Here is a 46,228-nt window from a genome sequence, read left to right on the forward strand (position 1 = left end):
GAACAGCCAGATCAGGAGCAGGCCGGCCAGCATCAGCCAGACGACCAGTGAGACCCCGAGCCAGGAGGGTGCGTCGGGCTTCGGCTGGAACCAGCCCCACTCGTCCGAGCGGAGGACGCCGTAGACGAAGATCCCGAGTCCGAGGGCGGAGAGTGCCGCGCCGACCAGATCGATGCGCGGGTGGCTCTCGGCCGGTGCGTCGGTGATGCGGCGGCCGAGGGCCAGGATGCCGAGCACGATCACGACTTCGCCGGCGAACACCCAGCGCCAGGAGAAGTACGTGGTCGCGACGCCCCCGATGAGCGGTCCGAGGGCGATCGCCACGGCTCCCGCGGCCGTGACCAGTCCGTAGGCGGCGGGTCGGCGTTCGACGCCGAAGTTGGCGGCGACGAGCGCCACGATCGCGGGCAGGATGAGCGCCGCCCCAAGGCCCTCCAGGAGTGCCCAGCCGACCAGGAGCACCGGCAGGTTCGGGGCCAGCGCCGTGGTCAGGGAGCCGCACCCGTACACGGCGCAGCCGATCATGAACGCGCGTTTGTGGCCGATCAGCGCACCGACCTTGCCACCCGGGATCATGAACATCGCCATGATCAGGGTGTAGGCGGTGATCGCGCCCTGGATGCCCGTCACCGTCGTGTTCACGTCGTCGGCCACTGTCGCGATCGAGACGTTCATGACGGAGCTGTCGAGGGCCATCAGGAATTGGCCGGCCGCGAGTGTCACCAGGACCGGTCGTGCGGTCGCCGGACTCTCAGCGCTGTGTTCCCGGGATGCCATGGGCGCATCGTCGCAGCGACCGCGGCGAGCGAACGGCGACCCGCCACCGAGGTCAACCGGTTGGCGGTGGATCGGCCGGACATCGGGTCCGGGCCCGCGGAAAGCCGTGCACTCACCTCGGGCGGGTGATCCGGCACGGCCGTACGGCGGGCAGCATGCGAGGAAGAGGGTCCCCAGCGCGGTGGGAGAGGGTGGTGCCGGCATGCGTTACGAGTTCCGTGTCGACGGTCGCGTCTCCATGGCACTGGCCGAGGCGTTCCCGGAGCTGGCGACGGAGACCGGTTCCGAACAGACGGTCTTCACCGGCTCGGTGACGGACGAGGCGCATCTGTACGGACTGCTGCTGCGTTTCCGGAACCTGGGACTGCGCGTCGACGAGATGCGCCGCCTGCCGGATGTGGAGACGCGTGCGACAGGGAGGTCACGATGACAACGACACACCAGGTCAGCGGCCACCTCACCGTGGCCGAGCGAGCGGCGCGGGGCAGGGCGGCCCGTTCCGCCGCACCCCGGTCGAGCCACGCCGGGTTCGTCCCGGCCGAGCGGCGGCCCGATCCCGTCGGCGTTCTGGAGCAGCAGGCCGTCACCCGGGTACCCGAGCTGCTGCCCATCCGGTACGGCCGGATGGTGGAGTCGCCCTTCCGGTTCTACCGGGGTGCCGCCGCGATCATGGCCGCCGACCTCGGCCAGGCGCCTCACACAGGAATCACGACCCAGTTGTGCGGCGACGCCCACCTGCTGAACTTCGGCCTGTTCGCCTCGCCCGAACGGCACCTAGTCTTCGACATCAACGACTTCGACGAGACACTGCCCGGCCCCTTCGAATGGGACGTCAAGCGGCTGACCGCCAGCTTCGCCGTCGCAGGCCGCGCGAACGGCCTGGACGACGACCAGCGCGCCGCCGTCGTCACCGAGGCGGCGCGGGCGTACCGGGAGCGGATGCAGCGGTTCTCCGGCATGCGCACGCTGGACATCTGGTACGCCCAGGACGACGCCGACCGGCTTCACGTACTGCTGCCGGACAAGAAGACACGCCGGCGCACGTCCCGGGCCCTGGCCAAGGCCCGTACCCGGGACAGCCTCCAAGCGTTCGACAAGCTCACCGGCGTGGTCGACGGCGAGCTCCGGATCGTCGCCGACCCACCCCTCATCACCCCGCTCGGCGATCTGACTCCGGGCACCGAGTACGAGGAGCTCGGCGGGCCGGTGCGCGCGCTGATCGCCACCTACGGCCGCAGCCTCTCCACCGAGCGTCGGGACCTGCTGGAACGCTTCCGCCTGGTCGACGTGGCGCGCAAGGTCGTGGGGGTCGGCAGTGTGGGGACCCGTTGCTGGATCGTCCTCATGGTGGGCAGGGACGAAGGCGATCCACTGCTGCTCCAGGCCAAGGAGGCCGGAGAGTCGGTCCTCGCTCCGTACTGCGGCCCGGGCCGGTACGACAACCAGGGCAAGCGGGTCGTCGCCGGGCAGCGGCTGATGCAGGCGAACAGCGACATCTTCCTCGGCTGGGAGCGCGTCACGGGCATGGACGGCAGGCTGCGCGACTTCTACGTCAGGCAACTGCGCGACTGGAAGGGCACACCACGGCCCGAGACCATGACGCCCGCCATGCTGCGCCTCTACGCGGGCCTGTGCGGCGGCTCGCTGGCCCGGGCCCACGCCCGTTCCGGCGATCCGGTCGCCATCGCCGCCTACCTCGGCACCGGCGGTGCCTTCGACCGCGCGATGGTCGAGTTCGCGGAGGCGTACGCCGACCAGAACGAGCGCGACTACGAGGTCTTCGCCGAGGCCGTGCAGGCCGACCGGGTCACCGCGATGGCCGCCTGAGCCCCGGTCGCCCCTCGGCACCGCTCACCCTTCCCGGGTGACGACGGACCGGCCGACCGGGTGGAGGCTCGGAAACGAGCGGCTGCGGGCCGCAGCCGTACGAGGAACGGAGGTCCCGCAATGGCCACCACCATCCACCACCACTCACCGGGGGCTCAGGCCGCCGCCACCGGACTCACGCTCTTCGCCGCGGTGATGCTCTTCGTCGCCGGCACCCTGGACCTGTTCCGGGGCATCATGGCGATCGCGCAGGACGACGTCTTCGTCAACACCCCGAACTACGTCTTCAAGTTCGACCTGACGAGCTGGGGCTGGATCCAGCTGTCGCTCGGCGTGATCGCCATGATCGTGGGCCTCGGCCTGTTCGCGACGGCCACCTGGGCGAGAGTCGTCGGGGTGGGCATCGCGGCGCTGCTGATCATCGCCAACTTCCTCTCCATCCCGTACTACCCCGTCTGGTCGCTCACGTTGATCGCGCTGTACGGGTTCGTCATCTGGGCGCTGTGCGTGGTCCAGCGGAAGGACCAGAACGGCTAGCGAGGGTTCGGCGGGGCCCCGGCCCCGCCGAGTCCCTGCCGGTCCGCACCCTCCGCCACCGCGACGAGCAGTGGATCCCGGAAGGTGCGGGCGAGGCGGTCCAGCAGGGCCAGGCGCTCGGCCAGTGGGGCGCGACGGTGGTCCGGAGCGGCCTCGGCGACGGTGTCGAGCAGCACCCGGACGCGCCGTACGACCTGCAAGGACGCCGACCCGTAGTCGAGGATCTCGTCCAGCGCCAGACTCACCAGCCCGGGCCATCCGGGGGCCGACCGGCGCAGCCGGGGTGTCCCGCCGGCGTCGGTCACCAAGGTCATGCCGAGCGGACGCGTGACCAGCCGTACGAGGGTCTCCTCGATCTGGTCCAGTGCCTGTACGGCGGTCGCGGGGTCGTTGACGGCCGGTGAGAGCGCGCGGATCGCGATGTCGGCCAGGAGCCTGAGGCCGTACGCCGGATCCTGGCCGAGGGAGCGGACACGGTCCACGCGTACGCAGGAAGCCAGGCGGCGCAGGGGGACGGGACGCGGTCCGTGCGACGCCTCCGGACCGTGCAGGTACCCCAGGACCGTGCCTTCACCGATGTGGTCCCCGGGGCTGACGGTGAGCGAGACACGAACCTCGCGGTCCGTCGCGATGCGCAGCAGCCGACGCTCGTCGACGCTCCGCACGACACCCGGCCGCCCGGTGTGCACCAACGGAACGCCCGATCCGGATGCCCAGCCGTCCGCCGCGCCGGAGGCCACCGCCGTGCCGCCGGGCGGGAGCGCGGCGTCGATCGACCCGGCCATGAGCTCACCCACCGCCCGGGCGAGCCCGCCGCCGGTCACCAGGTGCCGGAGCCCGGTGAGACTCTGCAGCAGCACGGCGGTGTCGACGACCACCAGAGCGACGGCCACTGTCACGGACAGCCGGGGTGTCTCGTCGGGCCGGATCTGGGCCAGCACGACGAGTGCGTACACCGCGGTGCCGGTCACCAGCCCCACGACGGCCAGCGACCGGCGGAAGTGACCGATGACCCCGATCAGCCGGGGAGACATGTTCTGCACGGTCTGGATGACCAGGGTGACCGCGGTGATGACGAACCCGGACAGGGTGATCATGCCGCCCGCGATGGCCGCGAGGGTCGTCGCGGCGGTTCCCGAGTCGTAGGTGAGGCCGACTTGGGGGAGGGAGTCCTCCCAGTGCGGCAGTCCCAGGCCGAGCCCGACCGCCGCCGCCATCGTCGCCACCGCCACGGCCGGGCTCAGGAACGCGGCCAGGCGCCTGACGCGGGGCGTGCTGACGGGACCTCGCGTGTGCCACGGCTCAAGCTCCACGCGATCACCGTAAGAGCCGGGCGTCGTTCGCGCGCGTCAGGTCACACCGTCCCGGCGGCCCGGACGGGTGACGGGGCCGGGGTGGACCACCCGGGACGGGTGACGCGCGATCGAGACGGAGGCCCCGTGCCGGGGCCGTCCGCGCGGACACCTCAGTGGCAGTGCCGCATGATCCAGTGCGCCCCGTGATCCGCCGCGACGTAGCGGTGCCGCAGCCGCTCCGGCAGGTTCCACGGCTCGTCGAGCCGGATGGCTCCGGGGCGCTGCCCGTGCCGGGCGGTCGCCTCGGCCAGTTCCTCGGCGCACTGGTGGAGCCGACGCAGCGAACGCTCGTCGGTGCCGTCGCCGGCGTTCAGCTCACCGTAGGCTGCCTCCACGGCCGCCAGGGCATCGGCGAGGTTCGCAGTCCCGGGAACGAGGTCCGTTGCCATGGCTCTGCCTCCTGGTCGCATGTCGACCACGTGGTGCGCGGGTCGAACGGGCTCCTGCTGTGAGGATGCGGTCGCCGTGCCGGCCGTGAGGCCACCCGTACCGGGTGATCCGCCGTCCGCCGTGCCGGTGGAACGTGGTGCCGTCAACACCACCAGGCCGCGGCCATCGGAGGTCAACATGTCCGACTACCCCCTGCTCGACGCGTTCCTCACCATGATGTGGTTCTTCCTGTGGGTGCTGTGGTTCATGCTCCTGTTCAGGGTCATCGGCGACATCTTCCGCGACGACAAGCTCGGCGGGTGGGGCAAGGCGGGCTGGACCCTCCTCGTGTGCGTACTGCCCTACCTGGGCGTCCTCGTCTATCTGATCGCCCGGGGCAAGGGCATGGGAAAGCGGGACGTGCAGCAGGCGCAGGCGCGGGAGCAGCAGTTCCGCTCCTACGTGCAGAAGGCGGCGGCCGAGAACACGGCACCGCGGGCCAACAAGGCGGACGAACTGGCCAAACTCGCCGGCCTGCACGACCACGGCGACATCACCGACGCCGAGTACGAGAAGGCCAAGTCCAAGGTGCTCGCCGCGTGAGCGAGTCCGTCCCCGTGATCCGGTCCGCCGCACGCCCGGGCCGGATCACCCATGAAGGCGGCGCATCTCCACCACGTGCAGCCCCAGCGACTGGAAACGCGTCAGCAGGCCGTACAGCTCCACCTCGTCGGCGATCTGCCCGGACAGCACGGTCTGCCCGGCCGTGACGACGCTCTCCAGCTCAGGGAACGCCTCGGTCATGGTGGGGGACATCTCCCCGTCGACACGGATCTCGTATCGCATGAGCGTGCTTCTCTCGCAGTCGTACGGCGGCTCCCGGCCCCACGGTCCATGCTCGTGCCGTCGGACGGTGTGCGGCTCACCCGTCCCAGGTGAGCGGCCCCCCCCGTCACAGGAGGTGCAGCTCGCGGGCATGCCGCACGGCTTCGCTCCGCCGGGTCGCGGCGAGCTTGCGATAGATGTTCTTGAGGTGGGTCTTGACGGTGTTGACCGACAGATGGAGGTCCGCGGCGATGTCCTCCGTCGACATCGTCTGCGCCAGCCGTTCCAGCACCTCGTGCTCGCGCCTGCTCAGCGGCTCGGTCAGGAGGGCCGGGCCCGTGCCGTGCGCGTGACGTACCCGAGCGTGTCCCACGAGGGTCGGCGGCAGCCAGTCGTGCCCGCGGGTCAGTTCCGGCCGGCGGTGCACCAGGTGCCGCAGCCACGGTCCGGCCTCGACGAACGGCCGCCTCAGCCGCGCGGGGCGGGCCGTGGACAGGGCTCTCGCCGTCAGACGCTCCGCCGCGGAACCGTTGCCCAGCGCGTCGGCGGCCTGCGCCCGTGCCAGCAGCACCCTGGTCGTGACGGCGGGGCCGTCGTCCGGTCCGCCCGGGAGTGTGCCGAGCAGGTCCAGCGCCTCGTCGACGCGGCCGACGGCGAGCCGGGCACGGGCCGCGGTCACCACGCTCTCCGGCCCGGCGGCCGGGTCCTTCGCCAGGACCTCCATGGCGGCCTCCGGCCGGCCCGCCGCGAGGTGCGCGCCGGCCATCGTGAGGGCCGTGCGGTCGCACACCCAGGGCGAGGGCTCGGCGACGGCGTGCGGTTCCTCCAGTTCGTCCAGGACGTGGAGTGCCGCTTCGGGGTTGCCCCTGGCGAGCAGGAGGCGGGACCGCAGGAGGGTCAGGCCGGCCAGCACGATGGGATCGTGCGCCGCCGCCGTGGAGGCGGCGGCCTGATCGAGGTTGGCGTGTGCGGCGGCGAGCTCGTCCCGGTCGAGGGCGACGGCGGCCAGCACCAGCTGGGCGACTCCGGTACGGGTGGCGGGCGGCAGGCCGCCGCGCTCCGCTTCGGCGACCGCCTCCCGGGCATGCCTCTCGGCGCGGTCGGGCCAGCCGCGCAGGAAGTCGATCAGCGCCAGCCGGCTCAGACACTCGTGCCGGGGGAGCGCGGTGTGCGGGCCGTCGTGCAGCCGCACGGCGGCGGACAGCGTCGACCGGGCGGCGTCGAAGCGTCCCGCCCACAACTGGGCCGATCCCAGGTCGGTGAGCATCAGCGCGCGCAGCTCGGGATGCGCTTCCAGGCGCTCGGCGGGAACGGCGCGCCGCGCCGCCTCCACGTCCCGCGCTGCGGCCTCGGCCAGATCGGCCGCGCCGGTCATCCGGGCGGCGAGCACCCGCAGCTCGGCGCAGCTGAGCCGCAGGGCCGCGGACGGGGGGCCGCCGTTGCCGAGGTTGTCCTCGGCACGGCGCAGATGGTCGAGCCCGCGGTCGACGTCGTGGCGGGTCAGATGCCGGGCGGTGCGCACCAGATCCGCGGCGGGACCGGGCGTGGCCGGGGGCATCCGGGCGAAGAGCCGGTCGAGGCGTTCGGCATCCAGCCCCGTGAGCAGCTGCCCGATCGCCAGCTCCTCGACGAACTGGCGCGACGTGCGTTCCCAGTCCCCGCCGGCCGCGGCATGGGGCAGCGCCTCCGCGAACCTCCCCGCCTCGCTGAGCCAGCGCGCCGCCCTCCGGTGAAGCTCGGGTTCGAGCCCCGGGCAGCGGACCCGCAGATGGACCCGGAGGATCTCGGCGAAAAGCGGGTGGAGCCGGTACCAGGAGTGGCCGACCGGTCCGACGAACGCGTTCGCGCGCTGCAGTCCGGCGAGGATCGGGTCCGCGTCGGCACGGCCCGTGAGGGCGTTGGCCAGGTCGGGGTGGATCTGTTCGAGGATGCTGCTGCGCAGCATCAGGTCCTGGGTCTCGGACGACTGTGTGTCGAGCACCTCGGCGAGCAGGAAGTCGGCGAGCGTGCTCTGGCCCGCTTCGAAGTTCTTCAGGAAGACGTCGGGATCCTCGGCCTGCTGCGCCGCCAGGATGCAGAGCCGCAGCCCGGCGGCCCAGCCCCCGGTCCGCTCGGTCAGTGCCCGCACGCCCCGGTCCGACAGCTGCATTCCGTGCCTGCTCAGCAGCTCGGCCGTCTCCTCCGGCCGGAACGCCAGGTCGGCGCCCCGGATGTCGATGACCTGGCCGGCGGCGCGGTAGCGGTGCAACGGCAGCAGCGGTTCCGTACGGCTGATGAGGACCAGTCGCAGCCCGTCGCCCACGTGGCGGAGCACGAACTCGATCTCGTCGGCGATCTCCGTCGAGCCGGCCACGCGGTCGAACTCGTCGAGCACCAGGACGACCGGCTCCGTCAGCTCACCGAGATGGGCCGCGAGCCGGGCCAGCAGTGAGTGGTCCACCTCGCCGGGTCGGGCCGGGCTGCCGACGGTGTCCGGCGGACCCAGTCCGAGGCGCCGCATGGCCTCCAGTACGTAGGTCCAGAACACTCCGGGGGCGTTGTCCTCGGCCTCCACCGTCAGCCACGCCGGACGGCTCGGCGAACCCTCCATGGCCATCCAGTCGGCCACCAGCAGCGTTTTGCCCGCGCCCGCGGGCCCGTTGACCAGGGTCACGGGCACCCGCCGACCCAGAGCCAGCCGGTCGACGAGCCGCGGCCTGCGCACGAACGTGTCGGGAGGAGTCGGCACACTGAACCGTGCCGCCAGGAGGGGATCACCGCTCGGCGCAAGACGTTCGGCAGCAGCGTCCCGGTGTCCGCCGGAGGTCGGATCGGGCATGGCACTCACCGCAACACCGCAGTTCGCAGTCCGGGAATAACGCCTACCGATTGATCATCGCCCCGGGCCCGTAATGCCGCAATGGATGCTGGTCAGCCCCCCGGGCCCGGGCGCCTGCGGCCGGCCGCGCCGCTCTTCACCCGGGACGGGTGAGGCGCGAGGGCGCGGCGCCGGCGCACCGTGGGGGCAGGGAAAGCATGGCCCCACCGGGACGACGGGAGCAGGGAAGCGTGGCCCCACCGGGACGACCTGGAAGGAAGGCACGGCCCATGTCCGAGACCCACCGCCAGATCCTCCCGATCCCCGACGTGCGTCGCATGGGACCGATCACGTACGACGCGAAGGACCCGGACACCTCGTTTCCGCCGATCCGCCCGCTGCTGCCGCCCGAGCAGGCGCCGAACGTCATGCTGATCATGCTCGACGACGTCGGCTTCGGCGCTCCCAGCACCTTCGGTGGCCCCTGCGAGACCCCCGTCTTCGACCGCCTGGCACGCAACGGCCTGCGCTACACCCGCTTCCACACCACCGCCCTGTGCTCGCCGAGCCGCGCGGCGCTGCTGTCCGGCCGCAACCACCACTCCGTGGGCATGGGCGGCGTCACCGAGATCGCCACCTCCGCCCCCGGCTACAACTCGATGCGCCCCAACACGAAGGCGCCCCTCGCCGAGATCCTCAAGCTCAACGGCTACTCCACGGCCCAGTTCGGCAAGTGCCACGAGGTCCCGGTCTGGCAGACGAGCCCGGCCGGCCCCTTCGACGCCTGGCCCACGGGCGGCGGCGGATTCGAGTACTTCTACGGCTTCATCGGCGGCGAGACCAACCAGTACGAGCCCGCGCTGTACGAGGGCACGTCACCGATCGCCCCGCCGAAGACCCCCGAGGAGGGCTACCACCTCACCGAGGACCTGACCGACCGGGCCATCGGCTGGGTGCGCCAGCAGAAGACCCTGATGCCGGACCGGCCGTTCTTCTGCTACTTCACACCGGGCGCCACCCACGCACCGCACCATGTGCCGGCGGAGTGGTCCGAACGCTACCGAGGCCGCTTCGACATGGGCTGGGACGCGATCAGGGAGGACACCCTCGCCCGGCAGAAGGAGCTCGGAGTCGTCCCGCCGAACGCCCGGTTGACGAAGCGTCACGCCGAGATCCCCGCCTGGGAGGAGATCCCGGCGGAGTTCCGGCCCGTGCTCGCCCGGCAGATGGAGGTGTACGCCGGCTTCCTCACCCACACCGACCACCACATCGGCAGGCTGCTCGACGCCCTGGAGGAACTGGGGATCCTGGACGACACGCTGACGTACGTGATCACCGGCGACAACGGCGCCTCCGCCGAGGGAGGACTGCGCGGCAGCTTCAACGAGCTGCTCGCCTTCAACGGCATGGCGCAGATCGAGACCCCGGAGTTCATGGCCTCCCGCATCGACAAGTTCGGCACCCCGGAGGCGTACAACCACTACGCGGTCGGCTGGGCGCACGCCATGGACACCCCTTACCAGTGGACCAAGCAGGTCGCCTCGCACTGGGGCGGCACCCGCAACGGGACCATCGTCCACTGGCCGGCCCGCATCCGGGCCAACGACGAGAACCGCGGCCAGTTCACGCACCTCGTCGACGTCGCCCCGACGATCCTCGAAGCGGCCGGCATTCCAGAGCCCACCACGGTCAACGGCGTGCAGCAGTCGCCGATGGAGGGCATCTCGATGCTCTACAGCTTCGAGGACGCCGGCGCGCCCGAGCGCCACGACCAGCAGTACTTCGAGATGTTCGGCAACCGCGGCATCTACCACAAGGGCTGGTCCGCCGTCACCAAGCACCGCACCCCATGGGTGGCGACCGGCAGCCAGGTCGCCTTCGACGACGACGTGTGGGAGCTCTACGACGGCTCCACCGACCCCAGCCAGGCCCACGACCTGGCGGCCGAACTGCCCGGGAAACTGCACGAGTTGCAACGGCTCTGGCTGATCGAGGCCACCCGGTACAACGTCCTGCCCATGGACGACCGCACCGCCGAACGCTTCAACGCGGAGATCGCGGGGCGGCCCGAACTCATCCGCTCCGACCACCAGTTGCTGTACGGCGGCATGGGCCGGCTGACCGAGAGCAGCCTGGTCAACGTCAAGAACAAGTCGTTCGCCGTCACCGCGGAGATCGCCTCGACCGACGGTCCCGTAGAGGGCGTGATCCTCGCCCAGGGCGGCAGCTTCGGCGGCTGGAGCCTGTACACCAGGCACGGCCGGGCCAAGTTCGCGTACAACCTCTGTGCCCTGGAGATCGCCCAGGTCGAGGCCGAGCGCCCGCTGCCCTCCGGCGAGCACCAGGTGCGCATGGAGTTCGCCTACGACGGCGGCGGCCTCGGCAAGGGCGGCACCGTGTCCCTGTACTACGACGGCGACAACGTGGGCGAGGGCCGCGTCGAGCACACGCTGCCGTTCCTGTTCTCCGCCGACGAGACCGCCGACGTCGGCCTGGACACCGGCACTCCGGTCGCCCCCGACTACGTGAGCCCCGACGGCGCGTTCACCGGTGACATCCACTGGGTCCAGGTCGACACCGGGCCCAACGACGCCGACCACTTCATCCGGCCCGAGGACCGGATCCGTATCGCCATGGGACGCCAGTGATCAAGTCAGTGCCCATGGCGCCGTACCAAGGAGAAGGATCATGGACTATCCGCTGCTGAACGCCTTCCTGACCATCATGTGGGTCTTCCTCTGGGTCCTGTGGTTCATGCTGCTCTTCCGCGTCTTCGGCGACATCTTCCGGGACGACTCGATGAGCGGCTGGGGCAAGGCCGGATGGTCGGTCTTCTGCGTCGTCCTGCCGTTCCTCGGCTGCTTCGTGTACCTCATCGCCCGAGGCAAGGGCATGGGCGAGCGCGAGATGCGCAGGGCCCGCAGGAACGAGCAGGAATTCCAGGCCTACGTCCGAGAGGCCGCCGGTACCGGCGCAGGGACGCCCACTCCCACAGGTCACGTCGAGGAGCTCTCGAAGCTCGCCGGCCTGCACGACCACGGGGACATCACCGACGCCGAGTACGAGCAGGCCAAGGAGAAGGTGCTCGCCGGCTGACGGTGGGTGAGGAAGGGGCACAGTCATGGACGTGGGACCTGTCGAATACGTGGTCGTCGCCTTTCCCGGCAACCGTTTCCGGGGCGAGATCGCACCGGAGCTGAGGGCTCTCGTGGCGAGCGGCACCGTGCGCATCCTCGATCTGACCTTCGTCAAGAAGGACGCGGACGGCGCCGTCTCCTACGTCGAGCTCGACGCCCTGGACCCCACGGAGGCATCGGTGTTCGACGACATCGACGGAGAGGTCGGCGGGCTGTTCACCCGGGAGGACCTCGCCCTGGTAGCCGACGAACTCCCGCCGGACTCGTCGGCGGCCCTCCTCCTGTGGGAGGACACCTGGGCCGCCGGGATGGCCAGCGCGGTCCGCCGCGCCGGGGGCCGGCTCGTCGCCCATGAGCGCATCCCCGCCGAAGTGGTGGAGCGGGCGTACGAGGACGCCGCCTGAGGCGGCACCCGCGCGCCGGAAAGGGAAGGTGAGTGCCATGCTGGGTCGCCGTTTGGCGCGTCGTGATCGTCCCGGCCTCGTCGGGGTGGCAGCCCGTACGGCGGTGGCCGCCGGCACCGCGAGCGCGGTCTCCGGCAGGGTCGCCCGGCACCGGGCCGAGCGTGCCGCCGCACAGCAGACCGTGCCCGACGCGGATGCCGCCGCGCAGGCGTCCTCCGGGCTGACGGACGAGGAGATCTCCAACCTGGAACGCCTCGGCAAACTCCATGAGCAGGGCGTGCTGTCGGACGAGGAGTTCGCCGTCCAGAAGGACCGCATCCTCAGGGGCTGACGGCCCTACGACTCCTCGCTCTCCCGAGGAGTGCCCAGCCAGCGCGGGAACGGCCCCGAAACCGCGGTGACCTGGCCCAGCGCGACTCCGGCGACGGCGACGCAACTGCACGCGATCAGCCACGAGAGCAGGGTGAACACGTAGCCGAGGGATCCGAACTGGGCGATGCTCCGCTTCATGGTCGCGGGCATGAACAGGCCCGACGCATAGACGAACACCACCATGCCGACGCCCGTCAGGACGGCTCCGGGCAGCAGCGGCAACCAGCCGATGCGCGCCGCGAGCAGCAGATGCTGCGTCCACCACCACAGCAGTACCGAGGTCGCCAGCGAGAGCAGGACACCGAGCCAGGTGCCGCCTCCGAAGCCGTGGCGCAAAGGAGCCTGCAGCAGCACCGTGGCCAGCCAGCCCAGCAGCCACGCCAGCCACCGCCACGCGGCCATTCGGGTGCCGGCCTTGGGCAGATCCCAGCAGCGTTCGCAGACCCGCTGCAGGGCGCGGCTGAGGGCGGTCGCCGAAATGAGCGTGACGACGATGCCGACAGCTCCGTACGTCTCCTTCGTGCTGCCCTGTGCGCCGAACGTCTTCTCGATGTCCTCGACCGGCGCGTCACTCCCGAGCATGGCCTGGACGGAGTCGACCAGCACGTCCTTGACGGCCTTCGGCGCGAACGCGGCCACCACGATGAGCAGCGGCAGCGCGGCGAGGAACGTCTGGGCCGCCAGCCGCGCGCTGGCGTCCATCCAGTTGACGCTGATCAGCCGGCCGAGCATCCGCCCGATCACCGGTGTCCGCCGGGGCATTTCCTGAGCCGCCCTCGCCCAGTCGCCGAGCTGCTTGCGATTCACAGTCCATTCCTCGCACAGAGAGGCCGCCACCGCCTTCAGGGGCTCGCGCCCTGTGCGCTTCATCCGGGTGAATCAGCCGGGGAGCGAGACCGACGGAGCGGAAAGGCGCGCCGGGTTGGCTAGCGTGCGGCAGGTGAAGGACGGCGAGTCAGCGGGGCGTCATACTCCCGGCGCGGCCAGGAAACTGCTGCGTACGGTCCGAGCGGATCCGCGGCACATGCCCGAGCGCATGGCCGTGTTCGCGGTCGAACTCCTCGGCCCGCCGGCCGCGGAGCGGATGGCCCAGCGCCAGCCCGGGGAACCGGAACAGCAGGCGGACACCGCTGAACGAGCACACCAGGTGGTGCGCCGGGGAGTGCGCACCTCCGTCGCGGAGGGCTCCTTCCTGGGCGGTCCGTTCATGGCGCTGCTGCCGATCGCGTTCTGCGGTGCGCTGCTCGCCCAGGTGCGGATGGTGCTCGAACTCGCGGCCCTGTCCGGCCGTGACCCCGGGGACGAGACGGTCGTGGCCGACCTGCTCGTGATCCAGGGCGTCCATCCGACGGTCGAACAGGCCGAGGAGGCGCTGCGGCAGGCACGTCCAGCGGCCGAGGGCGGCGTGGCGAAGGCCGGCTGGTGGAGCACCGTCAGGAGACTGGCGTACCTCATCGGTCTGGTCACGCCCCAGGACCATCCGCGCGGAAGGCTGCGCGGTGCCGCGGTGTGGGCGGCGACGATCGCGCTGGTCCTCGTCGGTTTCGTGGTGCCGTTCGTCTGGGTTCCGGTCTGCGCCGAGACGTACCGGCGCGCGACCAACGAGCTCGCGGTTGTCGCCGCCCGGCACTTCGCTCTCCACGGCGGAACCGGCGTGCTGCCGCAGGGCGGTCCGGCGGGGCGGCGGGCCACGCTGCGCCCGGGGCTTCTCCTGGTGACGGTCCGGGTCCTGCTGGCGTGCCTGGTGCCGGTCGTGATCGTGGGCGTCGTGCTGGCCGCCGACCTTCGCTTCGGCAACCAGCACTGGAGCGTGATGGTGCTCGCGGTCTTCGCCGTCGCCGCGGTCACCGCGCTGGTGTGGTACCTCCGCCGCCGCTGACGCGGCCGCGCGCCAGCGCCAGATCGCGCAGGCGCCGCCAGTCCAGACGGGGCCGCGTGCGGGGTACGCCGGGCCGGCCGCGGGGGACCCGTACGCGCAGGGCCTGAGGGCGGATCGCGCACCGGACGGGGGTGGGAAAGGACAGCGCCTCGCCGTCGACACCGACCTCCACGTCGGGCGTGTCGGCATGGATGACGACGTCCCGCGCGGTGGCGACGGTGAGCCCGGACGAGCGTCTGCCACGGATCAGTTCGGCCGCCTGGGCCGCGTTGTCGACGTTGACGCCCAGCACTCCGAGGACGCCCGTGTCCAGCCGCTCCCGGTGCCCCAGGCCCACCGGGTCGTCCGTGCTGTACGGGTTGTTGCTCACGAGCACGGCCTGGGGGGAGTCGATGCTGACGCCCGGGCCCCGGACCCTGAGCCGGGAGCCGGTGTGATGGGTCAGGACGTCCGGCAGCATCCGGAGGACGGTGCCGATCTTGTCGTCCCGGTAGGCGGGGCTCCGGACGACCTCGGCGTAGGCGCCGAACGACACGTTGTTGACGAAGGTGTGCTCCCCGACGCGCCCGAGGTCGACGCGGAGTTCGACACCGTCGGTGAGCGCGTCGAGGCACGTGGTGGGGTTCTCGCGGTCGAGCCCGAGGTCGAGGGCGAAGTGATTGCGGGTACCGGCCGAGATCACCATGAAGGGGACGTCGTGCTCCGCCGCCACGCCGGCGACGAGGGCCTGCGTGCCGTCTCCGCCCGCCACGCCGAGAAGGTCCGCACCGTTCGCCACCGCGTCCCGGGCGAGCGCGGCGACGTCCCGGGGATGCGCCGGGTCGAGCAGCACGACCTGGGCGCCCAGGGCTTCCGCCTTCTCCCGCAGACCGAACCTCTCGACCTTCCCGCCGCCCGAGCGCGGATTCATGACGAGGAACGGGCGCTCCGGCGGCGGGGTGCGGTATTCGACCGGAGCGACACGTCCGCCGTCCTCGGCGAGCGCGGCCCAGCCCTCGAAACACACCACGGCCCACAGCAAGAGAACGACGATCACCAGCCAGAACAGACCGACAACCACGAAGAGCGCGATCACCCCGCCCTGTACGGCCACGGCCAGGGCGACCGCGAGCCACCTGACCAGCCCCCTGCGGCTGAGGGCCCACCACAGCCCGGCCGCGCTCAGCGCGAGCCCGGCCAGCGCGACGGCGGCCAGCCCCAGACTTCGGAAACCCGCGACCACGAGAGGCAGAGCCACGGCGACGGCGGCCGCCGCGATCGCCAGTCGGGCCGCCCACCGCTGCGTTCTGCTGCCGCGATGCCCTGTGTCGTCGCCACCCATGATTCCTCCGTGACTCGTCTCTGTCCTAGCGCGTGCCGGGGTTCCCCTCCGGTGTCCCCTCACGCAGATGTGGCCGCGCGGCGGCGGCCTTCCGATGCCAGGCGCCGTACCGGTTCGCGAGGAACACGGCGGAGATGCCGTGCAGCAGGATGCTCAGCGCGACGGTGACGGCGACGACCCGGCCGATGAGCCGAACCCCCGGCACGTGTTGTTCCTCCACGACCAGCAGCCCGAAGACGACGGACGCGAGTCCGCGCGGCCCGAACCAGCCGATGTAGCCGACCGTGGGAAGGGCCAGCCGGCTCCCGATCAGGGAAACGGCGACGGGCAGCATGCGCACCGCCGTGAGGCTCAGCACGGCGTATGTGAGGATCCGCCAGTCGAGGTGCTCCAGAGCCGGCCCGAGCAGCACGGCACCGAACACGAGAAAGCTCAACGACGCCAGGAACTCGGCGAGTTGCTCGGCAAGCCGCCCGGTGTCCGCGCTCTCGTCGACAGGCTCCGCCGCCGTGGAGCGCCGCTGGGAGACACCGAAGGCGAAGCCCGCCACCCAGGCCGCGATGAACCCGCTCCCGTCGACGACGACCGCCAGCGTGTACGAGCCCGCCGCCAGGGCCAGGACGAACAGCTGACGCCAGGTGCCGCCGACCCACCCCCGCCCATGCGACCAGGACAACAGCCGTCCGCCGATCCCTCCGACGGCCAGTCCCAGCACGGTGCTGACCACGAGCGCACGCCAGAAGACTCCGGCAACTCCCTCCTCCGAGGCGTGGGTTCCCGGCAGAGCCGCGAGGAACAGCAGGAAGAAGGGCAGCGCCATTCCGTCGTTGAGGCCGCTCTCGACGTTCAGACCGCCGCGCACCAGCGGCGGGACACGCGGGCTGGAGACCGCGGTCCTGCCCAGCGCCGCGTCCGTCGGCGCCAGGATCGTCCCGACCAGCGCCAGCTCCCACACGCTCAGCCCGGGCAGCAGCGGCCAGGCCAGGAGCCAGCCGGCCCCGATGGTCAACGGCAGTCCGATGCCCAGCAGCCGGCCGGGGAGGAAGCCGCCGACCCGCAGATCACGACGCCGTACGGACATCGCGTCGGTCAGCAGGACCAGGGTCAGGGCCGCTTCGACCAGGGTGAGCAGCGGTCCCGCGTCGTGCTCCAGGTCGAGGAGGTCGAGCCCGAGCGGGCCGATGGCCACCCCGAGGCCGGCGAACACCATCGGCCCCGACACGGCGGTCGTGGAGAGCCGCCGGGAGACGAGCGCGTACCCCGCCGTGACGGTGGCCACGGCCACCCCGGCCCACGCGCTGCCACCGCTCACCGGGACCTCACCGGTGCGGCGTCGCGGGCGCAGCGGAACCCCTGGTTGCCGGTGCTGCTGTCGGGGGTGCTGGAGCTGCGGGCCGCGACGCGGTAGCGGCGGCAGTAGGAGGCGTGGCACAGGTAGGACCCGCCTCGGATCACCCGCTGCACGCCGAAGGACGGGCCGGGCGGATCGTCCTGCGGGCTGCGCGTGTAGTAGGCCGGCGAGTACCAGTCGGCGCACCACTCCCAGACGTTGCCGCACATGTTGTGCAGGCCGTGCCCGTTCGGCGGGTACGTGGTGACGGGCGCCGTTCCGTACCAGCCGTCCGCGCGGGTGTCGCGGTCGGGAAAGGGGCCCTGCCACACGTTCATCCGGTGCTCGCCGCCGGGCTCCAGCTCGTCGCCCCAGGGGAACACCGTCTGTTCGAGACCGCCGCGGGCGGCGTACTCCCACTCCGCCTCGGTCGGCAGCCGCTTGCCCGCCCACGCGGCGTAGGCGGTGGCGTCGTTCCACGAGACGTGGACGACCGGGTGTTCCGCGCGTTCGCCCACATCGGAGCCGGGGCCCTCGGGTCGGCTCCAGCACGCCCCGTACACCTGCCGCCACCAGGGAGCCTCGGCGACCGCGCGGGTGTCCGGGAAGTCGTCGGGCAGCAGTCCGGCGAAGACGAACGACCAGCCGTAGCGTTCGGCGTCCGTGATGTGCCCGGTCGCGTCGGTGAACTCCTCGAACTCCGCGTTGGTGACAGCGCAGCGGTCGATCCAGAAGGGCACGAGACGGACCCGATGAACGGGTCCCTCCCCGTCCTCGGGAACGACCCAGTCGTCCTCCGCGCCCATCAGGAACGGACCGCCCGGCAGGTGCACCATGCCGACCGCCCAGGCGTCGACCGGGGGCGCGGACGGCACGGTCACGCTCACCCGCTGCTGCGACTCACCCCGCGACGGAGCACAGCACCGTCCGTCTGATCCTTTTTCCGACATTGAGCACCAATCGGGATCGAACATGCCGACCTGTGCATGATCCGACCTGGCAGCGGCGTGTCCGGCATCGACACGACGAACCGGTGTCGTGGCCCTGAGGGCACTCCGGATGGCGCACCCCGGATGCCGGGTGCCCCGTGATCGGGAGGAATGGATACCTACGGCAGACACAGTCGGCCGCACCCCACGCCTGGAGGACGGATGACCAGCCCGCGGGAACCATCACAGGCCCCTGCCCAGAAGAGCCCGCCTTTGGCCGGCCGGATCGTGCGGAAGGTCGCCTCGGCGGTGCTGATCGTCCTCGCCTGCGTCCTGGTCCCCGTGTCGGTACTGACCGTCTGGGTGCACGACATCGCTCTCGACACGGACCGCTACGTCGCCACGGTGAAGCCCCTCGCCTCCGACCCGGCGATCGAGGAGGCCGCGCGCAACCGCATCGTCCAGGCCGTCGACGTACGGGTCGACGGCAAGCGCGCCACCGCCGAACTCGCGGCCTGGCTGCAGTCGCAGGGCCTACCGCCCACCGCGGCCCGGGCGGTGCGGGGTCTGGCCCCGCAACTGGACGCGGCCGTGACCGGGGCGGCCGAGAAGGTGGCGACGCGCTTCGTCCGGAGCGACAGGTTCGAGAAGGTGTGGACGTCGGCCAACCGGGCCGCCCACGCGGCCGTGGTGCACGCCCTGACCGGGAAGGGACGCGGCGCGGTCGGCGTCGACGACGGCACCGTGACGCTGGACGTCGGCACCGCTGTCGACCGGGTGAAGCAGGAGCTCGTCGACGCAGGCGTGACGCCGGCCGAGAACATCCCCGCGGTCAACAAGCAGATGGTTCTCTTCAAGTCCGATCAGCTCAAGCGTATGCAGAGCGCGGCGCACGCCCTCGACGTGGTCGGTACCTGGATGCCGGTGCTGACGGTGGTCCTCGGAGCCGCGGGAGTGTTCCTCGCGTACGGACGCCGACGCGCCCTGGCGAAGACCGCCCTGGGCGCCGCCGGGGCTGCCCTGATCGTCGCGATCGGACTGGTCGTCGCCCGCCACTACTACCTGGACCATCTGCCCCCGCAGGTGCAGTCGGAGGCGGCCGCGGCAGCCGTCTTCGACCATCTCCTGCACTTCCTGCAGGTCACGCTGCGCACCGTGATCGTGCTCGGTGTGGTCGTCGCCCTCGGCGCGTACTTCGTGGGGCCCGGCCGCGGGGCGCGGGCCGTGCGGACCACGTCCGAGCGCACCGCGGACTCCGTCGCGCGCTGGGCGGACGCCCACGACATCCGGACCGGTCGGGCGGGGACGTGGACCGCGGACAACCGGCGCCGGCTCACGATCGGCTTCCTGCTGCTGCTTGCCCTGCTGTTCGCCCTGTGGAATCACCCCACCGTCCTGACGGTACTGCTCCTGGTGCTCGTCTTCCTCGCGGTGCTCGCGGTGATCGCGCTGGTGGCGGCGAGCGGTCGCAGGGAGCGGGCGGCAGGAACTCCCGCCGCTGATTGACACACTGTCAAATACCGTCCTCAGGGCGAAGGTTGACGTCCTGTCGCGGCGACGAAAGGGCGCCCGCACTCCCGCTCGCGGTGTAGCTTCTACCCGTCAGTAGAGGCTTGAGCAATGGGGGACGTGTGGCTGCCTCTCCGCATACCGAAAAGTTCGCCGCCCACCTTCGGATGCTGAAGGACCGCAGTGGCCGGGGTTACGACCGCCTCGGCAAGGAGGCGGGCGTCAGCGGGTCCAGTCTGCACCGGTACTGCTCCGGACTCGGCGTCCCGACGGACTACCGGGTGCTGCACTCCTTCGCCAAGGTGTGCGGCGCCAGCCCGGAGGAGCTCCGCGAACTCCACCGGCTGTGGGCGCTGGCGGACACCGACCGGGACGCACCGGCCGTGACCGCCAAGGAGATCCCGGAACCGGAGTCGGAACGGGAACCGGACGCGTCCGCCGTACCCGCGCAGGCGAGCTCCGGGGGAGAGGACCCCGCACCGGACGACGTCACTCCTCCCGCGATCACCCCGGACAAGACCGGGAAGCAGCGCCGGTCCCGGGTGTCCGAGAAGCTGTCCTCCCGGTTCGCGGTACTCGCCGCCGTGGTCGCGGTGCTGCTGGTGGCCGGCTTCGTGTGGCTGCCCGGGAGCTCCACCGACGACTCGTCGACGACCGGCGGTGAGTTGCTGTACTCACCTGCGTGCAAGACGGTGAGCATGGGGCAGCACGACGACTGCGTGCGCGAGGTGCAGACCCTGCTGGCGCGGGCCAAGGGCAAACTCGCCGTCGACGGGGACTTCGGGCCGGAGACCCTGCGCAGAGTGACCGCGTTCCAGGTGCTGGCGGGTCTGCCCGCCACGAACGTGGTCGACGACGCCACCAAGAAGGCGCTCTACGCCCGGAAGGTGAGCATGACGACCTGGCCCCCGGCGAAGGTGGCGAAGCTGATCCGCGAGGTGTTCACCGAGGATCCCGACACCGCCGTGGCCGTCGCCCGCTGTGCGTCGTTCCTCGACCCGCTGTACGTACTGCCCAACACCAACGGCAGCCGCAACTGGGGCGTGTTCCAGATCTCCGACCGCCGCCTGTCGGAACTCGGCGGCACCCCGCTGCGGGCATTCGACCCGGAGTGGAACATCAAGGCGGCCCACCGGCTGTGGAGCGCCCAGCACGACTTCCACGACTGGCCCTCCTGCGAGGCGGCGCTGAAGAGCACACCGAAGAGCTGAGCCCGGCCCGGAGTTCCGGGTACCGCCGCCGCGGCACCCGGAACTCCGCTCCCCCGCGTGCGGCGTCAGACGGTGCCGTCCTCCCACCACCAGTCACGGCCGAGGTCGGCCCTGCTGTCGACGTGCTGGTGGTCGACGGTGTACGTCTCAAGACCGGAGAACCCGCAGGTCTCCGCCTTCTGGTAGACGGTCTTGGTGGCCACCCCGGACACATCGAGGTCGGCCGCCGTGCCGTACAGGTGCATGCTGTCGCTGGCCCCGCCGACGTCGGCGTTGTGCGCGATGCTGCGGAAGCCGGAGTTGACCGTGATCGGCTTGTCGCCCAGCTTCTTGCGCAGCGCCTCCAGCTTGTACATGCAGCGGCGGACGTTCTCCTTCACCGCCGACGCGCTCAGCTTGCCGCCGTTGAAGGTGCCGTCCGTCTGGTTGTAGAACTCGCTCCAGTTGAAGTGGAGCGTGGAGCCGTCCGACTGCTCCAGCGCGTTCAGCTTCGCCTGGGTGTTGGGCCCGACGCTGGCGTCCGCGGTGAGACCGTACGCCGTCTGGAACCGCTTCACGGCCGCCGCCGTACCGGGGCCGAAGTCCCCGTCGATGCTCACCCGGCTGTGGCTGGCGCTGTCCGCCGCCCAGCCCGCGATCCGGATCTGCAGCTCGGTCACGTCGGCGCCGGTGGCGCCCTGTTCCAGGGTGCGCGACCAGGAATAGGCCTGCGCGGTGCCCGAGAACAGCAGCTGGCCGAAGGCGACGCCGGCACCGGCGGCCAGCGTGCCGCGCAGCATGGTGCGGCGGTCGATGGGACGGAAGGAGGAGGTCATGGTCGTCCTTTCATGGAGGTCAGTAGGCGATCTGGAACGTCACGTTCTGCGCGTCGGTGTCGTAGGGGCCCACGCGCAGGACGAAGTGGGTGCCGTCCTTGACGTCGGTGGCGACGGTCGCCCATTCCGTACCGTGGAGGGAGTAGGTGTCGTCGTTGTTGCACTTGCTCGTGTGGTCGACGAACACCACGCAGGCGTAAAGGAACACCCCCGCCGGGCTGTCCGTGAGGAGCCGCATGTTGATGTCGTTGCACCGCGAGGACGTCGTATAGGTGCCGTAGGACACGGGCGACGTGGAGTAGTGGTACGTCAGGGTCTTGGCGCCGCCGTAGCAGCTGGTCGCGGTGGCCGAGGACTGCGCGGAGGCGGGTGCGACTCCCACCCCCAGAAGCGCGGCCGCGGTGAACAGAGCCGAGGCGAACGCCCTGTTTCTGGTCATGGTGGTCTCCGTTCGGGTGCGGGGGTCAGAAGGCGATCTGGATGGTGGCTGAACTGTCTTCCAGGTCCACGCCGTTGGGTACGGTGAACTTGGTCCCGTCCAGGACGTCGGTGGCGATGGTCGTCCAGCTCCGGCCGACCTTGGTCCAGCGGTTGCAGACGCCGGTCTTCGCGAACTTCACGCAGGCGACGACGTACTCCGCGTCGCCGCCGACGACGCGCATGTTGATGTCGTCGCAGCGGCTCGTGGTCCAGTACGGGCCGAAGTCGAGCACGTCGCCGTAGTGCACCGTGACGGCCCCGCCGTAGCAACTGGTGGCCGCAGCAGCGGTGGTGGCCGCCGAGGCGGGCGCCGGAACGGTGAAGCCCAGGGTGACGAGCAGGGCGACGAGGGACGCGCGGGCGAACCGGGCGGTCATGGGGATTCTCCTCGGTACGACGACGGGGGCGGCCGGGATCACCGGTTGGCCAGCCGGTCCAGGTCGGCCTGGGTGCCGTTGAACACGTCGGCGGTCGCCGGGGCCTTGATGCCCGGGAACAGCGCGGCGTCGGTGTACTGCCACATCGCCCAGGTCGCCGAGCCGTTCGGCAGCGGCGGCTGGGTGATCGACGTGCGGTAGTCCGCGAGTTGCAGCGGATACCGGGCGAAGGCGGTCGTCGAACCGAGGCAGTCGTCCAGGAAGGACTTCTGGGTGTAGATGACCGGCGTACGCCCGAAGGCCGCCTCCACCCGGTCCAGCCACGCCTTGGCGTCGTCCACCGTGCCGTAGGTGGGACAGCGTCCGCTGCCGTCGTCCATGCGTTCCAGGTCGAACACCGGCGGCAGATCGCCCGCACGCTGCCCGGTGTAGCCGGTCGCCCGCACGGCTGCGATGAACCGGTCGGCCTGCGCGGCACCCGTGTCGGGAGCGGTGCCCGTGTAGAAGTGGTACGGCGCGACGGCCAGCCCCGCCGTCCTGGCCGCCTCCAGGTCGGTGGCGAGGTACTCGTCGGTGACGTTCAGACCGCGGGTGGCCTTGACCGTCGCGAACTCGACTCCCGAGGCCTTCACGGCCTCCCAGTCGATCGGTGCGCCGCCGGGGTGCTGGTACTTGGCCGTGTCCAGGCCGTCGACCGGGTGGCCGGCGGGGCGCGGTGGCGTGCAGTACGCGTCACGGCTGGACCAATCCACCAGTTTCGCCCAGGTGTTGGGGCCCACGACGCCGTCCGCACCGAGATTGGCGCAGTGCTGGAGCTCGACGACACGGGACCGGGTCCCGCCCCCGAAGTCGCCGTCGATCGCCAGCGGTTGATAGTGGAAGGGCTCCATCGCCAGGTTCAGCCGGCACTGCAGTTCCTTGACCTCCGTACCCTTCGCGCCCTGTTGCAGCGTCGGGCGCGTGTCGGTGTGGCCGCACACGGTCGTCTGCGCGGCGGCCGAGGTGCCCTGGGTCGCGCAGGTGTGCGGCTGGGCGGCCCAGCTGTTCAGCGCCGTCCAGGTCTGCGGGCCCAGCACGCCGTCCACGCCCAGACCGGCACACCGCTGGAACTCCTTCAACCGCGTGGCCGTCGCCGGCCCGAACGTGCCGTCCGCCGCGATCGGCGTGTACCCGCTGGGCTTCGTCGCCAGGCTGAGCTCGCACTGCGCCTCGACCGCCGCGTCCCCCGTCGATCCCTGCTGCAGCGTGGGCTGTGCGCTCGTGTGCCCGCAGAGCGCTGCGGCGGTGACCGCGGACTGGGCCGCCTGCACCGCCGTGGACCCGTACAGGGGCAGGACCGCTGCCACGGCGAGGGTCAGACCCCGCAGAAGCGTCCTTCGTCCCATGTGCTGTTCCCCCTCTGATGAGTTGCCGGGAGCCCCGGCAGGCTCATGCTGGCAGCGGCTGCCGTGAAGGCCGGATCCGCTTGCCCGCGTTGGGACGCCGGGACAGTCGCGCGCCTGTGACCTGCGGGGACGGATCACCGCTGGGACGAACACGGGATACGGGGAGGGGCCGGGGCCAAATGCGATGGACGGACGGAGACCAACCCCCTAGAGTCTGCGTGCACGCCCGGAGACCGACGGAAGGAGGCGAGTGCCATGAGGTTCACAACACCCCAGCGCTCCCTCCCTGTTGACCCGGTGTGCCAAGACTGACCTGACCGGGAGCGCTTCACGCAGTACGCATCCCGGAGGAAACAGTCCATGACCGATCTGGTCATTCGCGCGCTCGACGAGAACGACGCGCACCTTTTCGACGCACTTCCCGACCCGCTCGGAGCCCGCGCCGCGCACCGGCTGACCGTCTGGCGGCCCGACTGGCAGCGGGTGGCCCTGCGCGACGGCACGGTGGTCGCGCGCGCCGCCTGGTGGGGAGGCCCGGACGACAGCGAACCCCTCGCCGTCGACTGCTTCGATCTGATCGAGGGAGAGGAGGAGGCGGGGGCCGAACTCCTGCGCAGCGTGCCCTGGCGTGCCGACGTGGAACTGAACATTCCCGCCGGCTGGCGCGACAGCCCCGAGATCCGCGCCGCCGCCGAGGCCCGCTTCGCCGCCCTGCGCGCGGCCGGCTACGACCTCCTCGTCGAGCGGTTCATCTACCGCTGGACCCCGGAGTGCGGCCTGCCCGAACGCCCCGGACGCCTCGACTTCGCCCCCGAACCCGACGACGCCGTGTTCTTCGACGCACTGCGCCGCATCCACTCCGTCACCCTCGACGCCCACGCCCAACGGGCCATCGGCCAAAGGGGAGTCGACAAGGCCGCGCAGGAGGAGATCGACTTCTTCCGCTGGTGCCCGTCCCCGCGCGAGTGGTGGCAGGTCGCCCGCACCCCCGAGGGCGACCTCGTGGGCATCCACATCCCGGCCCGCAACCCGTCGGGCCCCTGCGTCGGCTTCATCGGAGTCGTACCCGAACAGCGCGGCCACGGCTATGCCCGCGACCTCCTATCCGAGTGCACGCACTATCTCGCCGAGCAGGGCGCCGAGTTCATCGCCGCCGCCACGGACCAGGGCAACTTCCCGATGGCCGCGCACTTCGCCGAGGTCGGCTATCCGCTGATCCGGGAGCGCGCCAACTTCCAGTTCGTCGAGTAGACGCGTCGGCTCGTAGGGCAGTCGGCCCGGCCCGTGATCGGTTCCGGGCCGACTGTCAGTGCCGGGTGCCATGCTGGCGGCGGGTCGATCTACGTCGATTGCTCTACGTCGATCGCTCCACAGCGATGGCTCTACGGCGGGATGGAGGCGGGCATGGGGTTCGTCGGTGAGGTCTGGCAGGTGCGCGCGGGCGAGGAGACGGCTGGGGAACTGGTCGGGGAGATCCTGATCGACGACGCCGATTTCCCTTGGCTGTCGGGCAAGTTCACCGCGGGTCCGGCTTTCGACGCCGTACGGGAGCTGTTCGCACGCGAGCTCGCCCTGGCGCAGGCGGACGACGAGTGGGCGCGGTGGGAGGAGGCCTACGACGAGGTCCGGAGACAGGTGACGCTCACCTCGCCGGACGGGCCCGTGCCCGAGTTCCTGCTGCACATCGAGGGGGAGCGGGCCTGGTTCCGGTGGAGCGACGAGCCGTTCGACGACGAGGACGGGGACGAGGACGAGGAGGCGTCCGCCGGCGGGTGATCAGCCGGCTTCGCCGGCCACCATCGCCTCGGCCTCCGCCAGGATCTCGGTGACCCGCTGCCCGAAAGCGGCGTCGCACGGGTGCGGCCGGCCCGTGCGGACGGCCTCGCCCAGCGCGTCGGCGGCCCGGCCCAGGGCGGACACCGCGCTGCCCGAGCTCTCCGGAAGGCCGGCCACCCCGGCCGCGCCCCGGAGTTCGACCGCGACCCCCGCCGCCGCGGGCGGTGCGGTGAGGCTCAGGGTGAGCGTGCTCGACGCACCGTCCACATGGTCGAGGACCAGCACGGCCGTGTCTCCGGGCCCCCGCACGGCCGCCGCCACCCGGCGGACGTCACCGAGCACCGGGAGCAGCACGGACAGGGCGTGCGGGCCGACGTCCCACAGCGCGCCCTTCTCCTGCCGCCAGGGCGAGGCGGCGAACGGGCTGTCGCTGGTGAACACCGAACCCAGCCACTCGGCCCGCGCGGTGAACCAGCCCCCGGCGGCGGCCTGTTCGGTGATCCAGGCCTCGGTCTCCGGCTGGAAACGGGTGGTGAAGAACACGACCGACGCGACCCCGGCCTCCCGTACCGCGTCGACCACGGCCCGCCCTCGTTCCACCGTCGGGGCGAGCGGCTTGTCCAGCAGCAGATGCCGGCCCGCCCGCGCGGCCCGCACCGCCAACTCGGCCTGCACGGACGGCGGAAGGGCCACCGCGACGGCGTCCACGTCCGCGAGGAGCGCGTCGACATCGTCGTAGGCCGGGACGCCGTACTGGTCGGCCAGTTCCTTGGCCGCGTCCGGGCGGCGGCCCCACACGCCCGCGAAGTCCCACTCCGCGTGCCCGGCGAGGGCGGGGGCGTGTGCCATCTGTGCCCAAGGGCCGGTGCCGAGCAGTCCGATGCGCATGGCGCTGCCTCTCCACGGGCGAATTCACGGGTTGAATCCGCGGGGCGAACCTGGTGACCACCGGAGTCGCTCCGAGCGGCCGGTCGCCGGTGAGCGTGCCACACGACCAGGGCAGGTGCGCAAGCCCTTCCCCCGACTCACCGATTGAGCAGTCCCGCTGCTGGATGCGTTCGATTTCTTCTATTGGACCTGCGGACCCGGGCCGGAGAGGCTGGAGGACGCGCCCTCGCCGCCGCGACCCGATCGGTCGTCCGGCGGCGCGGGACGGCACGGTTCTGCGCGACAGCCGGAAGACCGGAAGAGGAGCACGAGCAATGGACACCCGCCGTATCGGTGACGTCGAGGTCAGTGCGATCGGCCTGGGCGGTATGCCCATGTCGATCGAGGGACGGCCGGACGAGGCACGCTCCCTCGCGACCATCCACGCCGCCCTCGACGCGGGCGTGACGCTGATCGACACCGCGGACGCCTACCACCTGCACGCCGACGAGGTCGGACACAACGAGACCCTGATCGCCAAGGCCCTCGCCTCGCACGACCTCGGCGGGGACGTCCTGGTCGCCACGAAGGGCGGGCATCTGCGCCCGGGGGACGGCAGCTGGACCCTGAACGGCAGCCCCGAGTACCTCAAGGAGGCCTGTGAGGCGTCCCTGCGTCGACTGGGCGTGGAGGCCATCGGGCTCTACCAGTTCCACCGCCCCGACCCGAGGGTCCCGTACGCGGACTCCGTCGGCGCGATCCGGGACCTGCTCGACGAGGGCAAGATCCGCATGGCCGGGATCTCGAACGCGAACCCGGAGCAGATCCGGCTCGCGAACGAGATCCTCGACGGGCGGCTGGTCTCCGTGCAGAACCAGTTCTCCCCGGCCTTCCGCTCCAGCGAACCGGAGCTGGAACTGTGCGACGAGCTCGGCATCGCGTTCCTGCCCTGGAGCCCCCTCGGCGGCATCAGCCGCGCCGGTGAACTCGGCTCCGCCTACGCGCCGTTCGCCGAGATCGCCGAGAAGCACGGCGTCAGTCCGCAGCGGGTGTGCCTGGCCTGGATGCTCGCCAAGTCCCCGGTCGTCGTACCGATCCCGGGCGCCAGCCGCCCCGAGACGATCCGCGACTCGGCGGCCGCACCCGAACTGACGCTCTCCGCCGCGGAGTTCGCGGAGCTGGACGCGGCCTGAGACGGCGGTGACACCGGAGGTGTAGTTGTGGCGGGCAAGGGAAGGAAAGCGCTTGCCCGCCAACCGGTCACAGGGGGAGGACCACCACCGATGGCGTCGTCCACGGACAAGCCGCTCGACCACCGCTACCGCGACGAACACCCGATCCGCACCCTCGCCTACCTGTTCCACGAGGACCGCAGACGCCTCGCTCTGGCCGTCGCCGTCTTCACGGTCAAGCACAGCCCGATCTGGCTGCTCCCGCTGATCACCGCGTCCATCATCGACACGGTCGTCCAGCACCAGCCGGTCAGCAGGCTCTGGATCAGCACCGGCGTCATCCTGTTCATTCTGCTGATCAACTACCCCCTGCACGTCCTCTACGTCCGCCTCCTCTACGGCAGCGTCCGTCGCATGGGCACCGACCTGCGCTCGGCGCTGTGCACGCGGATGCAGCAGCTCTCCATCGGCTACCACTCGCGGGTCAGCGCCGGAGTGCTCCAGGCCAAGGTCGTGCGGGACGTGGAGACCGTCGAGCAGATGGTCCAGCAGACCGCCGAGACCGGGCTCGGCGCGATCACCGTGCTCACCGGCGGACTGGTCATCATCGCCTTCCGCACACCGGAGTTCGTGCCCGTCTTCCTGGTCGTCGTGCCGGTCGCCGCGCTGCTGGTGTCCCGGCTGCGGGCCCGCCTGCGCACCCACAACGAGCACTTCCGCCACGAGGTCGAGACCCTGTCCTCGCGCGTGACGGAGATGACCCGCCTCATCCCGGTCACCCGTGCCCACGGCCTGGAGGGCAAGGCCCTGCGCCGCATGGACGGCACCCTGCGCCGCCTCCTCACCACCGGAAACCGCCTCGACCTGCTCAACGGCCGCTTCGGCTCGCTGGCCTGGGTGGTGCTGAACGTGGTCGGCGTCCTGGTCCTCGGCGGCGCGGCCCTGGTGTCGTACTACGGCGTCTGGGGTGTCACCGCCGGCGACGTCGTCATGCTCAGCGCCTTCCTGACCACCCTCACCAACTCCACCACGACCCTCATGGGTCTGGCCCCGGTCATCACGAAGGGTCTGGAATCGGTCCGTTCGGTCGGCGAGGTGCTCCAGGCACCCGAGCTGGAGGACAACGAGGGCAAGGAGGTGGTCACCGCGGTACGCGGAGCCGTCACCTTCCGGGACGTCGGCCACACCTACGACGGCGGCCAACTCCGCCCCGCCGTCCACGACTTCACCCTCGCCGTCGCACCCGGCGAGACCGTCGCCCTCGTCGGCGCGTCCGGCGCCGGCAAGTCCACGGTCCTCAACCTCGTCATCGGCTTCATCCGTCCAACCACCGGCCAACTCCTCCTCGACGGCACCGACATGAACACCCTCGACCTGCGCACCTACCGCCGCTTCGTCTCGGTCGTCCCCCAGGAGTCGATCCTGTTCGACGGCACCATCCGCGACAACGTGGCCTATGGGATGGACGACGCCGACGAGGACTCGGTGCGCGCGGCACTGCGGGACGCCAACGCCCTTGAGTTCGTCGACAAGTTGCCGCAGGGGCTGGAGACCCTGGTGGGCGAGCGCGGGGCCCGGCTGTCCGGCGGCCAGCGTCAACGCCTCGCCATCGCACGAGCGTTGATCCGGGACCCGAAGGTGCTCGTCCTGGACGAGGCGACCTCGGCCCTGGACACCCGCTCGGAGGCGCTCGTCCAACAGGCCCTCACCCGGCTGCTGCACGGCCGTACGACATTCGTCGTCGCGCACCGGCTCTCCACCGTCCGGGGCGCCGACCGCATCGTGGTGATGGGCGACGGCGAGATCCTGGAGGTCGGCACGCACGACGAACTCCTGCGCCGGGGCGGGGCGTACACGGCACTGCACAGCGGGCAGGTCGCCTGACCGGATCGCATGGGCGTGTGCTTGATCAGGCGTCGACGGGGCACAAGGAGCGAACAACGAGAGAGGGGCGCTCCGTGCTGGTGCCGAACCCGAAGGCCGTCAGGAAACTGCTCACCCGGTACGCGGTGCTGCGCATCGCCCAGGCGGAGAGGCAACGCCCGCAGACAGCCGCCGAGTTGAGCGATGTCAGCTACACCCTGTGCGTGATGACGGGCACCACGGACATCCGGGAAGCCATCGTGAAGGCGGACGCCCTGCTGGCGGCGGCGCGCGGCGCGGCCGCCGACGACCGCGCCCTCGCCTAGAACCTTCAGGGGAGCGCCACTTCGCGCGCCGGCCTGCCGTGGAACGCCGAGCGGTACGCCTGCGGGCTCGTGCCGACCACTTTGCGGAAGCGTTCGCGGAACGCGGTGGGAGAGCCGAACCCGGCCTGCTGGGCGACGCGTTCGATGGGGTGGTCGCTGTTCTCCAGCAGGTACTGGGCGCGGCGGACCCGGGCGCGCAGCAGCCACTGGAGCGGTGTGCTGCCCGTCTGTTCGCGGAAACGCCGGCTGAACGTCCGCTCGCTCATGCCCGATCGCGCGGCCAGCGCCCCCAGGGTGACCTCGTGGGCGAGGTTGTCCTCGATCCACTGGAGCAGCGGTTCCAGGGTCGAACCCTGAGGGACCGGCGGATGCCGGTGCACGATGAACTGAGCCTGCCCGCCCTCGCGTTCGAGCGGCATGACCGAGAGACGGGCCGCGTCGGCGGCGACCGCCGAGCCGAAGTCCCGGCGGATGAGGTGCAGACACAGGTCGAGTCCGGCGGCGGCCCCGGCCGAGGTGAGGATCTGCCCGTTGTCGACGTACAGCACGTCCGGTTCCACCTCGACGAGCGGATACTCGCGGGCCAGCAGGTCGGCCGCGATCCAGTGGGTGGTGGCGCGCAGCCCGTCCAGCAGTCCGGCCGCGGCGAGCACGAAGGCGCCGGCGCAGATCGACACGATCCGGGTACCCGCCGCCGCTGCCTCCCGCAGCGCCGCCAGCACCCGGGCGGAGGGCGGCCCGGCCTGCTCCGAGCAGCCGGGGACGACGACGGTGTCGGCGTCCGCCAGCGCCTCCAGCCCGTGGTCGACCCGCAGCGCGAACCCGTCCGTCCGCACCTCCGGCGTCTCCCCGCACACCCGGATCCGGTAGGCGTTCCGGCCGTCGGGCAGCCGGGTACGGCCGAACACCTCCATCGGGGTCGCCATGTCGAACGGCACCACATGATCGAGGGCGAGGATCGCGACGGTATGCATGAACGCCACGATAGGCAGATTCCCGCCAGCCTAGTGACACGGGCCTCCGTGACAGCATCCCGGCCAGATAGCTTGGCGGGAATCCGTTGGAAGCTGTCGATCCAGCCTCTGTGCGGCCGACCGGGACATCCCTAGCCTGGGCCGGTGACCAAGATCCTTCTCGCCCTGCACGTGCTGGCCGCCATCGTCGCGATCGGCCCCGTGACCGTGGCCGCCAGCATGTTCCCACCGGCGGCCCGTCGGGCCCTCACCGGCACGGACGGTTCCGACGCGGGGGTGACGACCGTACGACTGCTGCACCGCATCTGCCGCCTCTACGGCGCGGTCGGCCTCGCCGTGCCCCTCTTCGGGTTCGCCACCGCCGCCGCGATGGGCGTCCTGGGCAGCGGCTGGCTCATCGCCTCCATCACCCTCACCGCGGTGGCGGCCGGCCTCCTGATCGCCTTCGTCCTGCCCCGTCAGGACGAACTCCTGGGGGAACTCGGCGCGGGGCGGCCCGTGGAGCGCGCGGGGACGGTTCAACTCGCCATGTTCACCGGCATATTCAACCTGCTGTGGGCCACCGTCACCGTCCTCATGATCATCCGACCCGGCTCGACCACGGGCGCCTGACCGGTCAGCCCGTGGCGCGGACCAGGAGGAGCGCGACATCGTCGTCGGGCTCGGGGCGCAGCGCGTGGAGGAGCATGTCGCTCGTCTGCTCCAGGGGGCGGCGGGAACTCTGCAACAGCCGCGTCAGCGTGTGCAGTCCGACGTCGATCGACTCACCGCGGTTCTCCACCAGCCCGTCGGAGTACAGGGCGAGCAACGCGCCTGTGGTGAACTCGACTTCGGCGGTCCCGAAGTCGACCCCGCCGACACCGAGCGGGACTCCGCCGGGGATGTCGAGGAGTTCCGCATGCCCGTCCGGGCGGATCAGGACCGGCGGCAGATGGCCTGCGCTGGACAGGGCGCAGGTGCCCCGGCCGAGGTCGACCACGCCGTACGCGCAGGTCGCGATCGTGTCGAGGGAGCCGGTGAGGTCGTCGAGGTGGTGCAGCAACTCGGCGGGCGGCAGGTCGAGTCGGGCCAGCGCGCGGGTCGCGCTGCTCAACTGCCCCATGATGGCGGCCGCTTGGACACCCTTGCCCATCACGTCGCCCACGACGAGCCCGGTCCGGCCCGGCCCCAGCGGTAGCACGTCGTACCAGTCGCCCCCGACCTCGCTCAGCGCCGGCAGATAGCGGGCGGCGATGTCGAGCCCCTCCTGCCGGGCCGGGGCCGGCGGCAGCAGGCTGCGCTGCAGGGTCAGCGCGGTGGTGCGCTCACGGCCGTAGAGACGGGCGTTGTCGATGCAGATCGCGGCGCGCGCGGCGAGTTCCGAGGCGAGGACACGGTCCTGTTCGTCGAAGGGGCGCTCGTTGACGGTGCGGTAGAGGCTCAGCGTGCCGAGCACCTCGCCGCGGGCGATCAGCGGGACGGCGAGGTAGGAGTGGACGCCCGCCGCGTGCAAGGTCTGGGCGGCGCGTGCGTCCCTGGCGATGCGCCGCATCATCGGCCGGTCCACCCGCTCCACCAGGATCGGCCCGGCCTCGCGGACGCACTGGGTGATGATGCGGTGGGGGCCGTAGGTGGCCAGTTCGCCGACCGGGTCCGCCGCGTGGATCGCGTCGGTGAGGTATCCGGCCGCGACGGCCAGTGCCCGGAACTCGACCTGCGCGTCCCCGGCCACCGGAGTGATCCCGCCGTGCGCCACGACCGACTCCAGTACGTCTACGGCCGCCAGGTCGGCCACGTGCGGCACCGCCACGTCGGCCAGCTCCCGCGCGGTCTGCTGGAGGTCCAGCGTCGTCCCGATCCGCACCCCGGCCTCCGCCACCACGGACAGGTGCTGGCGCGCCTGCGCGACCTCGGCCGCCGCCTGCTCCCGCTCGGTGACGTCCAGGACGGCCATCGCGAGCCCGAGCACCCGGCCCTGCGCGTCCTCGATGCGGTGGTACGACTCCGAGTAGGCCCGCTCCACGGCATCGGCCGCCGTCCGGCCCACGGTCTGCTGGTCGAGCAGCGGTTTGCCGGTGATCAGCACATGCCGCATCCGTGACTCGATGGCCGCCACGTCAAGCCCCGGCAGTACCTCGCCGACCCGGCGCCCGACGACCTCCGCCTCCGGTACGCCGTTGATGCGCTCCAGCGCGGGGTTCACCGTGACCCACCGCAGATCGGTGTCGAAGACGGCGATGCCCACCGGTGTCTGCCGCACCAGGCTGTGGGACAGCGCCAGGTCCCGTTCGACGCCGCGTACGGTCGTGGCGTCCGCCGCCAGACCCAGCAGATGGGCCTGTCCGTGGCTGTCGCGCAGCCGCATGGTGCGGAACTCGACGGGCCGCTCCGTGCCGTCCCGGTGCAGCAGCGGGAAGACCCCCGCCCAGCGGGCACCCGAGCCCACCTGGGCGAACAGCTCACGCGCCCGGACCCGGTCGTCGGGCGACACCAGCAGCCGGTCGGCGCGCTGCGTCAGCGCCTCCTCGGCCGAGTAGCCGAGCAGCTGCTCCGCCTCGGGACTCCACAGCGCGATGTACCCGCCGGCGTCCAGGACCACCGCCGCGACCTGCAACAGGTCCAGCAGTCCTCCCGAGGCGGCCGTGACACCGTCCCCGGCACCGTACGCGTCCATCCAGCCGCTCCTTCCGGCGCGGCACGACACCACCAAGATCCGCACCGCCGGTCATCCGATTACGGCACAGCCCGCCCCACCCGGCAACACCGTGAGGACAGGGGGAGCGGACGCGGCCGTATGGAGCACATACCCGCGCGGGCGCCGACGAGGCCCCGGATTCTGATCGTGCCCTGCCCCCACTTCCCCCAGGACACCCGATGCCCTTCCCGCTCCGTCTCGTCTCCCTCCTGGTCGCCGGCTGTGTCGGCGCCCTCGTCCCCGCCTCGCCCGCCACGGCCGACGACCACTCCCTCCAGCGAGGTCTCGACGAACTGGTCGCCGCCCCGGACGGCCCGCCCGGCGTGATCGTCGTGCTGCGCGACGGCGACCGGCAGCGCGTCCTGCGGGCCGGCACCGCCGACATCACCACCGGCCGCCCGCTCGAAGCGGACGACCACACCCGGACCGCGAGCACCAGCAAGGCGTTCAGCGGGGCCGTGGCCCTGAGTCTCGTACGACAGCACCGGCTCACCCTCGACGACACGATCGGCAAGCGGCTGCCCCAACTACCCAAGGCCTGGAGGTCAGTGACTCTGCGTCAGTTGCTCCAGCACACCAGCGGGCTCCCGGACTTCAGCCAGAGTGCGGAGTTCCGGAGCCTCATCCAGGCCGACCCGCACCACCACTTCGACTCGCGGCGCCTGCTCGACTTCGTGGCGGGAGAGCCGCTGCGGTTCACGCCCGGCTCGCGGTACCAGTACTCCAACTCCGACAACATCGCCGTGGCGCTGATGGCGGAGGCGGTGACCGGCGCGCGCTACGAGGACCTGCTGCGCCACGACGTGTACCGGCCGCTGGGCCTGCGCGACACGAGCCTGCCGCAGGGGTACCGGATGCCGGAGCCGTACATGCACGGCTACACGGTCGGTGGACCGTCGGGACCCGAGGACGTCAGCGAGGCGATCGGCATGTCGGGGGTGTGGGCGTCCGGCGGCATCACCTCCTCGCCCCGCGACCTGGCCTCGTTCATCGGCGGCTACGCCTCCGGAGCCCTCACCTCGAAAGCGGCGCTGCGGGAACAGCGGCACTGGATCCCGGGCGCCTCCGAACCGGCGGGACCGGGCCGCAACAGCGCGGGACTGGCCATCTTCCGTTACGAAACCCGCTGCGGGGTCGTTCTCGGACATACCGGAAACACCCTCGGTTACACACAGTTGATCGCGGCCACCCCCGACGGCCGGCGCGCGCTCACTTTCTCATTGACAACTCAGGTGAACCAGGCCGGGAACGCCGCATTGCTGAGCAAAGTGCGCGCGGTCGAGGAGGACGCGGTGTGCAGCCTCCTGGGGACATACGGGTCGTAACAGCACAGGCGTACCGCACACCTCCGGCATGCCGCACCATGAGTGCGTGCACACGCGACTCACTTATCAACGGCAGGACGAGCGGGCGGCGTTGGCGCTCGCAGACGCGCTGGGACGCGCCGGAGCCGACGTCGAGCTCGACGTGTGGCCGACGGCCGCGGACGGCGCCCCCGACCCGGAGACCGCCGTCGTCCTGCTGTGGTCGGCGGCGTGGGACCGAACACCGCCGGAACCCGCGCCGCCCGGCGCGCACGTGCCCGTCCGGCTCGACGACACACCGCTGCCGCCCGCCCTGGCCGGGCTGCGCCATGTACGGCTCGCCCAGGGCTGGGGCCGGGTGTCGGACGAGGCGGCGGCGATGATCGTGCGCCTCGGCTTCCCGGCCCTCGTGCCGCCGCTCCCGGTTCGGGGCACCCCCACCGAAAACACCTTGGCGATCAGCGACTTCGGGCCTCTGGGACTGTTCGCGAGCTGCCCGCGGTGCGGCGGGAGCAGCGAACGGCTGCGCCCGTACGTCACGGTCGACCACCACTACGACCAGGCGCTGCGGCTCGTCATCTGTGGTGCGTGCAACTGGCAGGACGACTGCGAACTGTGATCGCGGTGAACCGTTTCCGCTACCTCAAGCGACCGTGCTGTCCGACCCGTTGACCAGACCCTCCCGCTCCGGCTCGGCGGGCAGGGCCAGCCACTCCGCGATGGTGCGGGCGATCGGCTGGCCGGTGTCCGCCTCGACGAAGCCGAACTGGCCCGACTGGTTGCACTCCAGGAACCACCAGGTGCCGTCCGCGTCCTCGGCGAAGTCGAAGGCGCCGTAGGCCAGTTCGGCCTCGCGCAGATACGTCCGGACTGCCTCGGCGATGCGCGGCGGGACCTCGGCCGGGTGCCAGGGCTGCGCGGGCGCGGCGAAGCGGACGTCGACCTCGGCGGGGTCCGCGTCCGGGGCGGTCGCCATACGGGCGGCCAGCATCCGGTCGCCCACCGCGGTGAGCCGGATGTCGGCGCGCTTGGCGATCCGGCGCTGCAGCAGCGTGGGACCGAAGGCCACGGCGGCGAAGTCGGTGTCCGGTGCGACCCGGCTGGTCGGCACCGCCCGGGGCGGATCCTGCGGATGGGCGCCGGACACCGGCTTGACCACCAGGTCCGGGAAGCGCCGCGAGAACTCGCGGGCGGCCTGCGGGAACGTGGTGATCAGGGTGGCGGGCACCGGCAGTCCGCTGCGCTGGGCCAGTCGCAGCTGCCAGGGCTTGTGCCGGGCGCGGCGCGCCGCGTCGGGGTGGTTCATCCAGCGGGCGCCGGAGCCGCGCAGCATGCCGTAGAGCGCCTGGGAGGCCTCCTCGGTGAGCCACGCGGAGGGCTGGGGTGCGCGGGTCGCCGGGGTGCCCGGTCTGCGCACCCAGATGGAACGCAGCCCGCTCACGCTCACCAGCCGTCCACCGGCCGCGAGATGGCCGCGGAAGGCTCCGTGGACGTACTCGCCGGAGAGCGCGACCCCGCCGGTGAGGTCGGCGGGATCGATCCGGACCACGGGGACGCCGGCCGTGTGCAGGTGCACCATCACCAGATCCGCGGTGACGTCCTCTTCGCAGGTAAGGACCAACACGGTCATTTTCGTCGTTCCGCGTTCAGTCGTCGAAGTGAGTCTTCGATCCCGCGGTGGACGTCGTGGTCCCCAGTTCTCTCAGCAGAGCGAGATCATGGGCGGCGACCCGTCCGTCGGCGAGCACGTTCAACTGCAGTCCGGAGTCGTAGCTGTACGGAGTGGTGAGCTCCAACTGTGCTGCCGGGCGAGCGTAGTTGAGCGCGAATGGTTGCATCGTCTCTCCCTCGTCGGTACTGCCTCGTGCAAGCGGTGGCCACCCCGCGAGGTTGCTTGGCCCGCTGACTTCCGTCTGCTTCCAGAGACTTATACGAATCGAACGAGTGAATGGTTTCCTTACTCTCCGTAGTCATAGTAAGGAAGGTAAGACGCTCGCCGGGTTCAGCCGAGGTCGCCCGGCTGCCCCTCCTCCTGCTCACCGAGGGACTTGCGCATGGAGCGCAGGGCGAGAAGAAGTACGGCGATGTCGTCCAAGTACACGGGATCGGGCATCAGGTCGGTCGGCAGTACGAAGTAGAGGACGGCACCCCAGAAAACCCATTTGGGGCCGGTCGGAAGCCCTGCGCGCCGTAGTCCGCGTCGCATGCGGACGAGCCGCACCAGCACTCCGACGGCCACGGCGAGCAGCGCCACCGCGAGCACCACGGCGACGACGATCACGGCTGTGGTCGAATCCACGGGCTCCCCTTTTTTCGGTCCGGCCGCACGAGATGTGCCCTATCCGGATGCCCTGTCGAGGCCCCGGTATTGCCGACGAGGGGAACATCACACCCGAACGCCCGGAGGAGTCTTGACAGTCACCGATTCCATGTCGGCCACTGGTACTTTTTCACCGTGAGTGCGACCAGCCGGACGGGAACGGGAACCCATGTACACATCTGCCTCGACGCCCCACCGCGCGTCGCGAGCCTCGGCGTCGGTGTGCACGGCACGGTCAGCCCGCGTGACGTGTTCCGGCTGCCAGACCTCTGGCAGCTCCATCTCTACCGGTACGAGGCGGAGTTGACCGTCGACGGGGTGCCGTACGGGATCAGGCCCGGCCATGTGAGCCTGGTGCCGCCCGGCGCGCTGGTGCGCTTCCACTACCGGGGCCGCTCCGAGCATCTCTTCGCCCACCTGGAACTTCCTTCCGCCGGTGAGCGGTTGACCGTTCCCGTGATGCAGGACGCCGGCGCGCAGACGCCCGTGCTGACCGACCTGATGCTGCGGGCCGTGGCGGCGGCGCCGCGCAACTCCGCCCGGGCGGCCGCCGAGTTGTGGTCCGTGCTGTGGCGGGTGGCCGACCTCGCGACGCCGGCCGCCGGTGACGCGGCCGGACCGCACCCCGCGCTCGCCCTCGCCGTCGCGCACATCGAGGCGCATCTGGCGGCGCCCCTGACGGTGCCGGAAGTCGCGCGCGCGGCCGGGGTCTCGCACAACCACCTCATCCGCCTGTTCCGCGCCGAGATCGGCAGCACGGTCGTCGCCTACATCCGGCACCGCCGCCTGGAACACGCACGGCACCTGCTGCGGGAGTCCACGCTGTCCGTCCCCGCGATCGCTGCGGCCGTCGGCATCGGCGACCTGCAGGCCTTCAACAAGGCGTGCCGGCGCGAACTGGGCGCCTCGCCGAGGGCGGTTCGCGCCGGGACCGGGTGAATCGGGGCCGCTGCCGTGCGGGTCGGCCTGGGCCGGCACTGTGCAGGTCGGTCCCGTCCCTCATCGGGCGGGTCGCCTCCGGCCCCTGTGGTTCAGCCCGGGGCGGCGTCGTGCGGCTCGGTCCAGACCGCCGTCGCGCAGCTCGGTCCGAGCCGGAGCAGCGCAGCTCGGTGCGGGATCAGCGGCGGGCAGATCAGTCCCGGCCCGTACCCCGATACAGGTCCAACTCCCCCTCCAGCTCCACCGCCAGGACCGTCGCCCGCTCGTCCACATCGGCGGGCTGCGGGGCGTCGATCCACGTCACGCCCGGGACCTCGCCGAGTCCGCCGATCACGTCGTGGCCGAGTCCGGCGCCGGTGCCGAGCACCGTGACCCGCTTCACGGGCGTACGCAGGCCGCGCACCGACACCGACTCGCGTGGCGGGTCGAAGCACACCAGGTACAGCGTGCGGCGGTCGGCGGACAGGGTGCTCGGCCCGTAGTGGTGCCCGGCGGGCAGGCCGGCCACCGTGCCGTAGACCGCGTCGGAGTGCCGGGCGATCCACGCGCCGAGACCCTCAAGGCGTTCCACCTGCTCGGGTGGGATCGTCCCGTCCTCCCTCGGGCCCACGTCGAGGAGCAGATTGCCGCCCATACCGATGGTCTCCGTGAAGTAACGCACCAGCTGCCGCACCGACTTGTGGTGGTGGTCCCCGTGCTGGAACCCCCACGAGTCGTTGACCGTCAGACACAACTCCCAGGGCCCGTCCGGAGCTTGCAGTGGCACCCCCTGCTCGGGCGTCGCGTAGTCGCCGTGGCTCAGCATGCGGGCGTTGAGGACGGTCTCGGGGTTCCCGGAGAGGATCAGTTCCGCCAACTCCCGCATTCCCCACTGCTCCTCGGCCCGCTCCCACTCGCCGTCGAACCACAGCAGGTCGGGCCGGAAGCGGTCCACCAACTCGCCTACCTGGCCGTCGCGGTAGGCGAGGTAACGCGCCCAGGCAACCGGATCCTCCTCGCCGGGCCGGGCGGAGGCGTACGGGTTGGCGCGCAGCTCCTCGTCCGGCGGGCGCGGGTGCACCGTGCTGGCGTAGTCGGGGTGGTTCCAGTCGGAGTGGGAGTAGTAGAGCCCGACCTTGAGGTCCTCCTCGCGCAGCGCGTCGGCGTACGGCCCGATCAGATCGCGGCCGGCCGGGGTGCGGCGGACCACGTTCAGGTCACCGTGGGCCGAGTCCCACAGGGCCACACCGTCGTGGTGCCGGGCGGTCAGCACCGCGTACCGGGCACCGGCCCGCGCGAACAGCCGCGCCCAGTCCCGCGGTTCGTAGCGTGCCGCGGTGAACCCGTCCAACTGGCGCATGTATTGATCGTGCGGGACCTGGCCCGTGTAGAACGACCAGGACTCCGGCACACCGTCGACGGCGTAGATCCCGTAGTGGACGAAGATGCCCAACTTGGCATCGCGGAACCAGGGTTGCATCGGCATACCGCCAAGCTAGGCCGCGGGACGGCGGGGCGCGTGGGTGGTGATCACCACTGGTGGTCCATTTTCACCCCGCAACGGCGCTGCGTAGGCTGGTCGCATGACTGAGGTTCCTGGAAACCACTCGCGTCGCCGGAGCCGCCCGGTCCACGTGCTGCGCGATTCCTACGAGGCGTTGGCGTCAGTCGTCGCGCCGCTCGGGGACGAGGAGTCCTGGCTGCCGACCGCCTGCACCGGCTGGGCCGTGCGCGACCTGGTCTTCCACTGCCTCTCGGACGCCCAGCGCGCTCTGGTGGCCCTGCACACTCCCGCCCCGGGCCCGGCCGACCGCGATGCCGTCACCTACTGGCAGGACTGGCGGCCCAACCCGGTCGGCGCGGCCAACGGGCGGCGCTGGAGCAGGGTCGGGGCGAGCATGTTTCTCGACTTCCGGCAGCTGCGCGCGCTGTACCTGGACACGGCGAAGGCCACGGTGGTGGCCGCTGCCGCCACCGACCCGGACCTCCCGGTCTCCACGCAGGGCCACGTCCTGACCGCCGCTGACCTGATGACCACCCTCGCGGTCGAGGCGAGCATCCACCATCTCGACCTCGTCCAGGAACTGCCCGCCGCGCCCGGGCCGTCCGTGAGCGGACTGGCCGCGGTGCGCGGCACTCTCGACGGACTGCTGGGCCGCCCCGTCCCCCTGGACTGGACGGACGAGCACTACGCGCGCGCCGCCACGGGCCGTGCGCCGCTCACCGGGGCCGAGCGACGCTCCCTCGGCGCGGACGCCGACCGCCTACCGCTCTTCAGCTGACCGGTCGCCGTCCCGCGGCGGCGCGACGCGGTCCCCGTCGGCCGATGGCGGTACAGGGTCCCGCTCAGCCGCCGGTGCCGGGCGCAGTGCCTTGGTCGCGTCCCGCAAGCGGCCGAACGTGCGCTGGAACGGGGATCCGGCCGGCGGGGGAGGCCCGCCCGGCACGACGGCGCCGCCGGACTCGCGCAGTGCGGCCAGTGCCTCGTTGGCGCGGTCGGCCGCCTCCCGGTACAGGTCGCGGGACTTCGTCATCGCTTCGAGCGCCTCGGCGTACATGGCCACGAGCCTGCGCTCCCGGGCCAGTTCCTCCTCCAGGGTCATCAGGCTCCACTGCTCGCGCAGCGCGCTGACGGCTTCCGCGCCGCCCTCCGGAAGGGGACGCGCGGAGGCGGCGTAGCGGCAGAGCACGTCGACGAGTTCGGTGGGCTCGGAACCGTCGAGGAAGACACTGCGCACGGAGAAGTCCCGCACGTCGTATCCGGGGGCGGCCGGGTTGGTGGGCAGCACCACGGCACCGCCGCGCGGCACCTGGAAGTCGAACTCGCGCAGCAACGCCCAGTTCACGGACCGTAGTTGATCGGGTGTGGCCCGGTGCTCCACCACGCAGTGCCGCAGGCTCGCCGGCAGCAGCCGGGCCAGCGGGAGCCTGCCGCGCGCGTCGGGGGTCATCGCCTCGTGCACGACGACGTGAATGCTCCAGCCGTCCTGCGCGCAACTCCGGAACAGCCGCCGCAGGTCCTTCTCGTCGGACGGCAGCGGATTGACCTCCCGGAAGCGCAGACCGGGGACCCATGCGTGGTCCCAGCCGGAGTCCGCGTCCTCGGGCCAGAAGACGGTCGCGGGGGAGGGCCAGTGGGGGTCCCAGGTCCGCTCGGCCTCCGCGACCAGGATCCATTCCCGCCCGTCGGCCGGGGCGGCGGGCGAGCCCGGCGCCGGAAGCGCCGGAAACGTCAGCCGGGCCCGCACGGTCACGGTGCCCTCGACCCGCCAACGGGCCTCGAAGACCAGCTCCCGGGGATCATGACCCTGATCCTCGTCCGGTTCGGTGTGGTCGTCGATGACCTCGCGGTCCTTGAGTCGCTGCAACTGTCGCCGTACGGCATCCGCCGCGTCCTCGGACCCGACGTGGCGGCCGCGAGCCAGCCACACCGTGTGGGGGATCGTGGGCGGAGCTGTGGAGGAGTTCGACATAGGCCAATCTGCGGGCGGGAGCGGGGCTGACCCACCAGTATCACCGTTGGAGATCTTGGCGGGTCAAGCGGGGGTCGTAGAGTCTCGTATGCCCGGAATTCCTGCGATCCCGCGTGAGCATACGCGCGGGGTGTGATCGGTCCGCTCCGGGCGGCGGGGTTTCACACGTGCCTTTGACATGGCCCGGTCCCCAGAATGGTGGCGCGGACGGGACCCGCCCACCATCCGCTCGGGGTGGGTCCCGTCCGTGTTCCGCGCTCCGGGTGCCCCGCGCACGTCACCTCCGCCGGCGGTCAGGCCGGGACGGCACACCCGCCCCGGCCGGCGGCGCGCTGAATCCGGCCGGCACCGAGCGGGCGCTCGTCGGGGGCGGTGCCTGAAGGGGTACGACCGTTTCGTCGCGCGGCGGTCGGGTGCGCGGCGCGGGCTTGCCGACGACGCGGGTGTGGGTCATCAGCGAGGCACAGGCCGCGCAGACCTCGGAGAGGGTCCACACCTGACCCACCGCCGGATCGTGCCGCAGCACGAGCAGCACCGAGCCCGAGCAGTCGACCCGGGTCCCCTCGTGCGCCGCACACCGCTGCCGACGGCAGCCGCAGGCCGCGTCGGGGCGTACGGTCGCCGCTCTGACGTGGGCCGCCGCATGGGCTTCGGCGAAGCGGCGCAGGGCCGGGAGGTCACGCGACCGGGCGGGCATGCCGCACCCGGAGGAGCAGCTGACCGAGGCGGTGCGGTCGCGGTGACCTGTGATGCGAATAGTCCAGGTACGCCCTGGTCGACGGGCTGACGGGGCGTCAGGGTACGCGAGAGCCAAGACCACAGTTCCTTTGAGTGGAGGTGTTCACGCGGAAGAGGCGCTGAGTTAAGAACTACCCGTCGTGGGGCACTTCACAGCATTTACGGACCCCAAGTATTCGTTCGATCCCGCGTCCCCCGGACGGCTGCTCCGGCGCCCGGTTGTTGGCGTCCGGGTGCGGGAGCACACTGATCCCATGGATCCCGCCCGCGGGGACGACGACGAACGCGCGCTGATCGAGCGCGCGTTCCGGCAGGCATCGTTCTCGATGTCGGTGTTCGACGCCGCGCAGCGGTATCTGCGGGTCAACGCCGTGGCCTGCGAGGTCATGAGGCTCGGCGAGGAGGCGCTGCGCGGCCACGCCTTCCCGTACGGCCTGCCGGCGGACGCCAGCGCCGGGCACCCCCCCGTCCGCCCTCGTCCTGCCGGACGGCACCACGAAGGTGGTCGACATCGGCGTCGGCCCGGTCCTGGGCGTGGGCGGCCTGCCCTTCGAGACCACCGAACTCGAACTCCCGGAGGGCACCCGCGTCGCCCTGTACACGGACGGTCTTGTGGAGGCCGCCGACCGGGACCCGGACCTCGGCATCGACCGGCTCCGACAGGCCCTGGTTGGATCGCGGTCCACCCTGGAGGACCGCTGCGACCAGGTGCTCTCCGCGCTGCTGCCGATGCACCCGCGCGACGACGTGGCCCTGGTACTCGCCCGTACCAAGGCACTTGACGCCAACCACGTCCAAGTCTGGGACCTGGCAGCCGACTTCGAGGGCGTCTCCGAGGCCCGCAGGCTCGCCACCGCCCAGCTCGACGCCTGGGGACTGACGGAGGAGGCCTTCGTCACCGAACTGGTCGTCAGCGAACTCGTCACCAACGCGATCCGCTACGGCGCCGAGCCGATCCAACTCCGCCTGATCCTCGACCGCACGCTCATCTGCGAGGTCTCCGACGGCAACTCCACCTCGCCCCATCTGCGCCGGGCACGGATCTACGACGAGGGCGGCCGAGGCCTGCTCCTGGTCGCCCAGCTCACCGCCGACTGGGGAACCCGGCACACCGCGACCGGCAAGACCATCTGGGCCGAACAGGCACTGACGCCGGCGAGTTGACCATTCGGGGTCGGACGGTCAGTGGGGGTAGGCACGCGGTGGCCGCTGCCTGGGCAGTCCGTCGCGGAACTCCTCGATGCGGGAACTGACCTGGCGGATCAGCGCGGTTCGCGCCAGCCGGTCGAGGTAGAGGTTGCGGCGCGCGAGGCCCGGTGCGTCCACACAGAAGTACAGGGACATCAGCGGATTGATGAACAGCTCGCTGCCCCGCGTGCGTTCGGTGAAGCGGACATCGCCGAAATCCCCGCGTACGGCGGCGGCGACGGAACCGTTGACGATGCTCGGATGGTCCGGCGTGCACTCCTGGGCGTGGGCCACCGCGTCGAGGTACAGCTGCCCCTCGCGGCTGTCGCGCGGCAGGGAGAACGCGCCGAGGTAGGCACCCTCGCGCTCCAGCGCGGCCAGATTCTCCAGCACCAGCGCGTGGTTGACCCCGTGGTACGCGTCGATGCCGAAGCCGAGGCACGCCACCAGCCGCACCGGCACCTCGTCGAGCCCGTCCACCGCGGCGAGGCTGACCATGTCCTCCTCCGGTGTGCCGAGCCCGTGCTCGTCGCCGCGCATCAGGATGTCGGTCCCGCCGTCCACCAGCACGACGGCGTCGACACCGCCCAGGTGGTCGATCAGCGCGCGGTACGCGGCCCGCAGCGGCTGCACGCCGGTCAGGGGGAACGCGTACACCGTGGACGGCATGTCGTTCAGTTGGAGCCACCGGGCGAGGGACCGCTCGGGGAAGTAGTCGCCCCGGGCCTCCGTGTCGGGGCGTACCGCCGCGACGTCCGGCTCCACCCACGCGTCCTGGTCGAGGCCGTAGAGATCGGCGAAGGACAGGTTGGCGAGGTGCACCTCCTTGCCGGCCGAGCGCAGCGCGAGCGCGAGGGGCAGCCCGGCGTAGACGTCGAAGCCGCCGCCGGCCCCGGCGACGAGTATTCGGCGCGCGTCGCGCAGCCGGGAGAAGAACGGGGGTTCGAGGAGGGAGAACACCGGAGGACGTTAACAGCCCCGTACGCCATGATGGACGCGTGGACTTCGAGCCGTACCGGGGCGAGTTGGTGGCGTACTGCTACCGCATGCTGGGCTCGTTCCACGAGGCCGAGGACCTGGTGCAGGAGACGATGCTGCGCGCGTGGAAGGCCCGCGAGCGCTACGACCCGAGCCGCGCGTCCGTCCGTACCTGGCTGTACCGCATCGCCACCAACGTCTGCCTCACCGCCCTCGAAGGACGCGCCCGCCGCCCCCTCCCGTCCGGCCTCGGCGCGCCGGGCGAGGACCCCGGGACCCCGCTCACCCCGGCCACCGACATCCCGTGGCTCCAGCCCTTCCCGGACGCGCGCTACGACATGGAGGCGCGGACCGACATGCGGCTCGCGCTGGTCGTGGCCCTGCAACGGCTCCCGGCACGGCAGCGGGCCGTGCTCGTGCTCCGCGAGGTGCTCCAGTTCAGCGCCGCCGAGGTCGCCGGCCAGCTCGACACCACCGTCCCGGCCGTCAACAGCACACTCCAGCGGGCCCGCGCCGCCCTCACGGACGTCGGCGACGGCCACACGGTCGCCGAACCGGACGACCGGGCGGCGCGCGAGGTGATCGACCGCTACCTGCGGGCCTTCGAGGCGGCCGACGTCCCCGCCCTCGTACGGCTCCTGGCCGACGAGGTCGTCCTGGAGATGCCGCCGGTCCCGCTCTGGTTCCGGGGCACCGGGCACTACGGCGCGTTCATGCGCAGGGTCTTCGAACTCCGGGGTACGGACTGGGTGTTGAAGCCGATCACGGCCAACTCGCAGCCCGCGCTCGCCGCATACGCGGCCGACCCCGACGGCGGCCGGTGGCTGCACAGCGTCCAGGTGTTCACGGTCACCGGCGGGCATGTCACCCGCAACGTCGTGTTCACCGATCCGCAGGTCCTCGCGTCCTTCGGCCTGCCGCAGCGGATTTCCCCGGATCGGCCGCTCCCGCCGCGATGAGTTCGGCCGCTGCCGCCGGTACGTACCGGTGAGCATCGACCGAAAGGACAATGGATCATGAGCGTCACCGTCATTCAGTTCACCACCCTGGACGGGGTGGTCTCCGACCCCGACGGGTCCGACGGCACCCCGTACGGCGGTTGGCTCTTCCGCTACGGCCGCGAGGAGATCGAGGGCGACAGGTTCCGGCTGGCCGACACCCTGGTCGACGGGGTGCTGCTGCTCGGGCGTGGCACGTGGGAGGCGTTCGCGCGGCTGTGGCCGGGCCGCGACGACCCGTTCTCCGCCCGTATGAACGCCGCGTCGAAACTGGTCGCCTCCCGCACCCTGACCGATGCCTCGGCGTGGGCGAACTCGACCGTCCTCGACGGCGACCTCGTCGACGCCGTGAAACGCGAGGAGCGCGAGGTGATCGTGATGGGCAGCCTGAGCGTCGTCCACACGCTGATGGCGGAGGATCTGGTCGACGAGTACCGGCTCATCACCTTCCCCACCGTCGTCGGCACCGGCGAGCGGCTCTTCGCCGCGGACGGTCCGCCCGCGCACCTGGAGTGCCTGGAGGTGGAGAAGCCGGGGTACACCGTGTTCGCCCGGTACGGGAGGGCCGTGCGCTGATGCGCGAGGGGCCCGGCGGTACGGCCGCCGGGCCCCTCGAACTTCACCTTGTTGAGGCTTACGCGCCGCTCGCCCGGAGCATGTCCTCGCGTTCGACGATCTTCACGCGCTCGCGGCCCTGCGGCTCGCCCAGCGCCTTCTCGGCGGCGTCCAGCCTGTACCAGCCGTCCCAGGTGGTGAAGCGGACGTTCCGTTCGGCGAGGAACGCGTCCACGGCTTCCGGGTCGGGCGAGACGGGCGTGTGCAGACGGCCGTTGGCGTGGTCGTCGAGGAGGTTGGCGACCGTCTCGTTGGCATCGCCCTTGGTGTGGCCGATCAGACCGACCGGGCCGCGCCGGATCCAGCCGGTCACGTACGTCGACTGGAGGTGTTCGCCGGTCTCCTGGATGACCCGGCCGCCCGCGTCGGGGACCGTGCCCGAGTCGATGTCCCAGGGCAGCTTGGGGA

Annotated in this window: 46 protein-coding genes and 2 pseudogenes (1 of these 48 cut by a window edge); 24 read left to right on the forward strand and 24 right to left on the reverse strand. The window is 71.4% G+C overall.

All coding sequences use genetic code 11. The annotated features are described in order from the left end of the window. Positions 1–777: the 5' end (the start) of an MFS transporter gene (locus ACWDEW_RS29970; protein ID WP_450516675.1), read on the reverse strand. 837 nt of this gene lie to the left of the window's left edge; only the first 777 of its 1,614 coding nucleotides appear in the window; the start codon lies at positions 775–777; its stop codon lies off the left edge, out of view. 202 nt (positions 778–979) lie between these two features. Here ACWDEW_RS29970 and ACWDEW_RS29975 point away from each other — a divergent pair, with 202 nt between their 5' ends. The 3 genes from ACWDEW_RS29975 (at position 980) to ACWDEW_RS29985 (ending at position 3,141) form a co-directional block, all read left to right on the forward strand. Continuing rightward, positions 980–1,207, forward strand: a complete 228-nt coding sequence (locus ACWDEW_RS29975) for a hypothetical protein (RefSeq protein ID WP_450516677.1) — start codon at positions 980–982, stop codon at positions 1,205–1,207. Next, complete coding sequence (locus tag ACWDEW_RS29980; protein ID WP_450516679.1) at positions 1,204–2,604, forward strand: DUF2252 domain-containing protein; 1,401 nt, start codon at positions 1,204–1,206, stop codon at positions 2,602–2,604. The genes ACWDEW_RS29975 and ACWDEW_RS29980 overlap by 4 nt, the downstream gene beginning before the upstream one ends. 120 nt (positions 2,605–2,724) lie before the next feature. Further along, positions 2,725–3,141, forward strand: a complete 417-nt coding sequence (locus tag ACWDEW_RS29985) for a DUF7144 family membrane protein (RefSeq protein WP_450516680.1) — start codon at positions 2,725–2,727, stop codon at positions 3,139–3,141. Here the strand turns inward: ACWDEW_RS29985 and ACWDEW_RS29990 are convergent. Both ACWDEW_RS29990 and ACWDEW_RS29995 read right to left on the reverse strand, forming a co-directional pair. Continuing rightward, positions 3,138–4,454, reverse strand: coding sequence for a DUF2254 family protein (locus ACWDEW_RS29990; protein WP_450516681.1), 1,317 nt, complete (start codon positions 4,452–4,454; stop codon positions 3,138–3,140). The two genes, ACWDEW_RS29985 and ACWDEW_RS29990, sit on opposite strands and share 4 nt — an antisense overlap. Positions 4,455–4,606: 152 nt before the next feature. Beyond that, on the reverse strand, positions 4,607–4,885 hold the full coding sequence (locus ACWDEW_RS29995; protein WP_450516682.1) for a hypothetical protein: 279 nt from the start codon (positions 4,883–4,885) through the stop codon (positions 4,607–4,609). Positions 4,886–5,063: 178 nt separating this feature from the next. Here ACWDEW_RS29995 and ACWDEW_RS30000 point away from each other — a divergent pair, with 178 nt between their 5' ends. Then, the gene (locus ACWDEW_RS30000; RefSeq protein WP_450516684.1) at positions 5,064–5,468 is read left to right on the forward strand and encodes an SHOCT domain-containing protein; all 405 of its coding nucleotides are present in this window, start codon (positions 5,064–5,066) and stop codon (positions 5,466–5,468) included. Between the two features lie 45 nt (positions 5,469–5,513). Here ACWDEW_RS30000 and ACWDEW_RS30005 read toward each other — a convergent pair whose 3' ends face one another. Both ACWDEW_RS30005 and ACWDEW_RS30010 read right to left on the reverse strand, forming a co-directional pair. Next, positions 5,514–5,711, reverse strand: coding sequence for a hypothetical protein (locus ACWDEW_RS30005; RefSeq protein WP_450516686.1), 198 nt, complete (start codon positions 5,709–5,711; stop codon positions 5,514–5,516). A gap of 106 nt (positions 5,712–5,817) precedes the next feature. Next, positions 5,818–8,508 (reverse strand): LuxR C-terminal-related transcriptional regulator, encoded by a 2,691-nt coding sequence (locus ACWDEW_RS30010; RefSeq protein ID WP_450516688.1) that lies wholly within the window; start codon positions 8,506–8,508, stop codon positions 5,818–5,820. Between the two features lie 269 nt (positions 8,509–8,777). Here ACWDEW_RS30010 and ACWDEW_RS30015 point away from each other — a divergent pair, with 269 nt between their 5' ends. The 4 genes from ACWDEW_RS30015 to ACWDEW_RS30030 are packed head-to-tail and all read left to right on the forward strand — an operon-like array spanning position 8,778 to position 12,359. Then, the gene (locus ACWDEW_RS30015) at positions 8,778–11,135 is read left to right on the forward strand and encodes an arylsulfatase (RefSeq protein ID WP_450516690.1); all 2,358 of its coding nucleotides are present in this window, start codon (positions 8,778–8,780) and stop codon (positions 11,133–11,135) included. A gap of 40 nt (positions 11,136–11,175) precedes the next feature. After that, on the forward strand, positions 11,176–11,583 hold the full coding sequence (locus tag ACWDEW_RS30020; RefSeq protein ID WP_450516692.1) for an SHOCT domain-containing protein: 408 nt from the start codon (positions 11,176–11,178) through the stop codon (positions 11,581–11,583). Between the two features lie 25 nt (positions 11,584–11,608). After that, positions 11,609–12,028: a DUF6325 family protein gene (locus tag ACWDEW_RS30025; RefSeq protein ID WP_450516694.1), complete on the forward strand. Its 420-nt coding sequence runs from the start codon at positions 11,609–11,611 to the stop codon at positions 12,026–12,028. A gap of 37 nt (positions 12,029–12,065) precedes the next feature. Next, the gene (locus ACWDEW_RS30030) at positions 12,066–12,359 is read left to right on the forward strand and encodes an SHOCT domain-containing protein (RefSeq protein ID WP_450516695.1); all 294 of its coding nucleotides are present in this window, start codon (positions 12,066–12,068) and stop codon (positions 12,357–12,359) included. A gap of 5 nt (positions 12,360–12,364) precedes the next feature. Here the strand turns inward: ACWDEW_RS30030 and ACWDEW_RS30035 are convergent, their stop codons facing one another. Next, positions 12,365–13,207, reverse strand: coding sequence for a YhjD/YihY/BrkB family envelope integrity protein (locus ACWDEW_RS30035; RefSeq protein WP_450516697.1), 843 nt, complete (start codon positions 13,205–13,207; stop codon positions 12,365–12,367). 217 nt (positions 13,208–13,424) lie between these two features. Here ACWDEW_RS30035 and ACWDEW_RS30040 point away from each other — a divergent pair, with 217 nt between their 5' ends. Next, the gene (locus ACWDEW_RS30040) at positions 13,425–14,279 is read left to right on the forward strand and encodes a hypothetical protein (RefSeq protein ID WP_450516699.1); all 855 of its coding nucleotides are present in this window, start codon (positions 13,425–13,427) and stop codon (positions 14,277–14,279) included. Here the strand turns inward: ACWDEW_RS30040 and ACWDEW_RS30045 are convergent. The 3 genes from ACWDEW_RS30045 to ACWDEW_RS30055 are packed head-to-tail and all read right to left on the reverse strand — an operon-like array spanning position 14,245 to position 17,880. Beyond that, complete coding sequence (locus ACWDEW_RS30045; RefSeq protein WP_450516701.1) at positions 14,245–15,600, reverse strand: diacylglycerol/lipid kinase family protein; 1,356 nt, start codon at positions 15,598–15,600, stop codon at positions 14,245–14,247. The two genes, ACWDEW_RS30040 and ACWDEW_RS30045, sit on opposite strands and share 35 nt — an antisense overlap. A 25-nt stretch (positions 15,601–15,625) precedes the next feature. Next, on the reverse strand, positions 15,626–16,912 hold the full coding sequence (locus ACWDEW_RS30050; RefSeq protein WP_450516703.1) for a cation:proton antiporter: 1,287 nt from the start codon (positions 16,910–16,912) through the stop codon (positions 15,626–15,628). Continuing rightward, positions 16,909–17,880 (reverse strand): formylglycine-generating enzyme family protein, encoded by a 972-nt coding sequence (locus tag ACWDEW_RS30055; RefSeq protein WP_450516705.1) that lies wholly within the window; start codon positions 17,878–17,880, stop codon positions 16,909–16,911. The genes ACWDEW_RS30050 and ACWDEW_RS30055 overlap by 4 nt, the downstream gene beginning before the upstream one ends. Positions 17,881–18,132: 252 nt before the next feature. On the opposite strand from ACWDEW_RS30055, the gene ACWDEW_RS30060 reads away from it, so the two are divergent. Both ACWDEW_RS30060 and ACWDEW_RS30065 read left to right on the forward strand, forming a co-directional pair. After that, a complete protein-coding gene (locus ACWDEW_RS30060; RefSeq protein WP_450516707.1) occupies positions 18,133–19,365 on the forward strand; it encodes a hypothetical protein in 1,233 nt (410 codons plus the stop codon). 125 nt (positions 19,366–19,490) lie between these two features. Continuing rightward, positions 19,491–20,579: a helix-turn-helix domain-containing protein gene (locus ACWDEW_RS30065; protein WP_450516708.1), complete on the forward strand. Its 1,089-nt coding sequence runs from the start codon at positions 19,491–19,493 to the stop codon at positions 20,577–20,579. Positions 20,580–20,644: 65 nt separating this feature from the next. On the opposite strand, the gene ACWDEW_RS30070 is transcribed toward ACWDEW_RS30065, so the two are convergent. From ACWDEW_RS30070 to ACWDEW_RS30085, 4 genes are read right to left on the reverse strand one after another with little or no spacing between them, the layout of a single operon-like run. Continuing rightward, the gene (locus tag ACWDEW_RS30070; RefSeq protein ID WP_450516710.1) at positions 20,645–21,394 is read right to left on the reverse strand and encodes a D-Ala-D-Ala carboxypeptidase family metallohydrolase; all 750 of its coding nucleotides are present in this window, start codon (positions 21,392–21,394) and stop codon (positions 20,645–20,647) included. A gap of 19 nt (positions 21,395–21,413) precedes the next feature. Further along, positions 21,414–21,833, reverse strand: coding sequence for a hypothetical protein (locus tag ACWDEW_RS30075; RefSeq protein WP_450516711.1), 420 nt, complete (start codon positions 21,831–21,833; stop codon positions 21,414–21,416). A 25-nt stretch (positions 21,834–21,858) separates the two neighbouring features. Then, the gene (locus ACWDEW_RS30080; RefSeq protein WP_450516713.1) at positions 21,859–22,251 is read right to left on the reverse strand and encodes a hypothetical protein; all 393 of its coding nucleotides are present in this window, start codon (positions 22,249–22,251) and stop codon (positions 21,859–21,861) included. Positions 22,252–22,289: 38 nt separating this feature from the next. Then, positions 22,290–23,636 (reverse strand): GH25 family lysozyme, encoded by a 1,347-nt coding sequence (locus ACWDEW_RS30085; protein WP_450516714.1) that lies wholly within the window; start codon positions 23,634–23,636, stop codon positions 22,290–22,292. Between the two features lie 360 nt (positions 23,637–23,996). On the opposite strand from ACWDEW_RS30085, the gene ACWDEW_RS30090 reads away from it, so the two are divergent. Both ACWDEW_RS30090 and ACWDEW_RS30095 read left to right on the forward strand, forming a co-directional pair. Beyond that, positions 23,997–24,887: a GNAT family N-acetyltransferase gene (locus ACWDEW_RS30090; protein WP_450516716.1), complete on the forward strand. Its 891-nt coding sequence runs from the start codon at positions 23,997–23,999 to the stop codon at positions 24,885–24,887. Positions 24,888–25,040: 153 nt separating this feature from the next. Beyond that, entirely contained in the window at positions 25,041–25,412 is a 372-nt protein-coding gene (locus ACWDEW_RS30095; protein ID WP_450516718.1) for a hypothetical protein, read from the forward strand. Here the strand turns inward: ACWDEW_RS30095 and ACWDEW_RS30100 are convergent, their stop codons facing one another. Further along, a complete protein-coding gene (locus tag ACWDEW_RS30100; protein WP_450516719.1) occupies positions 25,413–26,300 on the reverse strand; it encodes a Gfo/Idh/MocA family protein in 888 nt (295 codons plus the stop codon). A gap of 314 nt (positions 26,301–26,614) precedes the next feature. Between ACWDEW_RS30100 and ACWDEW_RS30105 the strand changes: the two genes are divergently transcribed. The 3 genes from ACWDEW_RS30105 (at position 26,615) to ACWDEW_RS30115 (ending at position 29,640) form a co-directional block, all read left to right on the forward strand. Next, positions 26,615–27,472 carry an aldo/keto reductase gene (locus tag ACWDEW_RS30105; RefSeq protein ID WP_450516721.1) on the forward strand — a complete coding sequence of 286 codons (858 nt, stop codon included), beginning with the start codon at positions 26,615–26,617 and terminating at the stop codon, positions 27,470–27,472. A 90-nt stretch (positions 27,473–27,562) separates the two neighbouring features. After that, positions 27,563–29,335, forward strand: coding sequence for an ABC transporter ATP-binding protein (locus tag ACWDEW_RS30110; protein ID WP_450516722.1), 1,773 nt, complete (start codon positions 27,563–27,565; stop codon positions 29,333–29,335). Positions 29,336–29,409: 74 nt separating this feature from the next. Then, positions 29,410–29,640, forward strand: a complete 231-nt coding sequence (locus tag ACWDEW_RS30115) for a DUF5133 domain-containing protein (RefSeq protein ID WP_450516724.1) — start codon at positions 29,410–29,412, stop codon at positions 29,638–29,640. Between the two features lie 5 nt (positions 29,641–29,645). Here ACWDEW_RS30115 and ACWDEW_RS30120 read toward each other — a convergent pair whose 3' ends face one another. Next, positions 29,646–30,614, reverse strand: coding sequence for a GlxA family transcriptional regulator (locus tag ACWDEW_RS30120; RefSeq protein WP_450516726.1), 969 nt, complete (start codon positions 30,612–30,614; stop codon positions 29,646–29,648). A 144-nt stretch (positions 30,615–30,758) separates the two neighbouring features. Between ACWDEW_RS30120 and ACWDEW_RS30125 the strand changes: the two genes are divergently transcribed. Further along, entirely contained in the window at positions 30,759–31,226 is a 468-nt protein-coding gene (locus tag ACWDEW_RS30125) for a hypothetical protein (RefSeq protein WP_450516728.1), read from the forward strand. A gap of 4 nt (positions 31,227–31,230) precedes the next feature. Here ACWDEW_RS30125 and ACWDEW_RS30130 read toward each other — a convergent pair whose 3' ends face one another. After that, the gene (locus ACWDEW_RS30130; protein ID WP_450516730.1) at positions 31,231–33,267 is read right to left on the reverse strand and encodes a SpoIIE family protein phosphatase; all 2,037 of its coding nucleotides are present in this window, start codon (positions 33,265–33,267) and stop codon (positions 31,231–31,233) included. 200 nt (positions 33,268–33,467) lie between these two features. On the opposite strand from ACWDEW_RS30130, the gene ACWDEW_RS30135 reads away from it, so the two are divergent. Further along, the gene (locus tag ACWDEW_RS30135; RefSeq protein ID WP_450516732.1) at positions 33,468–34,613 is read left to right on the forward strand and encodes a serine hydrolase domain-containing protein; all 1,146 of its coding nucleotides are present in this window, start codon (positions 33,468–33,470) and stop codon (positions 34,611–34,613) included. 46 nt (positions 34,614–34,659) lie between these two features. Beyond that, positions 34,660–35,211 carry a hypothetical protein gene (locus ACWDEW_RS30140; RefSeq protein ID WP_450516734.1) on the forward strand — a complete coding sequence of 184 codons (552 nt, stop codon included), beginning with the start codon at positions 34,660–34,662 and terminating at the stop codon, positions 35,209–35,211. 24 nt (positions 35,212–35,235) lie between these two features. Here ACWDEW_RS30140 and tgmB read toward each other — a convergent pair whose 3' ends face one another. The 3 genes from tgmB to ACWDEW_RS30155 all read right to left on the reverse strand — a co-directional run bounded on the left by tgmB (position 35,236) and on the right by ACWDEW_RS30155 (position 36,891). Next, positions 35,236–36,222 carry an ATP-grasp ribosomal peptide maturase gene (gene tgmB, locus ACWDEW_RS30145; protein ID WP_450516736.1) on the reverse strand — a complete coding sequence of 329 codons (987 nt, stop codon included), beginning with the start codon at positions 36,220–36,222 and terminating at the stop codon, positions 35,236–35,238. A gap of 16 nt (positions 36,223–36,238) precedes the next feature. Next, a complete protein-coding gene (gene tgmA / locus ACWDEW_RS30150) occupies positions 36,239–36,430 on the reverse strand; it encodes a putative ATP-grasp-modified RiPP (RefSeq protein ID WP_019070092.1) in 192 nt (63 codons plus the stop codon). 164 nt (positions 36,431–36,594) lie between these two features. Continuing rightward, on the reverse strand, positions 36,595–36,891 hold the full coding sequence (locus ACWDEW_RS30155) for a YkvA family protein (RefSeq protein WP_450516738.1): 297 nt from the start codon (positions 36,889–36,891) through the stop codon (positions 36,595–36,597). Positions 36,892–37,047: 156 nt separating this feature from the next. Between ACWDEW_RS30155 and ACWDEW_RS30160 the strand changes: the two genes are divergently transcribed. Beyond that, positions 37,048–37,851, forward strand: a complete 804-nt coding sequence (locus ACWDEW_RS30160) for a helix-turn-helix domain-containing protein (RefSeq protein WP_450516740.1) — start codon at positions 37,048–37,050, stop codon at positions 37,849–37,851. Positions 37,852–38,044: 193 nt separating this feature from the next. Here the strand turns inward: ACWDEW_RS30160 and ACWDEW_RS30165 are convergent, their stop codons facing one another. Beyond that, positions 38,045–39,316 (reverse strand): alpha-L-fucosidase, encoded by a 1,272-nt coding sequence (locus tag ACWDEW_RS30165; RefSeq protein ID WP_450516742.1) that lies wholly within the window; start codon positions 39,314–39,316, stop codon positions 38,045–38,047. 97 nt (positions 39,317–39,413) lie between these two features. Between ACWDEW_RS30165 and ACWDEW_RS30170 the strand changes: the two genes are divergently transcribed. Next, positions 39,414–40,112 carry a maleylpyruvate isomerase N-terminal domain-containing protein gene (locus ACWDEW_RS30170; RefSeq protein ID WP_450516744.1) on the forward strand — a complete coding sequence of 233 codons (699 nt, stop codon included), beginning with the start codon at positions 39,414–39,416 and terminating at the stop codon, positions 40,110–40,112. On the opposite strand, the gene ACWDEW_RS30175 is transcribed toward ACWDEW_RS30170, so the two are convergent. Together ACWDEW_RS30175 and ACWDEW_RS30180 are read right to left on the reverse strand one after the other, a co-directional pair. After that, positions 40,095–41,303, reverse strand: coding sequence for a hypothetical protein (locus tag ACWDEW_RS30175; RefSeq protein ID WP_450516746.1), 1,209 nt, complete (start codon positions 41,301–41,303; stop codon positions 40,095–40,097). The two genes, ACWDEW_RS30170 and ACWDEW_RS30175, sit on opposite strands and share 18 nt — an antisense overlap. 277 nt (positions 41,304–41,580) lie before the next feature. Next, positions 41,581–42,000, reverse strand: coding sequence for a hypothetical protein (locus ACWDEW_RS30180; protein WP_450516748.1), 420 nt, complete (start codon positions 41,998–42,000; stop codon positions 41,581–41,583). A gap of 491 nt (positions 42,001–42,491) precedes the next feature. Between ACWDEW_RS30180 and ACWDEW_RS30185 the strand changes: the two are divergent. Beyond that, a pseudogene (locus ACWDEW_RS30185) lies at positions 42,492–43,205 on the forward strand (SpoIIE family protein phosphatase); the annotation flags it as partial. A gap of 18 nt (positions 43,206–43,223) precedes the next feature. On the opposite strand, the gene ACWDEW_RS30190 reads toward ACWDEW_RS30185, so the two are convergent. Continuing rightward, the gene (locus ACWDEW_RS30190) at positions 43,224–44,189 is read right to left on the reverse strand and encodes a DUF1152 domain-containing protein (protein WP_450516750.1); all 966 of its coding nucleotides are present in this window, start codon (positions 44,187–44,189) and stop codon (positions 43,224–43,226) included. Positions 44,190–44,227: 38 nt separating this feature from the next. On the opposite strand from ACWDEW_RS30190, the gene ACWDEW_RS30195 reads away from it, so the two are divergent. Continuing rightward, a complete protein-coding gene (locus ACWDEW_RS30195) occupies positions 44,228–45,166 on the forward strand; it encodes a sigma-70 family RNA polymerase sigma factor (protein WP_450516752.1) in 939 nt (312 codons plus the stop codon). A gap of 57 nt (positions 45,167–45,223) precedes the next feature. Next, on the forward strand, positions 45,224–45,781 hold the full coding sequence (locus ACWDEW_RS30200; protein ID WP_450516753.1) for a dihydrofolate reductase family protein: 558 nt from the start codon (positions 45,224–45,226) through the stop codon (positions 45,779–45,781). A 58-nt stretch (positions 45,782–45,839) separates the two neighbouring features. On the opposite strand, the pseudogene ACWDEW_RS30205 reads toward ACWDEW_RS30200, so the two are convergent. Then, positions 45,840–46,228: pseudogene (locus ACWDEW_RS30205) on the reverse strand (pyridine nucleotide-disulfide oxidoreductase); the annotation flags it as partial.

This window comes from Streptomyces sp. NPDC001100 (genome assembly GCF_053598575.1).

Coding starts and splice junctions, on each gene's coding strand:
- ACWDEW_RS30095 (WP_450516718.1), top strand. CDS start 25,041: ATGGGGTTCGTCGGTGAGGTCTGGCAGGTGCGCGCGGGCGAGGAGACG.
- ACWDEW_RS30000 (WP_450516684.1), top strand. CDS start 5,064: ATGTCCGACTACCCCCTGCTCGACGCGTTCCTCACCATGATGTGGTTC.
- ACWDEW_RS30090 (WP_450516716.1), top strand. CDS start 23,997: ATGACCGATCTGGTCATTCGCGCGCTCGACGAGAACGACGCGCACCTT.
- ACWDEW_RS30135 (WP_450516732.1), top strand. CDS start 33,468: ATGCCCTTCCCGCTCCGTCTCGTCTCCCTCCTGGTCGCCGGCTGTGTC.
- ACWDEW_RS30030 (WP_450516695.1), top strand. CDS start 12,066: ATGCTGGGTCGCCGTTTGGCGCGTCGTGATCGTCCCGGCCTCGTCGGG.
- ACWDEW_RS30110 (WP_450516722.1), top strand. CDS start 27,563: ATGGCGTCGTCCACGGACAAGCCGCTCGACCACCGCTACCGCGACGAA.
- ACWDEW_RS30075 (WP_450516711.1), bottom strand. CDS start 21,833: ATGACCAGAAACAGGGCGTTCGCCTCGGCTCTGTTCACCGCGGCCGCG.
- ACWDEW_RS29980 (WP_450516679.1), top strand. CDS start 1,204: ATGACAACGACACACCAGGTCAGCGGCCACCTCACCGTGGCCGAGCGA.
- ACWDEW_RS30070 (WP_450516710.1), bottom strand. CDS start 21,394: ATGACCTCCTCCTTCCGTCCCATCGACCGCCGCACCATGCTGCGCGGC.
- ACWDEW_RS30085 (WP_450516714.1), bottom strand. CDS start 23,636: ATGGGACGAAGGACGCTTCTGCGGGGTCTGACCCTCGCCGTGGCAGCG.
- tgmB (WP_450516736.1), bottom strand. CDS start 36,222: ATGACCGTGTTGGTCCTTACCTGCGAAGAGGACGTCACCGCGGATCTG.
- ACWDEW_RS30175 (WP_450516746.1), bottom strand. CDS start 41,303: ATGTCGAACTCCTCCACAGCTCCGCCCACGATCCCCCACACGGTGTGG.
- ACWDEW_RS30130 (WP_450516730.1), bottom strand. CDS start 33,267: ATGGACGCGTACGGTGCCGGGGACGGTGTCACGGCCGCCTCGGGAGGA.
- tgmA (WP_019070092.1), bottom strand. CDS start 36,430: ATGCAACCATTCGCGCTCAACTACGCTCGCCCGGCAGCACAGTTGGAG.
- ACWDEW_RS29995 (WP_450516682.1), bottom strand. CDS start 4,885: ATGGCAACGGACCTCGTTCCCGGGACTGCGAACCTCGCCGATGCCCTG.
- ACWDEW_RS30005 (WP_450516686.1), bottom strand. CDS start 5,711: ATGCGATACGAGATCCGTGTCGACGGGGAGATGTCCCCCACCATGACC.
- ACWDEW_RS30025 (WP_450516694.1), top strand. CDS start 11,609: ATGGACGTGGGACCTGTCGAATACGTGGTCGTCGCCTTTCCCGGCAAC.
- ACWDEW_RS30045 (WP_450516701.1), bottom strand. CDS start 15,600: ATGGGTGGCGACGACACAGGGCATCGCGGCAGCAGAACGCAGCGGTGG.
- ACWDEW_RS30100 (WP_450516719.1), bottom strand. CDS start 26,300: ATGCGCATCGGACTGCTCGGCACCGGCCCTTGGGCACAGATGGCACAC.
- ACWDEW_RS30080 (WP_450516713.1), bottom strand. CDS start 22,251: ATGACCGCCCGGTTCGCCCGCGCGTCCCTCGTCGCCCTGCTCGTCACC.
- ACWDEW_RS30040 (WP_450516699.1), top strand. CDS start 13,425: ATGCCCGAGCGCATGGCCGTGTTCGCGGTCGAACTCCTCGGCCCGCCG.
- ACWDEW_RS30120 (WP_450516726.1), bottom strand. CDS start 30,614: ATGCATACCGTCGCGATCCTCGCCCTCGATCATGTGGTGCCGTTCGAC.
- ACWDEW_RS30200 (WP_450516753.1), top strand. CDS start 45,224: ATGAGCGTCACCGTCATTCAGTTCACCACCCTGGACGGGGTGGTCTCC.
- ACWDEW_RS29985 (WP_450516680.1), top strand. CDS start 2,725: ATGGCCACCACCATCCACCACCACTCACCGGGGGCTCAGGCCGCCGCC.
- ACWDEW_RS30020 (WP_450516692.1), top strand. CDS start 11,176: ATGGACTATCCGCTGCTGAACGCCTTCCTGACCATCATGTGGGTCTTC.
- ACWDEW_RS30015 (WP_450516690.1), top strand. CDS start 8,778: ATGTCCGAGACCCACCGCCAGATCCTCCCGATCCCCGACGTGCGTCGC.
- ACWDEW_RS30170 (WP_450516744.1), top strand. CDS start 39,414: ATGACTGAGGTTCCTGGAAACCACTCGCGTCGCCGGAGCCGCCCGGTC.
- ACWDEW_RS30180 (WP_450516748.1), bottom strand. CDS start 42,000: ATGCCCGCCCGGTCGCGTGACCTCCCGGCCCTGCGCCGCTTCGCCGAA.
- ACWDEW_RS29975 (WP_450516677.1), top strand. CDS start 980: ATGCGTTACGAGTTCCGTGTCGACGGTCGCGTCTCCATGGCACTGGCC.
- ACWDEW_RS30010 (WP_450516688.1), bottom strand. CDS start 8,508: ATGCCCGATCCGACCTCCGGCGGACACCGGGACGCTGCTGCCGAACGT.
- ACWDEW_RS30165 (WP_450516742.1), bottom strand. CDS start 39,316: ATGCCGATGCAACCCTGGTTCCGCGATGCCAAGTTGGGCATCTTCGTC.
- ACWDEW_RS30105 (WP_450516721.1), top strand. CDS start 26,615: ATGGACACCCGCCGTATCGGTGACGTCGAGGTCAGTGCGATCGGCCTG.
- ACWDEW_RS30055 (WP_450516705.1), bottom strand. CDS start 17,880: ATGTCGGAAAAAGGATCAGACGGACGGTGCTGTGCTCCGTCGCGGGGT.